This is a genomic window from Ensifer sp. Root31 (genome assembly GCF_001424825.1).
GTDB lineage: Bacteria > Pseudomonadota > Alphaproteobacteria > Rhizobiales > Rhizobiaceae > Ensifer > Ensifer canadensis.
This window is the reverse complement of record NZ_LMCO01000066.1, coordinates 449792-505048: the sequence shown is the minus strand read 5'-3', so window position 1 is coordinate 505048 and position 55257 is coordinate 449792. Positions and strand designations below refer to the sequence as shown.

General features: G+C 62.3%; 53 protein-coding genes and 2 tRNA genes (2 of these 55 only partly in view). 24 read left to right on the top strand and 31 right to left on the bottom strand.

Annotated features, from left to right (window positions below):
• From ASD00_RS36720 to thrC, 4 genes are all read right to left on the bottom strand, one after another.
• Positions 1-2063 carry the 5' portion of an EAL domain-containing protein gene (locus tag ASD00_RS36720; protein ID WP_025426187.1) on the bottom strand. 844 nt of this gene lie to the left of the window's left edge, so only the first 2063 of its 2907 coding nucleotides appear in the window; it begins with the start codon at positions 2061-2063; its stop codon lies off the left edge, out of view.
• Complete coding sequence (locus ASD00_RS36715; RefSeq protein WP_025426188.1) at positions 2063-2674, bottom strand: GNAT family protein; 612 nt, start codon at positions 2672-2674, stop codon at positions 2063-2065. The genes ASD00_RS36720 and ASD00_RS36715 overlap by 1 nt, the downstream gene beginning before the upstream one ends.
• A gap of 192 nt (positions 2675-2866) precedes the next feature.
• A complete protein-coding gene (locus tag ASD00_RS36710; protein ID WP_025426189.1) occupies positions 2867-4168 on the bottom strand; it encodes a pitrilysin family protein in 1302 nt (433 codons plus the stop codon).
• A gap of 16 nt (positions 4169-4184) precedes the next feature.
• Entirely contained in the window at positions 4185-5585 is a 1401-nt protein-coding gene (gene thrC / locus ASD00_RS36705; RefSeq protein ID WP_057211510.1) for a threonine synthase, read from the bottom strand.
• Between the two features lie 279 nt (positions 5586-5864).
• On the opposite strand from thrC, the gene ASD00_RS36700 reads away from it, so the two are divergent.
• Entirely contained in the window at positions 5865-6413 is a 549-nt protein-coding gene (locus tag ASD00_RS36700) for a hypothetical protein (protein ID WP_025426191.1), read from the top strand.
• Positions 6414-6590: 177 nt separating this feature from the next.
• Here ASD00_RS36700 and ASD00_RS36695 read toward each other — a convergent pair whose 3' ends face one another.
• Both ASD00_RS36695 and ASD00_RS36690 read right to left on the bottom strand, forming a co-directional pair.
• On the bottom strand, positions 6591-7697 hold the full coding sequence (locus tag ASD00_RS36695) for an ABC transporter substrate-binding protein (protein ID WP_025426192.1): 1107 nt from the start codon (positions 7695-7697) through the stop codon (positions 6591-6593).
• A 226-nt stretch (positions 7698-7923) separates the two neighbouring features.
• Positions 7924-8619 carry an HAD family hydrolase gene (locus tag ASD00_RS36690; RefSeq protein ID WP_025426193.1) on the bottom strand — a complete coding sequence of 232 codons (696 nt, stop codon included), beginning with the start codon at positions 8617-8619 and terminating at the stop codon, positions 7924-7926.
• Between the two features lie 179 nt (positions 8620-8798).
• Between ASD00_RS36690 and ASD00_RS36685 the strand changes: the two genes are divergently transcribed.
• From ASD00_RS36685 to ASD00_RS36675, 3 genes are all read left to right on the top strand, one after another.
• Complete coding sequence (locus tag ASD00_RS36685) at positions 8799-9467, top strand: GntR family transcriptional regulator (RefSeq protein ID WP_057211508.1); 669 nt, start codon at positions 8799-8801, stop codon at positions 9465-9467.
• Positions 9468-9692: 225 nt separating this feature from the next.
• A complete protein-coding gene (locus ASD00_RS36680) occupies positions 9693-10286 on the top strand; it encodes a biotin transporter BioY (protein ID WP_025426195.1) in 594 nt (197 codons plus the stop codon).
• Positions 10283-10678 carry a DUF1284 domain-containing protein gene (locus ASD00_RS36675; protein WP_057211506.1) on the top strand — a complete coding sequence of 132 codons (396 nt, stop codon included), beginning with the start codon at positions 10283-10285 and terminating at the stop codon, positions 10676-10678. Before ASD00_RS36680 ends, ASD00_RS36675 begins: the two co-directional genes overlap by 4 nt.
• On the opposite strand, the gene ASD00_RS36670 is transcribed toward ASD00_RS36675, so the two are convergent.
• Positions 10658-11338: a winged helix-turn-helix domain-containing protein gene (locus tag ASD00_RS36670; protein WP_025426197.1), complete on the bottom strand. Its 681-nt coding sequence runs from the start codon at positions 11336-11338 to the stop codon at positions 10658-10660. The genes ASD00_RS36675 and ASD00_RS36670 overlap by 21 nt on opposite strands.
• Before the next feature lie 80 nt (positions 11339-11418).
• Between ASD00_RS36670 and ASD00_RS36665 the strand changes: the two genes are divergently transcribed.
• The 3 genes from ASD00_RS36665 (at position 11419) to ASD00_RS36655 (ending at position 13360) form a co-directional block, all read left to right on the top strand.
• The gene (locus ASD00_RS36665) at positions 11419-11739 is read left to right on the top strand and encodes an NIPSNAP family protein (RefSeq protein WP_025426198.1); all 321 of its coding nucleotides are present in this window, start codon (positions 11419-11421) and stop codon (positions 11737-11739) included.
• 4 nt (positions 11740-11743) lie between these two features.
• Positions 11744-12091, top strand: a complete 348-nt coding sequence (locus ASD00_RS36660; RefSeq protein WP_025426199.1) for an antibiotic biosynthesis monooxygenase — start codon at positions 11744-11746, stop codon at positions 12089-12091.
• A 138-nt stretch (positions 12092-12229) separates the two neighbouring features.
• Positions 12230-13360 (top strand): site-specific DNA-methyltransferase, encoded by a 1131-nt coding sequence (locus tag ASD00_RS36655; protein ID WP_025426200.1) that lies wholly within the window; start codon positions 12230-12232, stop codon positions 13358-13360.
• 159 nt (positions 13361-13519) lie between these two features.
• Here the strand turns inward: ASD00_RS36655 and ASD00_RS36650 are convergent, their stop codons facing one another.
• On the bottom strand, positions 13520-14137 hold the full coding sequence (locus ASD00_RS36650) for an HAD family phosphatase (RefSeq protein ID WP_038575950.1): 618 nt from the start codon (positions 14135-14137) through the stop codon (positions 13520-13522).
• 45 nt (positions 14138-14182) lie between these two features.
• A complete protein-coding gene (mutY, locus tag ASD00_RS36645; RefSeq protein ID WP_025426201.1) occupies positions 14183-15274 on the bottom strand; it encodes an A/G-specific adenine glycosylase in 1092 nt (363 codons plus the stop codon).
• A gap of 93 nt (positions 15275-15367) precedes the next feature.
• On the opposite strand from mutY, the gene ASD00_RS36640 reads away from it, so the two are divergent.
• The 3 genes from ASD00_RS36640 to smc all read left to right on the top strand — a co-directional run bounded on the left by ASD00_RS36640 (position 15368) and on the right by smc (position 20395).
• Positions 15368-15874, top strand: a complete 507-nt coding sequence (locus ASD00_RS36640) for a DUF721 domain-containing protein (RefSeq protein ID WP_025426202.1) — start codon at positions 15368-15370, stop codon at positions 15872-15874.
• A 120-nt stretch (positions 15875-15994) separates the two neighbouring features.
• On the top strand, positions 15995-16831 hold the full coding sequence (locus ASD00_RS36635; protein WP_081788840.1) for a DsbA family protein: 837 nt from the start codon (positions 15995-15997) through the stop codon (positions 16829-16831).
• Between the two features lie 102 nt (positions 16832-16933).
• Entirely contained in the window at positions 16934-20395 is a 3462-nt protein-coding gene (gene smc / locus ASD00_RS36630) for a chromosome segregation protein SMC (RefSeq protein WP_025426204.1), read from the top strand.
• A 2-nt stretch (positions 20396-20397) separates the two neighbouring features.
• Here smc and ASD00_RS36625 read toward each other — a convergent pair whose 3' ends face one another.
• Both ASD00_RS36625 and ASD00_RS36620 read right to left on the bottom strand, forming a co-directional pair.
• Complete coding sequence (locus ASD00_RS36625) at positions 20398-22209, bottom strand: caspase family protein (RefSeq protein ID WP_025426205.1); 1812 nt, start codon at positions 22207-22209, stop codon at positions 20398-20400.
• Positions 22210-22460: 251 nt separating this feature from the next.
• On the bottom strand, positions 22461-23510 hold the full coding sequence (locus ASD00_RS36620) for an AraC family transcriptional regulator (protein ID WP_025426206.1): 1050 nt from the start codon (positions 23508-23510) through the stop codon (positions 22461-22463).
• Positions 23511-23673: 163 nt separating this feature from the next.
• On the opposite strand from ASD00_RS36620, the gene ASD00_RS36615 reads away from it, so the two are divergent.
• A complete protein-coding gene (locus ASD00_RS36615; RefSeq protein ID WP_025426207.1) occupies positions 23674-24384 on the top strand; it encodes a hypothetical protein in 711 nt (236 codons plus the stop codon).
• A gap of 137 nt (positions 24385-24521) precedes the next feature.
• Positions 24522-27188 (top strand): pyruvate, phosphate dikinase, encoded by a 2667-nt coding sequence (gene ppdK / locus ASD00_RS36610; RefSeq protein WP_025426208.1) that lies wholly within the window; start codon positions 24522-24524, stop codon positions 27186-27188.
• Positions 27189-27364: 176 nt separating this feature from the next.
• Here ppdK and ASD00_RS36605 read toward each other — a convergent pair whose 3' ends face one another.
• The gene (locus ASD00_RS36605; protein ID WP_025426209.1) at positions 27365-27646 is read right to left on the bottom strand and encodes a hypothetical protein; all 282 of its coding nucleotides are present in this window, start codon (positions 27644-27646) and stop codon (positions 27365-27367) included.
• Between the two features lie 350 nt (positions 27647-27996).
• Positions 27997-28386 (bottom strand): hypothetical protein, encoded by a 390-nt coding sequence (locus ASD00_RS36600; RefSeq protein WP_025426210.1) that lies wholly within the window; start codon positions 28384-28386, stop codon positions 27997-27999.
• Positions 28387-28646: 260 nt separating this feature from the next.
• Between ASD00_RS36600 and ASD00_RS36595 the strand changes: the two genes are divergently transcribed.
• Complete coding sequence (locus tag ASD00_RS36595; RefSeq protein WP_025426211.1) at positions 28647-29555, top strand: DUF1499 domain-containing protein; 909 nt, start codon at positions 28647-28649, stop codon at positions 29553-29555.
• A gap of 23 nt (positions 29556-29578) precedes the next feature.
• On the opposite strand, the gene ASD00_RS36590 is transcribed toward ASD00_RS36595, so the two are convergent.
• The 4 genes from ASD00_RS36590 to ASD00_RS36575 are packed head-to-tail and all read right to left on the bottom strand — an operon-like array spanning position 29579 to position 31924.
• Entirely contained in the window at positions 29579-30211 is a 633-nt protein-coding gene (locus ASD00_RS36590; RefSeq protein WP_057211504.1) for a DUF4166 domain-containing protein, read from the bottom strand.
• A 20-nt stretch (positions 30212-30231) separates the two neighbouring features.
• On the bottom strand, positions 30232-30684 hold the full coding sequence (locus tag ASD00_RS36585) for a thiol-disulfide oxidoreductase DCC family protein (protein WP_025426213.1): 453 nt from the start codon (positions 30682-30684) through the stop codon (positions 30232-30234).
• 2 nt (positions 30685-30686) lie between these two features.
• Entirely contained in the window at positions 30687-31610 is a 924-nt protein-coding gene (locus ASD00_RS36580; protein ID WP_025426214.1) for an MBL fold metallo-hydrolase, read from the bottom strand.
• 17 nt (positions 31611-31627) lie between these two features.
• Entirely contained in the window at positions 31628-31924 is a 297-nt protein-coding gene (locus ASD00_RS36575; protein ID WP_025426215.1) for a cupin domain-containing protein, read from the bottom strand.
• A 214-nt stretch (positions 31925-32138) separates the two neighbouring features.
• On the opposite strand from ASD00_RS36575, the gene ASD00_RS36570 reads away from it, so the two are divergent.
• Both ASD00_RS36570 and ASD00_RS36565 read left to right on the top strand, forming a co-directional pair.
• A tRNA-Gln gene (locus ASD00_RS36570) sits at positions 32139-32213 on the top strand.
• Positions 32214-32447: 234 nt separating this feature from the next.
• Positions 32448-33659 carry a GGDEF domain-containing protein gene (locus tag ASD00_RS36565; RefSeq protein ID WP_025426216.1) on the top strand — a complete coding sequence of 404 codons (1212 nt, stop codon included), beginning with the start codon at positions 32448-32450 and terminating at the stop codon, positions 33657-33659.
• 107 nt (positions 33660-33766) lie between these two features.
• Here ASD00_RS36565 and ASD00_RS36560 read toward each other — a convergent pair whose 3' ends face one another.
• On the bottom strand, positions 33767-34201 hold the full coding sequence (locus ASD00_RS36560) for a hypothetical protein (RefSeq protein WP_025426217.1): 435 nt from the start codon (positions 34199-34201) through the stop codon (positions 33767-33769).
• A 390-nt stretch (positions 34202-34591) separates the two neighbouring features.
• Positions 34592-35068: a hypothetical protein gene (locus ASD00_RS36555; RefSeq protein WP_025426218.1), complete on the bottom strand. Its 477-nt coding sequence runs from the start codon at positions 35066-35068 to the stop codon at positions 34592-34594.
• Positions 35069-35340: 272 nt separating this feature from the next.
• On the opposite strand from ASD00_RS36555, the gene ASD00_RS36550 reads away from it, so the two are divergent.
• Together ASD00_RS36550 and ASD00_RS36545 are read left to right on the top strand one after the other, a co-directional pair.
• Positions 35341-35417, top strand: a tRNA-Pro gene (locus ASD00_RS36550).
• Positions 35418-35756: 339 nt separating this feature from the next.
• Positions 35757-36176 (top strand): hypothetical protein, encoded by a 420-nt coding sequence (locus ASD00_RS36545; protein ID WP_057211502.1) that lies wholly within the window; start codon positions 35757-35759, stop codon positions 36174-36176.
• Between the two features lie 158 nt (positions 36177-36334).
• On the opposite strand, the gene ASD00_RS36540 is transcribed toward ASD00_RS36545, so the two are convergent.
• The gene (locus ASD00_RS36540) at positions 36335-36514 is read right to left on the bottom strand and encodes a hypothetical protein (RefSeq protein ID WP_025426220.1); all 180 of its coding nucleotides are present in this window, start codon (positions 36512-36514) and stop codon (positions 36335-36337) included.
• A 209-nt stretch (positions 36515-36723) separates the two neighbouring features.
• Between ASD00_RS36540 and ASD00_RS36535 the strand changes: the two genes are divergently transcribed.
• Both ASD00_RS36535 and ASD00_RS41100 read left to right on the top strand, forming a co-directional pair.
• Positions 36724-37683 carry a bile acid:sodium symporter family protein gene (locus ASD00_RS36535; protein WP_057211500.1) on the top strand — a complete coding sequence of 320 codons (960 nt, stop codon included), beginning with the start codon at positions 36724-36726 and terminating at the stop codon, positions 37681-37683.
• Between the two features lie 558 nt (positions 37684-38241).
• Complete coding sequence (locus tag ASD00_RS41100; RefSeq protein WP_164474926.1) at positions 38242-38385, top strand: hypothetical protein; 144 nt, start codon at positions 38242-38244, stop codon at positions 38383-38385.
• A 30-nt stretch (positions 38386-38415) separates the two neighbouring features.
• On the opposite strand, the gene ASD00_RS36530 is transcribed toward ASD00_RS41100, so the two are convergent.
• From ASD00_RS36530 to ASD00_RS36515, 4 genes are all read right to left on the bottom strand, one after another.
• A complete protein-coding gene (locus ASD00_RS36530) occupies positions 38416-38610 on the bottom strand; it encodes a hypothetical protein (RefSeq protein ID WP_107026871.1) in 195 nt (64 codons plus the stop codon).
• A 151-nt stretch (positions 38611-38761) separates the two neighbouring features.
• Positions 38762-40267, bottom strand: a complete 1506-nt coding sequence (cysN, locus tag ASD00_RS36525) for a sulfate adenylyltransferase subunit CysN (RefSeq protein ID WP_025426223.1) — start codon at positions 40265-40267, stop codon at positions 38762-38764.
• Positions 40267-41220 (bottom strand): sulfate adenylyltransferase subunit CysD, encoded by a 954-nt coding sequence (gene cysD, locus ASD00_RS36520; protein WP_057211498.1) that lies wholly within the window; start codon positions 41218-41220, stop codon positions 40267-40269. The genes cysN and cysD overlap by 1 nt, the downstream gene beginning before the upstream one ends.
• Before the next feature lie 46 nt (positions 41221-41266).
• Positions 41267-42022, bottom strand: a complete 756-nt coding sequence (locus tag ASD00_RS36515) for a phosphoadenylyl-sulfate reductase (protein ID WP_025426225.1) — start codon at positions 42020-42022, stop codon at positions 41267-41269.
• 462 nt (positions 42023-42484) lie between these two features.
• Here ASD00_RS36515 and ASD00_RS36510 point away from each other — a divergent pair, with 462 nt between their 5' ends.
• Both ASD00_RS36510 and ASD00_RS36505 read left to right on the top strand, forming a co-directional pair.
• Positions 42485-42874: a DUF6152 family protein gene (locus ASD00_RS36510; RefSeq protein WP_025426226.1), complete on the top strand. Its 390-nt coding sequence runs from the start codon at positions 42485-42487 to the stop codon at positions 42872-42874.
• On the top strand, positions 42871-43350 hold the full coding sequence (locus tag ASD00_RS36505; protein WP_025426227.1) for a hypothetical protein: 480 nt from the start codon (positions 42871-42873) through the stop codon (positions 43348-43350). Before ASD00_RS36510 ends, ASD00_RS36505 begins: the two co-directional genes overlap by 4 nt.
• 8 nt (positions 43351-43358) lie before the next feature.
• On the opposite strand, the gene ASD00_RS36500 is transcribed toward ASD00_RS36505, so the two are convergent.
• The 6 genes from ASD00_RS36500 to betI (ASD00_RS36475) all read right to left on the bottom strand — a co-directional run bounded on the left by ASD00_RS36500 (position 43359) and on the right by betI (ASD00_RS36475) (position 50748).
• On the bottom strand, positions 43359-43994 hold the full coding sequence (locus ASD00_RS36500) for a flavodoxin family protein (RefSeq protein ID WP_025426228.1): 636 nt from the start codon (positions 43992-43994) through the stop codon (positions 43359-43361).
• Positions 43995-44143: 149 nt separating this feature from the next.
• The gene (locus ASD00_RS36495) at positions 44144-45040 is read right to left on the bottom strand and encodes a sigma-70 family RNA polymerase sigma factor (RefSeq protein ID WP_025426229.1); all 897 of its coding nucleotides are present in this window, start codon (positions 45038-45040) and stop codon (positions 44144-44146) included.
• Between the two features lie 236 nt (positions 45041-45276).
• The gene (betA, locus tag ASD00_RS36490; protein ID WP_025426230.1) at positions 45277-46926 is read right to left on the bottom strand and encodes a choline dehydrogenase; all 1650 of its coding nucleotides are present in this window, start codon (positions 46924-46926) and stop codon (positions 45277-45279) included.
• A 222-nt stretch (positions 46927-47148) separates the two neighbouring features.
• Positions 47149-48612: a betaine-aldehyde dehydrogenase gene (betB, locus tag ASD00_RS36485; RefSeq protein WP_025426231.1), complete on the bottom strand. Its 1464-nt coding sequence runs from the start codon at positions 48610-48612 to the stop codon at positions 47149-47151.
• Position 48613: 1 nt separating this feature from the next.
• Entirely contained in the window at positions 48614-50149 is a 1536-nt protein-coding gene (betC, locus tag ASD00_RS36480) for a choline-sulfatase (protein ID WP_025426232.1), read from the bottom strand.
• Positions 50146-50748 carry a transcriptional regulator BetI gene (betI, locus tag ASD00_RS36475; protein WP_025426233.1) on the bottom strand — a complete coding sequence of 201 codons (603 nt, stop codon included), beginning with the start codon at positions 50746-50748 and terminating at the stop codon, positions 50146-50148. The genes betC and betI (ASD00_RS36475) overlap by 4 nt, the downstream gene beginning before the upstream one ends.
• A 145-nt stretch (positions 50749-50893) precedes the next feature.
• On the opposite strand from betI (ASD00_RS36475), the gene ASD00_RS36470 reads away from it, so the two are divergent.
• Together ASD00_RS36470 and ASD00_RS36465 are read left to right on the top strand one after the other, a co-directional pair.
• A complete protein-coding gene (locus ASD00_RS36470) occupies positions 50894-51442 on the top strand; it encodes an HdeD family acid-resistance protein (RefSeq protein ID WP_025426234.1) in 549 nt (182 codons plus the stop codon).
• A 467-nt stretch (positions 51443-51909) separates the two neighbouring features.
• Positions 51910-53706 (top strand): GGDEF domain-containing protein, encoded by a 1797-nt coding sequence (locus tag ASD00_RS36465; RefSeq protein WP_025426235.1) that lies wholly within the window; start codon positions 51910-51912, stop codon positions 53704-53706.
• 52 nt (positions 53707-53758) lie between these two features.
• Here ASD00_RS36465 and betI (ASD00_RS36460) read toward each other — a convergent pair whose 3' ends face one another.
• The gene (gene betI / locus ASD00_RS36460) at positions 53759-54349 is read right to left on the bottom strand and encodes a transcriptional regulator BetI (protein ID WP_025426236.1); all 591 of its coding nucleotides are present in this window, start codon (positions 54347-54349) and stop codon (positions 53759-53761) included.
• A gap of 104 nt (positions 54350-54453) precedes the next feature.
• On the opposite strand from betI (ASD00_RS36460), the gene ASD00_RS36455 reads away from it, so the two are divergent.
• Positions 54454-55257, top strand: partial view of a choline ABC transporter substrate-binding protein gene (locus ASD00_RS36455; protein ID WP_025426237.1) — the 5' portion only. Its footprint extends 132 nt past the window's final position; the window shows 804 of its 936 coding nt (coding positions 1-804); it begins with the start codon at positions 54454-54456; the stop codon falls past the right edge of the window.

Sequence of the window (55257 nt, the reverse complement as noted above, 5' to 3'; positions counted from 1 at the left end):
TTGGCGCGGAACATCGCAAGCTCCGCGTCGTCGATCAGGCCGGCAGCGCTCTGCTCCTGGTCGAGCCAGGAGACGAGGCCGATGGACGCGGTGAGGTTGATTTCGCGGTTGCCATAGTTGAGCGGCACCATGATCGCCTTGCTGACCGCGTCGGCGAAATCGGCGACCTTGGCCGGGTCGCGCTCCGACATCAGGATCAGCCCGAACTGGTCGCCGCCGAGGCGCGCGAGCGTGTCTTGCGGGCGCAGCAGCCGGCGCAGCCGGCGCGTCAGTGCGATCAGGATGTTGTCACCGGCGGCAATGCCGAGCAGGTCGTTGACCTGCTTGTAGCGATCGATATCAATCGCCAGAACGGTCGGGCGTGCGGTCGTGGTGTCGGCCATCAGCAGGATGGCCTGCAGGCGGTCGAGGAAGACCTGACGATTGGGAAGGCCGGTCAGATTGTCATGCAGCGCGTTGTGCAGCAGACGTTCGACCGAGTTGCGCTGCTCGGTGATGTCGATGATCGTGCCGACGCAGCGGATGATCTCGCCATTGGCGCCAAGCACCGGGCGGGCGCGGATCGACAGCCAGTGATAATGGCCATCCTCTGCACGTACACGGAATTCGTGGTTGAGCTTGCCGCGGCGGTGTTCGAGCAGGACGTCGAGCGTGGCACGGAAGCGATCGCGGTCATCGGGGTGCAGGCGCGGCAACCAGTTGCGCAAGGGGCCGTGCATCGAGCCCATGGAGAGACCGAGCTGCAGGGAGATATCGGGAATGGTGACGACGCGGTCACGCGCCACATCCCAGTCCCAGACCGTATCGCCGGAACCCGTCAGCGCCAGCGACTGGCGCTCAAGATCGGAGAACAGGCCCTGCTGGTAGGCGCCGCCGGCAAAGGCGTGCTGCATGACGGTGAAGCCGATCAAGAGCACGATCAGGACGAGGCCGCCGCCAAGTGCTGGCTGGACGATGTCGTTTGCCAGCTGGCCGGTGACGGTCAGCCACGCGCCGAACAGCCAGACCAGAATGAGCAGCCAGGCGGGGACCAGCAGGATGGCGCGGTCGTAACGGTTGAAGCCGAGATAGGCGATCAGCACGATCCCGACCGTTGCCGTCAGTGCGAATGAGAGGCGGGCGATACCCGATGCGATTGCCGGATCATAGACCGCAACGCCGAAGAGCAGGCCAAGGCCGAGGATCCAGGCGAGTGTCGCATAACCCAGATGCTGGTGCCAGCGATTGAGGTTGAGATAGGTGAAGAGAAAGATCACCAGGCCTGCCGCGAGGAACACCTCGGTTCCCGCTCGCCATATTCGCTCGTCGCCGGCCGTGACGCTGATGAGCTTGGACAAGAAGCCGAAATCGACGCAGATATAGGCAAGCACCGCCCAGGCGAGTGCTGCCGTTGCCGGCAGCATCGAGGTTCCCTTGACCACGAACAGGATCGTCAGGAACACCGCGAGCAGGCCGGCGATGCCGAGAACGATGCCGCGATAGAGCGTGAAGGCGTTGACCGTGTCCTTGTAGGCGTCCGGTTGCCAGAGGTAGATCTGCGGCAGCTCAGGCGTCGCCAGCTCTGCGACGAAGGTGATGACCGCGCCTGGGTTGAGCGTGATCTGGAAGACGTCCGAATCGTCGCTCGGCAGCCGTTCGAGCGCAAAGCCCTCGCTCGGCGTGATCGACAGCATGCGTTGCGACCCGAGGTCGGGCCAGAAGAGCTTGGAATTCACCAGGCGAAAATGCGGCGCGACGATCACGCGGTCGAGCTGTTCGCCCGAAACGTTGGCGAGCGCGAAAACCGCCCAGTCGCCCTGGTGGTTCTCGGTGCTGGAACGCACTTCGATGCGCCGGACGATACCGTCAGCGCCTGGCGCCGTCGAAACCTGGAAGGCTTCGCTGCGGCCGCTATAGATCTCGGTCGTCGCGGTCAGGTCGAGTGCGGTGTCTTCGCGTGAAATCTTGACCGGCTCAAGAGCATGGGCAATGCCGCTAAAGGCGCAGAACAGCGTCGTGAGAGCGATCAGAAACGCTGCCAGCTTCGAGGCTGACCATGCGAAGGGCGAGCGGGTTAGAGGCATCAAAGGGGCAATTTCCTGTTCGGTACGGCATCATCGGACAGGAGAGAGAAAAGCACATGGTCACGCCATTGCCCGTTAATCCTCAAGTACTGTCTTAAGTAGCCTTCACGCTCAAAACCGGCCTTTTCAAGGAGCCGGATGCTTCTTGAGTTCTCCGGAATACAGGCTGCTTCAATACGGTGCAACTCAAGGCTCGAAAAGATGTAGGGAATCGCAAGCTTGAGGGCGGCAAACATGTGGCCGTGGCCGGCATGACGCTCGCCCATCCAGTAGCCGATCATGCAGTTTTGCCCGGCACCGCGACGGATGTGGCCGATGGTGATCCCGCCGAGCAGGGTCTCCGCGGGCTTGTGGAAAAGAAAAAGCGGTACGGCCTGGCCGGATGCGAATTCCTGCTCATTGCGGATGACGCGGCCGCGAAAGGCGCTTTCCGTCATTTCGTCGGCGCGCCAGGTCGGTTCCCACGGTTCCAGAAAGCCGCGGCTCTCGCTTCGAAGGTGGTACCATTGGCGATAATCGGCGTAACGGGGGAGGCGGAGCAGGTAATCCTGGTTGGCGATCTCGATCGTCTCGGGCTGTCGCGACAGGAACCGAAAAACCGATCGTGTCATATGTGCCTCCGAGGCCTTCCAGTTGAACGCGCGGAAGATCCTTAACCGCCCGGCGCACGGCGCCCTTTGCGCTGTCGCAAATCCGAGCGTTGCACAACTTTGCGCACAAATCGAATCCGATTTTACGAAAAGTCGCAAACACTTCGCCGGCCGGGCGCCATGGCAGTCCCGGCCGAGATCCGGTGGTCCGGATCAGCTTGCGACGGCGTGCGCGACGGTGGTTTTTCCTGTCAGTGACGACAGGATGTCGTTCATCGGCGCCAGCTGTTCGAGTGGTCCGATCGCCGACAGCGTCGGGGCGGTGTCGAAGAACAGGCGACCTGCCAGATCGGTCAGACGCTCGATGGTAATGCCAGACAGGCGCTCCATCAGTTCGTCGTTCGGGATCGGGCGGCCATAAAGCATCATCTGGCGGGCGATCTGGCCAGCGCGTGCGGCCGGGCTTTCCTGGCCCATCAGCAGCTGGGCGCGGATCTGGGCGCGGGCGCGCTCGATTTCCTGCTGTTCGATGTTCATCGACGACTTGCGCAGTTCGTCGACAATCACGGGCATCAGCTCCGGCAGGTTCTCGCCGCCGGTTGCCGCATGCACGCCGAAGATGCCGGTATCGGAGAAGCCCCAATGGAAGGCATAGACCGAGTAACAGAGGCCACGATGCTCGCGCACTTCTTGGAATAGGCGCGAAGACATGCCGCCACCGAGGATGTTGGCGAGGATCTGCGAACAGTAGAAGTCGCGGGCGTGATAGGCCTTGCCTTCGAACCCGAGCAGGATCTGCGCGTCCATCAGGTCGCGGGTCTCGCGGCTTTCGCCGCCAGTATAGATCGCGGTTTCGAGAACCGGCGTTGCCAGCGGCGTGCGCGGCAGCGTCGAGAAGCGCTCCTCGACCTGGCGCACGAAAGCCTCGTGCTCGACGGCGCCGGCCGCGACGACGAACATCCGGTCGGTGGTGTAGTTGCGGCCGAGATATTGGCGGATCTGGTTGGCGGAGAACGACATCACCGTCTCCGGCGTGCCGAGGATCGGGCGTCCGACCGTCTGGTTGCGATAGGCAGTTTCGGCGAAACGATCGAAGACGACATCGTCGGGCGTGTCGTCGGCAGCGCCGATCTCCTGCAGGATCACCTGTTTTTCACGGCGCAGCTCTTCCTCGTCGAAGCTCGATTCGGTGAGGATGTCGGCAAGGATGTCGACGGCCAGCGGCACGTGATCCTTGAGGACGCGTGCGTAATAGGATGTCGTTTCGGTCGAGGTCGCGGCGTTGACTTCGCCGCCGACATTCTCGATTTCCTCGGCGATCTGGCGGGCGGTGCGCCGGCCGGTGCCTTTGAAAGCCATGTGCTCAAGCAGATGAGCGATGCCGTGTTCGCCCACGGTTTCGTTGCGTGAGCCCGATTTGATCCACACGCCGAGCGCCACGCTTTCAAGGTGCGGCATCTGCTCGGTTACCACCGTCAACCCGGAAGGGAGCCGGGTGCACTCAACTTTCATCATACGTTTCTTCTCGTTCTTACCCCTGGAGACGGGTGCGCTCGCCGATAAAGGTCTCGACGCTCTTCAAATCCGCATCCAGGATATCGAAACGCTCCTCCCTGTTCATCAGGTCAGCAAGCCACGTCGGAAGCGCCGGGTCAATACCACTTGCCGATTTTACGGCGTCGGGGAATTTCGCGGGATGGGCGGTTGCAAGCGTCACCATTGGGGCCGACGCCTTCTCGTGCTTGGCCGCCACGAAGACGCCGATGGCGCTGTGCGGGTCGAGCAGGTAGCCGGTTTTCTCCAAGGTCTTGGCAATGGTCCTGGCGACGTCCTTTTCGGAGGCGCGCCCGGCCTGGAACTCCTTGCGGATCGCCTTCAGCGCCTTTTCGCGGATGGCAAAGGAGCCTGATTGCTTGAGGCTGTCCATCGCGGATCGGACTTCGGCCGGATCGCGATCGTTGGCTTCGAACAGAAGCCGTTCGAAATTGGACGAGATCTGGATGTCCATCGACGGAGACGTGGTCGCCTTGACCCCGCGCATTTCGTAGCGGCCGGTCTTCAGCGTGCGGGCGAGAATGTCGTTTTCATTGGTGGCGACAACAAGCTTGTCGATCGGCAGGCCCATGCGCTTGGCGACGTAGCCGGCGAAGATATCGCCGAAATTGCCTGTTGGCACAGTGAAGGAAATCTTGCGGTCCGGGCCGCCGAGCGCGATCGCCGTCGTGAAGTAATAGACGATCTGGGCCATGATCCGCGCCCAGTTGATCGAGTTGACGCCCGAAAGCTTGACGCGATCGCGGAAGGCCGCGTCGTTGAACATGCCTTTGACCAGGTTCTGGCAATCGTCGAAATTGCCTTTCACGGCGATGGCGTGGACGTTGCCGGCCTTCGATGTCGTCATCTGGCGCTGCTGAACGGCAGAGACCTTGCCATGCGGGAAGAGGATAAAGATGTCAGTACGTTCGCGACCGGCAAAGGCGTCGATGGCAGCACCTCCGGTATCGCCCGAAGTCGCGCCGACGATGGTCGCCCGTTCACCGCGCTCGGCGAGCACATAGTCCATCAGGCGGGCCAGCAGCTGCATCGCCACGTCCTTGAACGCAAGCGTCGAGCCGTGGAACAGCTCAATGACGAAGGCATTGGGGCCGGTCTGGACGAGAGGCGCGATGGCGGGATGACGGAAGGTCGCGTAAGCCTCGTCGATCATCTCGCGAAACTTCGCTGAGGGGATCTCACCGTGGATGAAGGGCTCGAGCACGGCAAAGGCGATATCCTGATAGGACTTGCCGCGCAGCGCCCGGATTTCTTTCTTCGACAGCGTCGGCCATTCCCTGGGAAGGTAGAGACCGCCGTCGCGCGCAAGGCCCGCAAGCAGCGCATCGCAGAAGCCGAGAGGGGCGGCCTCGCCGCGCGTCGAGATATACTTCACCATCCTAGTCCTTCGTCTTGCCTTCGGATCGCGGCGACCCTATGCGAACCGGCCGCAGCGCGTCTGTCTTATTGCGTCAGTCCTTGACAAAGTCCCCACGCATTCTTGTCACCAATGCAATTTCCGGCCCGAGCGTCGTTTCGGAAAATTCCGATCGAGATGGCTGACCCGATCGATTTTTCAATTCGCCGCTGCTATAGACGATGCCCGAAGGCCATGAAAGGCCTTCCGGCCGAGATTTCGGTCAAGGAGTTTCAACCGGTTCAGTAGAGGTTGTTCAACGTGTTTGGCAAAGTATCCCGGCCTGTCCTCGCAATATCCTTTCTCGCGATCCTCGCCGGCTGTAACAAGACGCAATCCGGCGGAGCGATCGATGCGGGCGGCAGTGCCGCAGCAGCTACGCCGGCCGTTGTCCAGGCTGCATGCCCGCAGGTGGTTTTGAGAGAAGGCACCTCGTCGTTCCGCACCTACGCCAAGGGCGGCAAGGACGATCCGACCAAGGTCATCTATCAGGCGTCGCTCGCCGATACGACGCGGCAATGCGTGCAGAGCGAAACCGCGCTCACGGTGACCGTCGTGGTTCAGGGTCGGGTCGTCAGCGGTCCCGCAGGCGGTCCCGGCAAGATCACAATGCCGATCCGCGTCGCAGCGGTCGACGAAGACAAGACGCTCTATTCCGAGCTGACGCAGCATGTCGTTGAGATCCCGGCAAACGGCTCGACGCAGTTCGTCTTCACCAAGACGGACGTCGCGCTCCCGGCCGGCGCAGGCTCCAACGCCAAGGTCTTCGTCGGCTTCGACGAAGGTCCGCCGGCAAAGCGCAAGAAGTAAGCGGCTCTGCCGCATGTTTCCTTAAATCCTATTCGATTTAAGGATAAAAACATGCAGCAATTCAAAGTGCTACGCAACTTTTGCGCGTCTAATTAAGATGCGCGGCGCTGTAGCAGCTGCCTGAAACGAAAAACGCCGGGGCAAGCCCCGGCGTTTTCATTTGGTGACTGTACCGGATTACTCGGCAGCGACGCTCTTGCCGCCTTCCCACTTGTAGAGCGAGAAAGCCTGCGAGGTGAGGTCGCCAGCTTCGCCGTAGGTGAGCTTGCCGAGCACGGTGTCGATCGCTTCGCCGGACTTGATCGCGGTCGCAACGGCGGTCGCATCCTCGGCGGAGCCGGCCTTTTCGATGCCGGCCTTCAGGACCTGCACTGCCGCATAGGCGTTAAGGGTGAAGGCTTCGGCCGGAATGTTCTTCGCCTTCAGTGCCTCGACGGCCGGAGCCGACGCCGGGTTGCGGGTCGCGTCGCTTGCGTTGGTGTAGATCGTGCCGGTCGCAGCGTCGCCGCCGATCGCCCAGAACTCGGTGTTCGACAGGCCGTCGCCGCCGAAGATCTGCGCTGTCACACCCTGGTCGCGCATCTGGCGTGCGAGCAGGCCGCCTTCCGGATGATAGCCGCCGAAGTAGACGACATCGACCTTTTCCGCCTTCAGACGGGTGACGATGGCGCTGAAGTCCTTGTCGCCCGGGTTGAGGCCTTCGTAGACGACTTCGGTGATACCGCCTGCGTTGATCCCCTTCTTGAAGCCGTCGGCGAGGCCCTTGCCGTAGGGAGCCTTGTCGTGCAGGACGGCGACGCGCTTGTCCTTAAGGTTCTTGACCACATAGGCAGCGGCAACCTCAGCCTGCTGGTCGTCGCGACCGCAGGTGCGCAGCACGTTCCACAGACCGCGGGTGGTCAGATCGGGCGTGGTCGCCGTCGGCGTTATCATCAGGATGCCGTTTTCGGCGAGAACGTCGGACGCCGCCATCGAGGTGCCTGAAAGCACCGGACCGACGACGAAGTGGATGCCTTCACCAGCAGCCTGGTTTGCTACCGATACGGCCTGCTTCGGGTCGCCGGCATCGTCCATCATCTTCAGCACGATCTTTTCGCCGTTGATGCCGCCGGCTTTGTTGATCTCCTCCGCGGCAGCTTCCGCGCCGTTCTTGACCTGCTCGCCATAGGCCGCGACCGGGCCGGTGAGCGGCGTGATGACGCCAACGGTGATATCGGCAAAGGCGAACGGCCCGAAGGCAACGCTGGCCGCCAGGGTCAGGCCCGTCAACATTGAAAGACGCATGATGTTTCCTCCTAGAAATACCCCTGAGGGGCTTGGCTGATATGGCCCTCGTGCGCGGTGCGAAAACCGGGGAGATCTTCGGAGGGACAGCCATGGCACATCAATGTGACATCCTGTCCCTCGGCGCCTAATCGGACGCCCGCCGTGATGGCCGAGAGCTTTTTCCCGCCCCGGTGAACATCCGGAGCGAAAGGGTCTGTAGCGGCTAGCGCCCGGCTTTGCCGGATCAGGCCGTCATCGACTCCGACCACTCGGATAGAGCGGCGATCACGCCCGGCAGCGCCGACATGCGGGAAATCACCGTTTCGGCGCCGGCATCGGTCAGCTGGTCGGCATGCGAGGGATGGGTGTGCGAGCCGCCGGTAAAGCCGACGACGCGCATGCCCGCTGCGCGCGCTCCATGGATGCCGTGAACGGAGTCCTCGATGACCAGGATGCGGGAAGGGGCGACGCCCATCTGCTTGGCGCCGTGCAGGAAGATGTCCGGCTTCGGCTTGACGCGGTCCGCTCCAAGGTCGCGGGCGGAATAGATATGGCGGCCGAAATGATCCTTGATCCCGACCTTGCCGAGCATCATCGCGAGCCGCGCCGAGGTCGAGTTGGAGCAGATGCAGTGCGGCAGCGTCAGCTGCGCCAGCATCGGCTTGACGCCTTCGATGATCTTGAGATCGCGCGCGAGGCGTTCGTCGAGGATCGTGTCGACCTTGCTGATGAGCGAGGCCGAAAGCGGGATGCTCGCTTCCTTTTCGATCTGCAGCAGCGTGTTCTGCCAGGTCATGCCGGCAAAGCGCTCTGCCATCTCCTCGGTGCTGATCGGATAGCCTGCTTCGGTCAAAAGGGCCGCCTCGACTTCCGAGGCGATGATTTCCGAATCGACGAGAACGCCGTCGCAATCGAAGATGATGAGGTCGATACCGTTCATTTAGGTCAGTTTCCCTGGGAGAAGGAGGCGCCACAGGCAGGGGGAGATCGCTTTCGCGGCGCGTGCTTTTGTACGCCGAAGGTTTATACGATGGCGGCCGAAATCTCAACCTTTGGAAATCGTCGAAAGGCCGCAGTCGCTTGCTCGACAGGTCCTGCCGGCACCTCTATCTGTAGCCGATGAACAAGCAACGGGACGATACGATCGCAAGCCGCATCAGCCGGGTACTGGCCGAGAGGATCATCTCGGGTGTGCTGACGCCGGGCGAGCGCCTGCGCCAGGATCACATCGCCGAGGAATTCGGCGCCAGCCACGTGCCGGTGCGCGAAGCGTTCCGGCTTTTGGAGGCGCAGGGGCTTGCCGTCAGCGAGCCACGTCGCGGCGTTCGTGTTGCGGCGTTCGACCTCAAGGAAGTCCGCGAGGTCGCCGAAATGCGGGCGGTTCTCGAGGTGCTGGCGCTGCGCCATGCGATCCCACATCTGACCGCTGCCATCCTCGATCGTGCCGAGGCGGCAACGGTCGCCGCGGACACGTCGCGCGACGTCCGTTCCTGGGAGGCTGCCAACCGCGCTTTCCATCGGCTGATCCTGGAGCCCTGCGGCATGCCGCGACTGCTCGCCTCGATCGACGACCTGCATGCCGCCAGCGCCCGCTTTCTGTTTTCGGCCTGGAGGAGCAGCTGGGAAGCGCGCACCGACCATGACCACCGCGCGATCCTTGCCGCCTTGCGGGAAGGGCGGGGCGACGAGGCAGCCAAAATCCTCGCGCGCCATGTCGGCTGGATTGGCAAGACGCCGGTCAAGACAGCTGCCGGCGAGACGCGAGAGGCGTTTTCCATCGTCGGATAGGTCTTTGAGCGCAACCGTTACGCTTGGGTCGCCGCCATGGGCGCAAAATTATAGATAATTTATTTGCCTTGTTTTTCAGTCTGTTGATGGAATCGACGTGCGATTTTGCGCGCCGTTGTCGGTTCGTCTCGGATTGACTGGTACGTCAGTCGGGGCTAGTGCGGCCATCTTATAGATAGAATAAAAAATTATCTATAATCGTGAATGCAACCCACGGAGACCCAGATGTCCAATCTCGCTTCCGCCCACGCGCCCCTCTTCGATCCGCTCCGCCTCGACGGTAAAGCCTGGCCGGTCAAGGCGCTGTTCGTGCTTCTCGGCACCGGCTTTCTCGCGCTCTCCTCGCAGATCAGCGTGCCGATGGTCCCGGTGCCGGTGACCATGCAGACCTTTGCCATCACGATGATCGGCGTCATCTATGGTTGGCGGCTTGGCGTTGCCACCGTCCTTACCTGGCTGACTGAGGCCATGCTCGGGCTTCCGGTTCTTGCCAATGGCGCCGGCGGTCTTGCCCATTTCGCAGGGCCGACGGCCGGTTATCTCGCCGCCTTTCCTTTGGTCGCTGGTATCGCCGGCTGGCTGGCACAGCGCGGCTGGACCGGCGATCGCGTTGTCCTGAGCTTCTCCGCCCATTTCGCCGCCAACATGCTGTGCCTTGCAGTTGGCGCCGCCTGGCTTGCGACGTTGATCGGTTTCGAACAGGCAATCGCACTCGGTGCTGCGCCCTTCGTGCTCGGCGCGGTGCTGAAGTCGGCACTTGCGGCGGCCGTGCTGAAAGCCGTCCAGCGCTATGTGCAGAAGCCGACGGACCTGCTTTGACGGTCCAGCTGCGCGGGCACCATCTGCTGTGCCTGCTGACCTTCGTGGGCGAGGGCTACACGCCCACGTTCACGCGCAACTATGTCAGGATCGCCGAACGCCTGTCGTCAGGTGAAAGCGTCACGGTTGTCGACGGCCCGGACGATATTTGCGTGCCGATGTTGTGTGACGCCGGTGCCCATTGCCGGGAAGACAGCATTGCACGGCGAGACAGTCTTGCACTCGCGGCCATCGCGAACATCCTCGACAGATCAGTCGCCGACGGAAAGGCCGCGGCGGTCTGTGTCGAATGCGAATGGGCCGGCCTCTGTAGCCGCGTTGCCGATAGCGGTTTTAGGGATGTTCTGGTGCGAGCAGGCACGGACCCGTGTTCACTGCGGGAAGAGGTCTGAAAAGGCCCTTTCGCCGCTATCGGTGAAGCGGATGGCGCGGCTGTTGTTCTCGCGTTTTGCCCAGCCCTTGTCGATGAACAGCGTCAGCAGCGCCTCGCCCAGCGAGCCTGCCAGATGCGAGCGTCTCTCGCTCCAGTCGAGGCAAGTTCGGCAGATTGGCCGGCGGGATTTCTTCAGCGATGCGTAGCTTATGCCGAGCGCCTCGATGCGGATCTGGCCCGTATCGGTCAAGGCGAGATCGTCGCCGGCGACCTCGATCTGTTTCGCCGCGATCAGGCTGTCGAGCATGCGCACGCCGTAGTCACCGGCTAGGTGGTTGTAGCAGACACGGGCCTTGCGCAGGGCCGGATCCCTGGGCCCGGGGCGATGCCGGTTCATGCCGCGGCTGGCGGCAAATCCCATGAGGTTCTCTAGCATCAGCCCGACCTCGTCTTCGGCCAGCTGGTAGTAGCGGTGACGGCCCTGTTTACGCTGGGTCAGCAGGCCCCCGGCCTCGAGCTTGGAAAGATGGGAACTCGCCGTCTGCAGCGTGATGCCGGCATGGGCCGCAAGCTCCGTCGGCGTCAGTGCGCGCCCGGCCATCAGCGCGGTCAGCATGTTGGCGCGGGCAGGGTCGCCGATCAGCGAGCCGATGAGTGCGATGTCTGGACCTTCCTTCATACTTCGATGGTAATCGAAGCATCAAAGGCCGGCAAGCGGGCATAGTGGGTTCATCGAAAGACAAACACGAGGAACTCAAGATGATCACCTGCTTCATCCGCTACGAAATCGACCCCTTCAAGAAGGAGGAATTCGCCGCCTATTCCCGCAACTGGGGTGAGGCGATCCCGCGCTGCGGCGCCGACCTGATCGGCTATTTCGGGCCGCACGAAGGTTCGGCGACAACCGCCTATGGCGTCTACAATATCGACAGCCTTGCTGCCTATGAGGCCTATCGCGCCCGGCTTGCCGCCGACCCTCTGGGCAGCGAGAACTACGCATTCGCGCGCAAAGAGCGTTTTATTCTGAAGGAGGATCGCATCTTCCTGAAAAACGTTTCGTCACCGGCTGGAAGGGACTGAGCTCATGATCACCGTTATCTTTGAAGTACTGCCGGCCGAGGGTCGTCGCGATACCTATCTCGGCATCGCCGCCGACCTGCGCCCGCTGCTGGACGGCATCGACGGGTTCATCTCGATCGAGCGCTTTCAAAGCCTTGCCGATCCGAACAAGGTCCTGTCGCTTTCGTTCTGGCGCGATGAGGCCGCCGTTAAGGAATGGCGCAACGGCGCCGAGCACCGCGCCGCCCAGGAGGCCGGCCGTCACGGCGTCTTTGCCGACTACCGTCTGCGCATCGCGTCAGTCGTTCGCGACTATGGCATGAACGAGCGGCATCAGGCGCCGGTCGACAGCCGCGCCTTCCACGAGGCTTGAGGGCCATCGGCATGCCAAGCGGTTGGCTATGCATCGCAATTACAAAATTTTTCCTGATGACCTTCAGGCTTTGGTAACCATCTTCGGTAACCATACGCTCCATAGTCCGTCCCGAGTAAGCGTATTTGCGAGTTGTCCATGTCATCAGTTGTTTCGCTTGCCGAAGTCTCCCGTTCCACCCGTCCGCTGGGCTGGCTCGATTCCATCATCAAGGGTGACTGCGTGGCAGCGCTCAATGCGCTTCCCGACAATTCGGTGGATGTCGTTTTCGCCGATCCGCCCTACAACCTGCAGCTTGGCGGCATGCTGACCCGCCCCGACCAGTCGGTCGTCGACGCCGTCGATGACGAGTGGGACCAGTTTGCTTCCTTCGAAGCCTATGACGCCTTCACCCGCGCCTGGCTGCTTGCCTGCCGTCGCGTGCTGAAGCCGACCGGAACGCTTTGGGTCATCGGCTCCTACCACAACATCTTCCGCGTCGGCGCCATCCTCCAGGACCTGCATTTCTGGATCCTCAACGACATCATCTGGCGCAAGACCAACCCGATGCCGAACTTCAAGGGCCGCCGGTTCCAGAACGCCCATGAAACGCTGATCTGGGCGACGCCGAACGCCAGCGCCAAGGGCTACACCTTCAACTACGATGCAATGAAGGCGGCCAATGACGACGTGCAGATGCGCTCCGATTGGCTGTTTCCGATCTGCTCGGGTCACGAGCGCCTCAAGGGCGACGATGGCAAGAAGGTGCACCCGACCCAGAAGCCGGAAGCGCTGCTTGCCCGCATCATGATGGCATCGACCAAGCCCGGCGACGTCATCCTCGATCCGTTCTTCGGCTCCGGCACCACCGGCGCCGTTGCCAAGCGCCTCGGCCGTCACTTCGTCGGTATCGAGCGCGAACAGGATTACATCGACGCGGCATCGGCGCGCATCGACGCCGTCGAGCCGCTCGGCAAGGCCATGCTTTCTGTGATGACCGGCAAGAAGGCCGAGCCGCGCGTGGCATTCAATACGCTGATCGAAAGCGGATTGATCAAGCCCGGCACCGTCCTGACCGACGCCAGGCGGCGTCATAGTGCCATCGTGCGCGCCGACGGCACGCTTGCCTCCGGTGGCGAGGCCGGCTCCATTCATCGCCTGGGCGCCAAGGTCCAGGGTCTGGATGCCTGCAATGGATGGACATTCTGGCACTTCGAAGATGGGAACATCCTGAAGCCCATCGACGAACTCAGAACCGTCATTCGAAATGACCTGGCAAAACTGAACTGATCAACCAGTTCCGCCAGGTCCTTCGAAAAGCCCTCTGCCCGGTTTTTGTACCTTCAGTCCCGGAAGGAGAGCTTTAAACGCCCGGAATCCGCAAGGTTTCCGGGCGTTTGTATGTTTCCCTCAACCTCGGGGACTTCCAGCTATTGGCGCGCTGCCATGTCAGCGCTGGATGCCATAGGCCGCGAGATCGGCCTTCAGCTTCTCCGGGTCGGTGAAATGCACCGCGTACCAGCCGGCGAGGCGCGCGCCCTCGACATTGGGCATGCTGTCGTCGATGAACAGTGTCGCTGGCGGATCGAGGTCGAAGTTGCGGGCATGAGTCTCGTAGATCGCCACATCCGGCTTGATCAGGCCGACATCGCCCGACACGGTGACGCCGCGCGGCAGGGTGAGGAACGGATAGAGCTGCAGCGCCTCGCGGAACGTATCGGAGGCGAAGTTGGTCAGCATCGTCACGTCGCGCCCCTCGGCGATCAGGTTCTCCATCAGGGAAACCGTTTCGACATAGGCGTGCGGGACCATCTCCTGCCAGTGCTTGCGGAAGGCGCGGATATGCTCTTCCCGTTCAGGGTGATCCTTGATCAGCAGAGCCTCGGCTTCTTCCCAGGAGCGGCCGCGGTCCTGCTCGATGTTCCAGTCGTGGGAGCAGACATTGGCGAAGAACCACTGCCGCTCGGCCTCGTCGGGAATGATGCGGCTGAAAGGCAGATTCGGGTCGTAGTGGATCAGCACCCTGCCGATGTCGAAGACGATGTGGCGGATTTCGATGCTGCTCATGAACCTGTTCCTCTTTACGAACTTTTACAGCGCCGCGCGTCTACGCTAGACGCGCTCGGCCTTGAAGGCATCTGGTATCGCCTGGGCGATCGCCTTCTTCATAACCGTCGGCAACGCCTGGGTTTTCAGCGAAGCGACCGGCTCCCACCAGCCGTCGTTTCCGGTCTCGGCGCGCGCGACATTGGCCCGGTAGACCGACAGGCGCAACTCGAAATGCGTAAACACATGGGTGATCGTGCCGCAGTCTTCCCAGGCCGCCGCAAAGGGCTGGGCCTCGACTGAAGTCTCGCCGTCTTGCCGCGCCGTCCACGCCGTGCCGGGCACTTCGGTCATGCCACCGAGTAGGCCGGTTTCGCTGCGCTTGCGCAGATAGACCGTGTCGCGGGCATCGATCGCCACGAAGGCGGCGCCGAGCCTCAGCGGCTTGTCCTTCTTCTTTGCCTTGCGCGGAAAAGTCTCGGGGTCGGAGACGGAAAGCGCCAGACAGTGTGGCCGGAAGGGACAGAGCGAACAGGCGGGGCGCTTCGGCGTGCAGATCGTCGCGCCGAGATCCATCATCGCCTGGGCGAAATCGCCGGGCCGGTCGGTGGGCGTCAAGGCCGCGACTTGGCTACGCATTTCCGGCTTGGCCGCCGGCAGCGGCGTTTCGATGGCATAGAGCCGCGAGATCACCCGCTCGACATTGCCGTCAAGTACGGCGCTCTGGCGGTTGAAGGCGATGGCGGCGACGGCGGCGGCCGTATAGTCGCCGATGCCGGGCAGGGCCTTCAGCCCTTCTTCCGTGTCCGGGAAACGGCCGCCATGATCGCGGGCGACGGCCTCGGCGCATTTCTTCAGGTTGCGCGCCCGTGCGTAGTAGCCGAGGCCGGCCCAGGCCTTCATCACGTCTTCATTGTCGGCGGCGGCGAGATTTTCGACCGCCGGCCACAAGGTCAGGAACTTCTCGAAATAGGCCTTCACCGCCTGCACGGTCGTCTGCTGCAGCATGACCTCCGACATCCAGATATGGTATGGGTTCGCGACCACGCCTTGCCGCGCCATCGACGGCGAGACCCGCCACGGAAGCTCGCGGTGGTGCCGGTCGTACCATTCAAGAAGAAGCGGAGCGGCCTTCGCCGCCGTGATCGTATTTGCCATGATTTGCCGGAAGTTCCTTTTCCGGCCTATACTTGGAGAAGGCGAGCCGGCGCATCAAGGCTCAATCGACATTGCATACAGAAAGTCGCGTTCGTGAGTGAACAGAAGTCCCGCAGGGGTGTGGTCCAGATCAGCGAGGTCGCCAACGGCCTGATCGATCCGGTGCTCGCCAAGCGCGCCGGCATCAACACCATGCTGCTCGGCTCCTGGGACGAGATCGCCGGCGCGGACTTTGCCGACTGCACCCGGCCGGAAAAGATCGCCTGGCCGCGACGCGCCTCGGAGATTGCCGGCGAGGGCGGCCATCAGCCCGGCGTGCTCACCGTTGCCTGCGAGGGCGCGCGTGCGCTTTTCCTCACCCATGCACAGGGCGAGCTGATCCAGCGTATCAACGGCTTCTTCGGCTTTTATGCCATCGGCCAGCTGCGGATCGTGCAAAAGCCGGTATCGCCGCCGCCAAAACGCAATCGCAAGCCAAGCCCGCTTTCCGGCGAACCGGCCCGCAAACTCGAAACCATGGTCGAGGGTATCGAGAGCGAAGAGCTGAAGGCGGCGCTGCGACGGCTCGGGACCGCAGTCATGTCTCCACGCCGGCGTTAGGCCAGCACCATCAGGCGGTCACAATTCTTTGAATTCTGTTGAAACGCTGCCCCTTGCCGCCCCGCGCGCGGCAAGATATCGAATCCGCACTGCAATTCCCTCCGAACACGGGTAAAATTCATGTCCGCTTCCGCAATGAACCTTTCGAAACGCCTGCTCAGCGGTGTTGCCATCGCGACCGTCGCTCTTGTGCTTGCCGCCTGCAGCGACGAGAAGAAGGAGCAGGCTTCGGCGACCCCGACCGAAACCACGGAAACGGCCGCCAAGGCCGACGCCAAGCCGGCCGACGCGATGACGACCGCTTCGACGACGGCTGCTCCGACAACGACCGCGCAAGCCAAGCCCGCCGGCACCGAAGTTGCCCAGTCGACCGCCGCTCCGGCAAAGGTCGAGCTGCCGAGCTCGGAAGGCTCCGTCGACATGGCCAAGCTGCTCGAGCCCGGAGCGCTGCCGGAAATGGCGGTCGGCGATGCCAACGCCCCGGTAACGATCGTCGAATACATGTCGATGACCTGCCCGCATTGCGCCGCCTTCCACAACAACACCTTCGAAGCGATCAAGACGAAGTACATCGACAGCGGCAAGGTTCGTTTCGTCCTGCGCGAATTCCCGTTCGATCCGCGCGCTGCTGCCGCCTTCATGCTGGCGCGCTGCGCCCCAGAGGGCCAGTATTTCCCGATGATCTCGATGCTGTTCAAGCAGCAGCAGCAGTGGGCTGCCGCTCAGAATGGTCGCGACGCATTGCTGCAGATGTCCAAACTTGCCGGTTTTACACAGGAGAGCTTCGAGTCCTGCTTGACGAACCAAAAACTTCTGGATGATGTGAACGCAGTTATGCAGCGGGGCGCAAAGGACTTTGGCGTACAATCGACGCCGACCTTCTTCGTCAATGGAGAGCACTATTCTGGGGATATGTCGGTTGACGTCATGTCGGCCCTCATCGACAGCAAGCTCTGATCCTTCGCTTTTCCTGAAAACGGGCGACGGCAGCAGCCGTGCGCCCGTTTTTCATGCCCTGGGGCCGGGTGAAGAGGGGCGTTCCGCGCCAGCGTTTGCCGCATGAAGTTCAACAAGCTTCGCCTGCTTGGCTTCAAATCCTTCGTCGAACCCAGCGAATTCATCATCGAGCGCGGTCTGACCGGCATCGTCGGCCCGAACGGCTGCGGCAAGTCGAACCTTGTCGAGGCATTGCGCTGGGTTATGGGGGAGAACTCCTACAAGAACATGCGCGCGTCCGGTATGGACGATGTGATCTTCTCGGGCTCCGGCAATCGCCCGGCGCGCAACACCGCCGAAGTCGGCCTCTACCTCGACAACAGCGATCGCACCGCGCCTGCCGCCTTCAACGACAGCGACGAAATCCAGGTGACGCGCCGCATCGAGCGCGAACAGGGCTCGGTCTACAGGATCAACGGCAAGGAAGCGCGCGCCAAGGATGTGCAGCTGCTGTTTGCCGACGCGTCCACCGGCGCTCGCTCGCCGTCGATGGTCGGCCAGGGCCGCATCGGCGAGCTGATTGCGGCAAAGCCGCAGGCCAGGCGCCAGCTTCTGGAAGAGGCGGCCGGTATTTCCGGCCTGCACTCGCGCCGGCATGAGGCCGAGCTGCGGCTGAAAGCCGCCGAAACCAACCTCGAGCGCCTTGATGACGTCACCTCTCAGCTCGAAAGCCAGATCGAGAGCCTGAAACGGCAGGCGCGCCAGGCCAGTCGCTTCAAGATGCTCTCTGCCGATATCCGCAAGCACGAGGCGATCCTGTTCCACATCCGCTGGGTTCAGGCCAAGGAAGCCGAAGCCGAGGCGACCAGCCAACTCAACCAGGTGACGGCACTCGTCGCCGAAAAGGCGCAGGCCCAGATGCAGGCCGCCAAGGATCAGGCGATTTCCAGCCTGAAACTGCCGGAGCTGCGCGAGAGCGAGGCGAAATTGGCGGCCGCACTGCAGCGGCTGCAGATCGCCCGTTCGCAGCTTGAGGAGGATGCTGGCCGTATCCTGCGCCGTCGCGACGAGCTGCAGCGTCGCCTGGCCCAGCTTGCCGAGGATATCGCCCGCGAGGAACGCCTGGTTGCCGACAATGCCGGTATTCTCGCTCGCCTCGACGAAGAAGATGAAGAACTGCGCGAACTGCTCGCCGAGGCGGACGACCGGGCAAGCGAAGCCCGGGAACGGCTCGAGGAAGCGAACGAAAAGCTCTCCATGAGCGAAGCAGATCTCAGCCGGCTGACGGCCGAGCGTGCCGAGGCACAGGCCGGTCGCAACCAGCTTGAGCGGGCGCTGCGCGATCTCTCGGAGCGGCAGGCTCGGTTGGCGCGCCAGCTCTCCGACCAGGCCCGCGATCTTGACGAACTCGACCGGCAGATGTCGACGCTGCCCGACCCGCACGAAAAACAGGGCCAGGTCGAAGTGGCCGAGGCCGCCCTAGAAGAGGCCGAGGCGACTGTCGCAGCCATCGAAGAGACCCTCGCCGAAACCCGCCGCGCCGAGGCCGACGCCCGCCCGCCAGTCGATCGGGCGCGGGCCATCCTGAACGGCATCGAGACCGAGGCGCGCACGATCCGTCGCATGCTCGAAGCGGCCGGTGGTGGCGACTATCCGGCTGTTGTCGAGGAGATGAAGGTCGACCGCGGCTTCGAGACGGCGCTTGGCGCAGCGCTTGGCGATGATCTCGATTCGCCGCTCGATAGCGCAGCACCGGCCCATTGGCGTACACCGGGCGATCATTCCGGCGATGCCGCCTTGCCGCAAGGGGCGCGCTCACTCATCGAGCACGTTCGCGCGCCACAGGCATTGACGCGTGCCTTGAGCCAGGTCGGCATTGTCGACAGCGAGGCAGAGGCCGAGCGGCTGATGCCGCTGTTGAAACCCGGCCAGAGCCTGGTGACGAAGCAGGGCTCGGTTTGGCGGTGGGATGGCCACGTGACCGGTTCCGAAGCGCCAAGTGCTGCAGCACTAAGGCTGGCCCAGAAGAACCGCCTTGCTGAACTCGATACTGAGGCGGACGACGCCGGCGAGTCGCTCCGCCGTGCCGAGGCTGATCTTGCCGCTGCCGGCTCGCGCATCCGCGCCGAGGATGAACGGCTGAGGCTTGCGCGCGACGCCCAGCGCATGATCACGCGCCAGCTCGGCGAAGCGCGCGATGCGCTGGCCGCTGCCGAGCGCGCATCCGGCGATCTCTCGCGTCGCCGCGCGGTTGTTGCCGAAACCAAGAGCCAGCTTGAAAGCCAGCTTGAAGAGGTCGCCGAGCAGATCGAGACCGCCAACGACGCGCTTGCCGATGCGCCCGACCTTTCAGAACTTGAGCTGAAATTGCGCACGCAAACGGCAGATGTCGCCGCCGACCGGGCAGCGGTTGCCGAAAGGCGTGCGGCCCATGACGGACTTGCGCGCGAAAACGAGGCGCGCCAGCGCCGGATCACTGCGATATCAGGCGAACGCCAGACCTGGAAAGCACGGGCGGCAAGCGCCGAAGAACATATAGCCACCCTCAGGGATCGCGAGGCGGAAGCGCGCGACGAGGTCGAGGAGCTGATGGATGCGCCCGACGAGTTCGAGGACAAGCGGCGCGCGCTGATGAACGAATTGCAGAAGGCCGAGGCTTCACGTCGCGAGGCCGCCGATATCCTGGCCGAGGCCGAGGGTCGCCAGCGCGAGGCAGACCGCATGGCCGCAACCGCGCTTTCGGAGTTGGCAGAATCGCGCGAAAAGCGCGGCCGCGCCGAGGAGCGGCTGGTATCCGGCCGCGAGCGCCGGGTCGAGATCGAGGCACGCATCCAGGAGGCGCTCTCCTGTGCTCCGCATGAGGTTATGCGGCTGACCGGGCTTGCCGTCGACGAGGCGCTGCCGGACATGCGCAATGTCGAGCGCGAGCTGGAACGGCTGAAGATCGAGCGGGAGCGTCTTGGCGCCGTCAACCTTCGGGCCGAAGAAGAACAGAAGGAGCTCTCCGAGCGGCTCGCTCTGCTTCTGAAGGAACGCGACGACGTCATCGAAGCGATCCGCAAGCTGCGCAGCGCCATCCAGAACCTCAACCGTGAGGGTCGCGAGCGGCTGATCGTCGCCTTCGACGTGGTCAACGCCCAGTTCCAACGGCTTTTCACCCATCTCTTCGGTGGCGGCACGGCCGAGCTGCAATTGATCGAGAGCGACGACCCGCTTGAAGCCGGCCTTGAAATCCTTGCCCGTCCGCCGGGCAAGAAGCCGCAGACCATGACGCTGCTGTCGGGCGGTGAACAGGCGCTGACGGCAATGGCGTTGATCTTCGCCGTCTTCCTCACCAATCCGGCGCCGATCTGCGTTCTTGACGAAGTCGACGCGCCGCTCGACGACCACAATGTCGAGCGCTACTGCAACCTGATGGACGAGATGGCGGCATCGACCGAAACCCGCTTCGTCATCATCACCCACAACCCGATCACCATGGCCCGCATGAACCGCCTGTTCGGCGTCACCATGGCGGAGCAGGGCGTGTCGCAGCTTGTTTCCGTCGACCTGCAGACGGCAGAGCGGCTGAGGGAAGTGGTGTAACTCTACTCGAACTCAAGCAGGAAGCTCCCGGTCGCGTCTTGCGGACCCATGTCGTCCCAAGTCGTTACCCGCAGCGATTTAAGATCGGCTCTGCCTTCGCGGTGAGCATAATACATGCCAACATCGTCGCCCTTCTTGTGCTCGTTCGGCATGTTGGCAAACCATTTCGAGTACGTCAGCGGCTCGCCGTCGTCCCAGCCCCATCCGCCGCGCGGCTCTCTGCCCTGGGACGCTTGAACGAGACCGATCCACGGACCCATCTTGTAGCTGACGCCGCCATTCGGATCGTATCCGGTGTTGAAGAAGTTCTCGTCGCTGTTGAAGAGTGAGGCGACGAACTCGTTCTCTGCGTCCGAAGTGATTGTAGCGAGATGTGCGCCGCAACTCTTGGCCCAATATTGTGCGACTGAGGCAGGGACATAGAGGTATCGCACGACGACGTAAAGATGCCCCTGGAAGGCACCATAGACAGTGTCGTAGCGAGGTAGGCATTCAACTGCCCTCAGAACCCGCCCGTCGGTCTCCAGCCCTCTCAAATCATCGATCTTGTATTCGCGGGCCTTGGTGGCGCTGTAGACGCCGTCGATATCCTGCGAAACGGCGATGCCAAGTGCCTTGGCGGTGCGTTCGCTGATAAAGCCGTTGCTCGGCTGCTGGTTCCGGCTTTGGTACTGCCGGATGGCAGTGCGGGTCTGCTCGCCGAAGACGCCGTCGGCCGTGCCGATCTCAAGCCCCGTCGCCGCGAGCGCCAGCTGCACGCTCCTCCGCGCTTCCTTGCTCGGAAGCAACCGGCTCTCGATCGTCTGCGGCGTTGAATTTTGACCCCGCGCTGTCGCCGGGTCGATCTGCGCCAATGCCTGCCTACCAAGTTCGGCATATTCGCCTGTGCGATGCTTGGCGACGAAGAAGCGCCAGATGCGCGGCGTACCGACACGAAGCGCCTTTTTGAAATCGGCTTCGGCTTCAAGCTCTGCCGGATCGACGGCAGTCGAGGGGGCCGTCTGCGTCGATGCCGCCGTCGGTGTTTCCGGCCCGAAGTAGAATTCCAGCGACAGGGACGAAAGGATCTGCGGTGATTGTTTGCCGCCCGTGTCCTTGCGCACATCGCGAACCACGCGCTTGAAGGCGGTGCCAACCTCAAGCCCGGGGCCGGAGAGGTTGGCGATCAGGGCGCGGGTAAAGGGTGAATGCCCGTCGGTGCCGTCGGCAGCGACCTGTCCCGGGGCGGCCGCAAAGGCGACCAGTGTACCGGCACCTTGCGTTTCGATCGGTGCAAGTCCGCGGGTGGCGCCGCCACGCGTGGCGCCATCGACGTCGACATTCAGTTTGTTGGCGAGCGGATTGTTGCGACAGGCGTCGAGGAACACCAGGGATATCCGGGCGCGTTTTTCGAGTGCATTGATGATCTCGGACAGCGCCACGGTTTCCGCCGGCACGTCGAACTCGCTTTCGAGCCTGGCATCCGTGCCGATCAGAAAATTCTCGCCATGGAGCTGCATGCCGTGGCCGGCAAAATAGAACAGTGCAATATCCTGCGGCCCGATCTTGCGGGCGAAGCGCGAGAGCGCCTCGGCAAAGCTCTTGCGGTCTGCATTCAGCACGAGGTCCGCTTCAAAGCCTTTGCTCTGCAGGAAGCCGCTGAAGGCTTCGGCGTCGCGGGTCGCGTTCGGCAAGCTTCCGGCGATCGCGTAGTTACTCATGCCAACGATCAGAGCCAGCCGCTTGCCGCCATTGTCGCCGAACACTGGGCTCGCAGCAAACAACAAAAGCAGAAATGACAGCATCGAAAAGCGCAGTTTCGCACGACATTTCATGACCTGCCTCCAAGCCCACAGGACTGAAACGGATCGCCATGACGGGATATTCGCCGATGTGCCCCTCATCGCTTCGTAATATTAGATATTTATGATGGATGCTGCAATGTGCAGTCCTGGGCCGATTGCGTCAGCGCCACGCGGTAAACTACAGCGCCGCGCGTCTTGTTAGACGCGCAAAGGTCGCTGCAGCACCTTGGATTGCTGCATGTTTTGAATCGAATACGATTTAAGGAAACGTGCAGTAGGCTCTATGCCGCTTCGCGAAATTCGGGCACGCGCTGCTCTTCGCGCCACGAAGAAGGGCTCTGGCCGGTGACGCGCAGGAACTCGCGGTTGAAGTTCGATTTCGTCAGGAAGCCGGCCTCGAAGGCGATCTGCGTGATTGCCTCGTCGGTCGCCGAAAGCAGCCGGCAGGCTTCCTCCACCCGGTAGTTGTTGACATATTGCGAGACGCTGATGCCGTGGATCCGGTTGATGGCATTGGAAATCCGCCGGGCCGGCACGCCGAGCTTGCGGGCGATCCGCGAGAGGTTGAGCTCGAGATCCTTGTAGAGCGCTTTCCTGCGCATCAGGTCGTCGATGCTTCGCACGATCTCGGCATCTTCTTCAGTCGCAGTGCGCTCTTGCGGCAAAGGCGCTGCGTCCCCCCGTCCGCTGTCTGTCGATGTGTCGAAGCTGGCGATCGAGGCGGCGGTGCCGAGAATGAGCAGGGCGAGTACGTTGCCTGCCGCAACGATCGCGCCGGAATAGGCACCTCCATTGCGCAGCTGGTCGAAGCCGATGGCGACGTCGCTAAGCGCTGAGGCGATCAGCGCCCACCCGGTGAACTTGAGCGATCGGTATGAGCGAAGCACGCCGTCGAGCCGCGAGGCGACCAGTGCGTTCGGGCCCCGCCGCGCAAGCCAGAGCAAGGCAAACCCGTAGCCGAGAAAGAACAGGGTGATCGCCGTGCCGACCGCATCGCGCCAGGCAAACATCATGACCCCGACGATGAGCGGGGGCAGGAGGTGCCAGGCGATTTGCCCCAGGCGTGGCGGACCATCGCTCGCAAGGCTGCTGAAGCAAACCCATGCCAGCGCCGCGTTGAACGTCGCAAGCATCGCCTGTGCCAAGAGGATGGTACGGATTTCGTAGCCCCATCGGATGCCGATCAGCACGGATTGCAGTGCATAAGCGCACACGAGCAGCAGGAACAGGCGTTGCTCGAAGGTCATGGCCTCGCCGCGCTGCCAAAACATCCGGACAATCACGATCATCAGCAGCAGGGAAACGACGAAGGGGAGCGGTACAAACAGCATGAGCGGAAGAATTCTTCGGGAGGGAGGTGGGCGGATGGCAGGATGATGCCCTTGATTGCGTTCAGGGTCGACCCGAAACGCGATCAAGGTCGCGACTGCGTTCGATTTCAGGCGAGCTATTCCGGTCCGGCGATGGTGCCAGACCGCACGAATGGAGCGTCAAATGTTGATCGGACCGCCAGCAATGGTTCTCGCCCCCATCCTTCTCCTCGCCCTGGCGAGCAATGCCGAGACATCGGCGAGGGACATCGATATCACCGGCGTCACGGCGATCGTCGCCACCGGCGACGCAAGCGCAATCGAACTCACCAGCGATGAGACTTTGCCCTTCAGCGCCTCGGTCGAGAGCAGGCGGTCCGGCTGGTTTGCCCCCTTCTATTCCAGCTGGTTCTACAGCGATTGCGTATCGGAGACCCGTATGCGCGTCGAAGGTTCGACCCTTTACATCGTTGTGGCAGCGCCCTCCTGGCCGGAATTGGAGGAGTGCAGGACCGCATTTCGCGCCAACCTGAAAAAGGGAGCGTCAATCTCTGTGGAGCAACCGGCGTTCCAAGCCGCGCTTGAGGGGGAGTTTTCGAGTGTGGCGCTCAAGGGCAAGGCAGCTGATGTTTCGATCGAGGGGCACGTCGGACAGGTGAGGCTCGATGTCGACGCCCTGCGGGCGCGGCTGATCTATGAGAAGACCTCGCAGTCCGAGACCGTGGAGATCTCCGGCAAGGCACTCGACATTCACCTCGGATTCGATGCGGCAAGTTTCATTGATTATCGGGTGATGGCGACGGCCTCCTGGGTCGACAGTTCGCGAACGGCGATCCCCGGCGCCAGGCCTCTGATTTGCATCAAGGGGGAGATGGTGCGCGCGACGATCCGCTGAGCCTCGAAGTCCGCCGCAGTGCGTTCGACAGTCGGAAAAATGATGCAATGCAGCATAAATCTTCGGCGGGTGCATTTCCAGGCTGAAGCATATACTGTAAATCGTCATAAAAGACTGTTTTTGGGTGGAGAGCAGGCATGATGAAATGGGTTTACACCTTCGGTGGGGGCAAGGCCGAAGGGCGTGCGGGTGATCGTGACAGGCTGGGCGGCAAGGGTGCAAACCTTGCGGAAATGTGCAGTCTGGGCCTGCCGGTGCCGCCGGGGCTGACCATCATCACCGATGCCTGCAACAGCTATTTCGACAATAGCCGCGAAATACCCGAGGGCCTGCACGACCAGGTCCGCGAAGGCATTCGCCGGATGGAGGAAGTCACCGGCCGGGTTTTTGGCGACACCAACCGTCCGCTGCTGCTTTCCGTGCGTTCCGGCGCCCGCGCCTCGATGCCGGGGATGATGGACACTGTCCTCAATCTCGGCCTCAACGATCAGTCCGTGCATGCGCTCGGTCACGACGCCGGCGATGCGCGGTTTGCCTGGGACAGCTACCGCCGCTTCATACAGATGTATGGCGACGTCGTCATGGGCGTCGACCACGATATCTTCGAGGAGATCCTTGAAGACGAGAAGGCCCGCCTCGGCCACGAGCAGGATACCGAACTTTCCGCGGTCGAATGGCAACATGTCATCACACGCTACAAGGACGCGATCGAGGAAACGCTCGGCGAGCCGTTTCCGCAGGATCCGGAAATCCAGCTCTGGGGCGCCATCGGCGCCGTGTTCTCCAGCTGGATGAACCCGCGCGCCATCACCTACCGCCATCTGCACAGCATCCCGGCGGCCTGGGGCACCGCGGTCAACGTCCAGGCGATGGTTTTCGGCAATCTCGGCAATTCGTCGGCGACCGGCGTTGCGTTTACCCGCAACCCCTCGACCGGAGAGAACGAGCTTTACGGCGAGTTCCTCGTCAATGCCCAGGGCGAAGACGTGGTTGCCGGCATCCGCACGCCGCAAAACATCACCGAGGCGGCCCGCATTGCGTCCGGCTCCGACAAGCCATCGCTTGAAAAGCTGATGCCGGAGGCCTTTGCCGAGTTCCGCACGATCTGCGACAAGCTCGAGCGGCATTATCGCGACATGCAGGACCTCGAATTCACCATCGAGCGCGGCACGCTCTGGATGCTGCAGACGCGCTCCGGCAAGCGGACGGCCAAGGCCGCCCTGAAGATCGCCGTCGACATGGCGGACGAGGGGCTGATCTCGAAGAACGAAGCGGTCGCCCGCATCGATCCGGCTTCGCTCGATCAGTTGCTGCATCCGACGATCGATCCGCACGCGCGCCGCGATATCATCGGCTCCGGCCTTCCGGCTTCGCCGGGGGCTGCAACCGGCGAAATGGTCTTCACCTCGGAAGAGGCCGTCCAGGCCGACAAGGAAGGCCGCAAGGTCATCCTCGTGCGCATCGAAACCAGTCCGGAAGACATTCACGGCATGCACGCCGCCGAAGGCATTCTGACCACGCGCGGCGGCATGACCAGTCACGCCGCGGTGGTTGCGCGCGGCATGGGCACCCCTTGCGTTTCCGGTGCGGGCGGCATCCGCGTCGATCTGCGCAACGAATTGCTGATCACGCCGAGCGTGACGCTGAAGAAGGGCGACATCATCACCATCGACGGCTCGTCCGGCCAAGTGCTGAAGGGCGCGATCGCCATGCTCCAGCCGGAGCTTTCGGGCGATTTTGGAAAGATCATGGCCTGGGCGGACGCCAGCCGCCGCATGACCGTGCGCACAAACGCCGAAACGCCGGCCGACGCGCGCGCCGCCCGCTCTTTTGGTGCCGAGGGCATCGGCCTTTGCCGTACCGAGCACATGTTCTTCGAGGATGGCCGCATCAATGTCATGCGCGAGATGATCCTGGCGGAAGACGAAGCCGGGCGGCGGCTGGCGCTCGCCAAGCTGCTGCCGATGCAGCGTTCGGACTTCGTCGAACTCTTTTCCATCATGCACGGGCTGCCGGTGACAATCCGTCTGCTCGACCCGCCGCTGCACGAATTTCTGCCGAAGACGGATGAGGAAATCGCTGATGTTGCCGGTGTTTTGTCACTGGATCCGTCAGCCCTGCGTCAGCGCGTCGACCAGCTGCACGAGTTCAACCCGATGCTCGGCCATCGTGGCTGCCGTCTGGCCATCTCCTATCCGGAGATCGCCGAGATGCAGGCTCGCGCCATCTTCGAGGCGGCGGTCGAAGCCGCGCGCGAAACCGGCGCTGCCGTCGTGCCTGAGATCATGGTGCCGCTCGTCGGCCTGCGCGCCGAACTCGACTACGTCAAGGAGCGCATCGATGCGGTGGCAAAGGCGGTGATCGGCGAAGCCGGCATCGACATCGACTATCTCGTCGGCACCATGATCGAGCTGCCGCGCGCGGCACTTCGCGCCCATGTGATTGCGGAAGCCGCCGACTTCTTCTCGTTTGGCACCAACGACTTGACCCAGACGACATTCGGCATTTCACGCGACGACGCCTCGCAGTTCCTGGCGACCTATCAGCAGAAGGGCATCATCGAGCAGGATCCCTTCGTCTCGCTCGATTTCGACGGTGTCGGCGAACTGATCCAGATCGCCACGGAGCGCGGACGCCGGACCAAGAACGGCCTCAAGCTCGGCATCTGCGGCGAACATGGCGGCGATCCGGCCTCGATCCGCTTTTGCGAAGAAGCGGGCCTCGACTATGTCTCCTGTTCGCCCTTCCGCGTGCCGATAGCCCGGCTCGCCGCCGCACAGGCGGCGATCAACGGCAAGGCGTGAGGCGGCATCGATACCGGCCATAACCTCAACGCCCCGGTCAAGGGTGCCCGGGGCGACTGCATGTTTCCTTAAATCCTATTCGATTTAAGGACAAAAACATGCAGTAATTCAAAGTGCTACAGCGACCTTTGCGCGTCTATCAAGACGCGCGGCGCTGTAGGCATCTCGTTTCAGAGCTACTTAGACTGCACGATAACCGGGCGTGCAATGACGACCGGCCGGTTCCAACCCCACATCATCACATCATTGTCATAGCGGTAGCTGCGCCGCTCGGCGCGGCGGTCGAGCTCGATGCGTTGCAGGCAGGTGGCGAATGCATCGGTGCCGCGCCGAAAGCCGTAGGAGGCGCAGGTGTTGCCGTCGGCGGCGCGCCGCTCTTCCGGCGTCATCGTCTGGCAGGCCGCAAGCAAGAGCCCGATGGCGGCAAGGGTCAGCAGTTTGGTCTTCATCGTATTCATGCCTCCTGAGCGGATGCAGATCGGCTCGGCGAAAGACCGGCTTTGCTTGTGCCCGAACCTCAGCTTTTGTCAGAAGGCTGTTGGGTACACCGGTCGCTCAGGTCTTTACCGCCGCCTGCAGGACAGAGCTCTGCCGCATGGCGGGCCGTCGTGTCCACCCTGATTTTTTCGGGTATGGCTGTAAAGATCGGTAGGGTGGATCGTGCAATCGAGGGCCGAGGCTTCGGCGCAGCTACAAGCCAAGGGCAGAAACGCACAACACGGATTTTGCATTCACGATTCGATCGCATGAAGACATGATGGGGCAGCCGTTGGGCGACCGTCAATCCGTTTTCGGCAAGTCCGGATGGTCACATGCGCTCAAGCACGCCAACAAAGGATTCGGCAAAGCTTTTCAGATCCTGGGTGTTCTCGCCGGGGTGCTCGAGCCGGATCGTCGAGCCCTCTTCTTCGAGGCAGACAAACAGGATTGGCGACGCGTCGCCCTCGGTCCCGCCGAGCCGAAGGACCGCGATGCTCAGGCAATCGTCGACCAGGCCGGAAGCGGGCAAGGCAAAGAGAAACTCGCCGCCGACGTTGTCGGCAACCGTGCGGATGAAGGCGGTGAAATCGTCCTTGCTTCCGGAGAAACCGTCGAGCGAAAGCTCCAGCTCCAGCAGCGCCATGGGAATGCGGGCGTCAGCCGGCGGAGGCGGTGCTGCGTGGGTGGCTGTTGCCACGGCTGCTTGCGATGCGACCATGATGTCTCTCCATCTTGCCGTGCCGGATGCGTTCCCAGCGTCGGCCCTTGCCCCCCGATTGACGATTCGCGACGACTTTTGCCGGCGTACGGGCATATTTCCAGTTTCTGATAGGTGGTTAACGAGAATGGCGATTTTGCGGCAAGTGGCTGCAGGCGCGCGGCCCAGGTCTCCAGCCGCATCCTATTGCCTGTTTTCACGGCCCCGGCCATGGTCTAAGAATGCTGGTCTGTTTCGATGCAGGGGATTGATTCCGTTATATGATGGTCCGGTACGAGCGCCCCTATTCCTATGCCGCCCACTGGGCGCGCCGCTTTGCCCGCATAGCCTTTGCGATCTTCGCGCTGTCCCTGCTGGCGCACCGGTTCGGCCCGTTGACGACGCCGCATTTCCTTGGATTGGTCGGGCTCTCCGGTGCTTTTGCACTGCTCGGCGTCCTGCTTGCCGTAGTCGGGCTCGCGCGGCTTTGGCAGGTGGCCGCGATCGGTGGCATCGCCTCCGCCTCGGCCCTTGTCTATGCGGCGCCCACGCTCGGTTTCATCGGTTTCGGCATCGCGCAGTACCTGACCCGGCCGGCGATCTATGATGTCAGCACCGACACAGTGACGCCGCCGCCTTGGCTGAAGGTGCCGCAGACGGAGGAAAGCTGGCTGAAGCGCAATCCGGCTGTGACGCCCGAGGACCGCGAAGCGCAGATTATCGCCTATCCCGGCCTGACCGGACGACGATACGACGGTGCGCTCGACCGCGTTTTCCAAGGTGTGCGCAATGTCGTCGAGAAAACGCGCGTCGGCGTCACGCAGGAACTCGGCGTCGAAAACGCCCGCGCCGATCTCGAGGATCTGGCGGTGCGGCCGAATGCCGGGGCGGACGCCGCCGCCGAGCCGGAGAACATACCCGTGCCGGAATCCCGACCGGAGCTGGCTTTGGAGGGCGCCCTTCCAGGGCGGCGTTCCAGTGACGTCGTGCTTCAGGGAGAATGGCGGACGCTGATTGCCGGCTTTCGTTTCGATGTGCTGATCCGCCTGCGCGAAGAAGCGGAAACGACGTTCGTCGACCTGCGCGTCGCGTCTCGCTACGGCCAGCACGACCTCGGCATCGGCGCCGCCTTCGCCGACCAGTTCCTGCGGGCGCTCGATGCGGAGCTGCTCGGCATCGCCGGCGATTGATCCGCAGAATACCGGCAGACGCTTCAGTCCTGCATGAGGGCGTCGTGGCCACCAGATCCATGAGGCAGCTTTTGGTCTCGCACGTTTGCGATCGGCGATGGTGCCTCGTCGTCCGCCTTGAGCCAGCCGCGATAGCGCACAATCAAGCCGGTCAATGGGCTTTCGACCTCGACGTGGAAGTGGAACAGGCCATCGCGATCTTCCTCGAACGTCCGGCCACCTGGCGCCAGCAACGCTGGAAGCGGGAGGCCGAGGAAGGACCAGCCGCGAACCCTGAGATGCAGGCGGTTTCCCACAGGCTCCAAGGCGCACAGGATCCGGAACGGCCCGAAACCCTCGGCAAGCAATCGTTCCTTCCGGTTCTCGGCTTTTTGCTGGGAGCTGCGCAAAACCTTCTCTCCAAACCGCCGCGTCCAGATCTCGCGACCATTGGCGCACTCGAAACGGATCTCGACCGGCACATTCTCGCCGGCCACGGGAAAGCCGAAGACAGAGGCGGTGAGGCGGCCCCATGACCCCTTGCCACGCTCGATGGTCGCACGCCCCCTGAAAATGGCTTGCCCATCCGACGTCTCATGCAGAGTGCGGATCGCCGTGGGCAAGCGATCCCATTCAGCGCCGAGAACTCGTCGGTAGAGGCTTTGCTGACGGACCATGCCACTTTCCGCTGCGTCCTTCACGCGATGAAACGCCCGCGCTCGTCGGCGGTCGGAACCATGCAGGTCTGGCGGCGCCCGGCGATGCGGTAGCGGTTCCTTGCAACGAGATCGTAGAGCGGATCGCGAAGGGCAGCAGGCAAAATGCGGCAGATATTCACCAGCGACCATGGCAGGCCCAATCCTGCAAGCGTGCGAATCGATCCGTCCGATTTGAAGCGCGCAATACCGTTCTCGATCAGGATGTTGCTTTCATAGTTCTCTGTATCGAGGCCATAGTGCCGGTAGAGCGCCTGGCCGAGCGGCGATTGCGCCGTCAGGTAACGATAGCGCGCTTGCCGGTCATGGCGCAGCATGAAGCGCACCCAGCCCGAGCAGAAGATGCATTCGCCGTCAAAGACGATCACCGGCCGATCGTCGGGAAAGCGCGGCACCGACGGGTCCTCGCGGTAGCTGTGCGCTTGCCGCCGCATCCTCAGCCAGCCCCTCCCGGCGCCAGGCGATAGTCGCCGAAAAGGGACGGCGGTCCATCGGTCTCAACACGTCCCTGTTCGACCAGGTCTTCAAGATGCGCCAGCACGGAGAGGGCTGCTGCGCCATGCAGTCGTGTGTCGGTGGAGGCATAGATCACCTTGACCATGTCGGGGATCTTGCCGTCGCCGGCGCGGACGCGCTCAAGCACGGCGCGCTCACGCATGCGCCGGTGGGCGCGCAGGCCCCTGAGGAATGAAGCCGGCTCGATGACAGGCCCGCCGTGGCCGGGCAGATAGAGCCGGTCGTCACGCATCAGCAGCTTTTCCAGCGAGGCCATGTAGTCTGCCATGGCGCCATCCGGCGGTGCGACGATCGTCGTCGCCCAGGCCATGACGTGGTCTGCGGAAAAGACCGTGCCGGTGCCGTCGAGCGCAAATGCCATGTGGTTGGCGGTGTGGCCGGGGGTGGCGAGCCCCGTCAGCGCCCAGCCGTCGCCTTCGATCCGTCCGCCATCGGCAAGGATGATGTCGGGCGAGAAGTCCATATCGGAACTCTCGGCGAAGGGGTTGATCTCGCCTTCATGCAAAGGTCTGGCGGCACGGTGAGGCCCTTCGCCGACGATTGCCGCGCCCGTCGCGGCCTTCAGTCGCCGCGCCAGCGGCGAGTGGTCGCGGTGGGTGTGGCTGACGGCGATGTGGGTCACCTCGCGGCCCCTAAGCGCCGACATCAACGCCTGAAAATGCGCTTCGTCCTCCGGGCCCGGATCGATCACCGCCACCGAGCGATTACCGACGATATAGCTGTTGGTGCCGTGAAAGGTGAAAGGGCCGGGATTGTTGACGGTGATGCGCTGCACGCCGTCGGCAACGGTCACGGCCTCGCCATGTGCCGGCTTGAAGTCGAGATCGAAGTCGGGGCCCTGCATGCGTCGTTTCCTGGCCTTCACTTGTATTCGATCTCGATGAAGGACATCGGTTCGCTGCCGGCATTGACGACGTTGTGCGCCATGCCGGCCTCGCGCCGGTAGGCCGCTCCCTTGGCGATATCCACCCGGCGGCTGCCGCCTTCCTCCTCCAGCAGGAACCGGCAATCGGTCATCGGCACGACGACATAACCGAGACCGTGGACATGATGGCCGGTATCGGCACCGGGTTCGAAGTCCCACCTAGTAATGCGCACGACCGCGTCATCGACAAGAATGCTGGGCACGGCGGGCGGACGGGCGCGAAACTGGCTCATTGGGGTCTCCATTCGCGCCGGAGAATAGGAGGTGACGGTCGGGAAGGGAAGGGCGGTGCGGCATCGGGCACTGGCGTTTCGCCGAGGGCGAAGTGTATGCTGGCGAACAAAGCCCAACAAAACCGCTCGAACCACAAACTTAATCATTGTGACGCGGCACGAGCTTTGCTAATCAGGCGCTCGATTTGGCGAAACTATTTCTCGCCAATTTCGTTGGGGCGTAGCCAAGCGGTAAGGCAGCGGTTTTTGGTACCGCCATCCCCTGGTTCGAATCCAGGCGCCCCAGCCACATTTTTCTTTCAAGCGTTCTGTCCTCTCAACGTCCCGGATGCCAAGTTCGGCGTCGCGCTTGACGATGGCTGTCGCGTTGCCGTGTATGCCCGGTCCTCGAGTCTCCTTAAAATTCTAGGGGCGTCTTTCATCTTTCCTCCATCTGTCTGCCGCATTCATGCACGCAACGTCTGGATGCACGTCTTCACGTCGCGTGAGAGGCGTTGGTTGCCAGGGAGGAAACAGCCGGAAAATGAATGGACCTCTGGCGGCATCGGCGATCGCTTCGGCATGGCCGGGACTGTTCGTGCTATTCGGCCTTGCCTTTGGATGGGCGTGGTCGATTGAGAAGAAGCGGCACTATCTGCTGCTTCTGACTGCCGCCTGCCTATTGTTTGCGACAGCGGCGTTTATGCAGATCATGCTGCTGCCCCTCGATATCGGCGCCAATACCATCCCGACTGGCCTGCTCTATACGCTTGCGGTGCTTGCTGCCGCGGAGGCCATCCTGCGTCGTTCAGGTCGCGGCATGGGCTGGAAGGCGGCACTCGGGGCAATCGGTGTGATAACCGCTCTGCTTTGGTACTTCTACTATATCAGGCCGAACCTTCTGGTGCGGATCTACGTGCAGGCTTTTGGGTATGGGTTGATCCTTGCGGCCGCCGCCTGGCGCATTCGGGCTCTGCGACATGGTCGCCTTGTAGACCGCGTCCTGTTCTGGGTTGTGGCTGTCGTTGCGATCCACTTCTTCCCGCGCACCTGGCTGACATTTGGCACTGACGCGACCGCCAGCATCGAGGCTTTCGGCGCGTCGCTCTTCTGGAACATGATGCAGTTGCTGATCGCGGCGGCGGGTACAGCGCTTGCCTTCGCGCTGCTTGCGGCGGCGCTGACGGATGTCATGGACGATCTCAGGCGCGAGCGCGATGTCGACCCGCTGACGGGTGTCCTCAATCGTCGGGGGCTGGAGGAGCGAGTGGCAAGGCTGTTTCGCAATGCGGGTGCACCGCTCAGCCTGATCCTCTGCGATATCGATCATTTCAAGGCGATCAACGACGCCCATGGACATGCGGCCGGTGACAGAGTGCTGGCGACGTTTGCGGGCGTATTGCGCGACAGCGTGCGTGAAGCAGATCTTGTCGCGCGGATTGGCGGCGAGGAGTTCGCAATCCTCCTACCTGGGATGGACGTGGATGCGGCGATGGCGGTTGCCGAGTGTATTCGCGAGCGGCTGGCAATTCACCGTTTTCCTGTTCTTGGCGCGACAGAAAGCGTGACCGCGAGTTTCGGTCTGGCGCAACGCGATGGCAGTGAACGTTTCCAGGCGTTCAGCGCGCGCGCCGATGCAAGGCTTTATCGCGCCAAGCGCGAGGGGCGCGACCGGGTCGTGGCTGCGGATATGCCGCTGACCGCTGGGCCGGCAGAGGTTGCTCAGCCGGCAAATGCAGCCAGTCCGGCTGCCTGAAGCAATAACCGAGGGCGGCTGGCTTCGGCGGACTATTCCAAGGAAGCAGAAAACCCGCCAACTGACGCTGGCGGGTTTCAAATGTCTGCCCCTTGATGCGCCGGTTATCAGCTTGCCGGTGCAGCCGGCTTTTCCGCCTTGGCGCCGCCGAGGAATTCTTCGCACCAGCTCGGGCCGTCGGCGCGCTTGTGGTCACCGACCAGGCGGATCGAGCGGATGACATAGTCCGAAGAGACGGTCAGCTGCACCGAGCAGCTCAGATATTCCGTGCGGGCCGAGGAGATACGCTTGCCGCGCTTGCCGTCCTTGCCGGTTTCGTACTGGGCCGGGGTCTTGCGGGTCTTATAGCCGCCCTTCCAGTTGTAGACGGTGGAACTGCCGCTTTCGACGTCGGAGAGCGGAGGACCATACTGGGCGAAGAAGCCGCCGGCCGGCTGACCGAGCCAACGCGATTCAACTGCGTTTCTGGAAATCGCCGTCGTCGTGGTGCAGCCTGCGAGCACAAGCGCGAGGCCTGCCACCGTCATCATGCGGAAGTTCATGTTTTCGTCCCTTTGGCTCTCGTTCGGAAGTAGGCGTGGCGCGCGCGCCCCAATCCCCTGAGTTTGCGCGCTTTCCGCTGAGCCTCTAGCGCCAAAAGCCGGCAAAGAAAATCCGCTGTCTGCATTCTATCTAAGGAAAATGCGAAGCGTTGCAGAAAGTCCCTATCTGGCCCCGGAAACCTCACCGCAACGTGATCGGTTGCAGTCGTTTCTGGTCCCTTCGCCCGCCGCTGCGGGCATGGGAAACCGTTGCTCCATTTCGATGCGAATCGCTCCGCGGGAGGGCTTCTGGTGGGCGCGGTCTTCGCCGAGACGCGAAAGCGCTAGAGTTTCGTCGGTGCGCAGGCATTGTCCGCTCCGCTGTGTCGGTCAGGGGCGGCTCCTGTGGGTCTACTCCCCGATCAGCTTGCAGCCGATCTTGGTGGCGCTCCCGGCGATCGCCTTCAGCGGACCGTCATAGACATCGCAATCGAGCAGGTTGTCCGGGCCGCTGCGACGGGCGGAATGGACGTTGATGTTGACGAGAGGTTCGCCGTCCTTGACCCAATGCAGCCGCGTCTCGATGTCGCCCTTGCCGGGGATCGCCACCACGGCCGGTTCGCCATCGCGCTCGGTCCTGTCCTCGCCGAGATCGATCATGCCGATCTGATCAGCATGCTCTTCTGCGCCCGCCGCCGGCTCGCCGGAATAATAGGCCGCGATCACGACCCCTTCCTTCAGCGCCTGAAGTTTGCTCGCGGCGGCCTGCGAGAAGGAAAGATCCACTTCAAAGCCCCAGGGTCCGGCAATATCGGCACCAGCCGGGCCAGCCAAGAGACCGGCAAGGATCATTGCGGCAAGCGACACGGGACGGATGATGGGCGACACGGCAGCACTCCTTGGCAATGGCGGGCAAAAAAGCGGACACAGCAGACAATCGACACGGGCCATCCCCGTCAAGGGGCGGCCTCAAGCACGAGCAATCGCCTTCTGTCCTGGTCGATTGCTGGTGTGCCTGACGGGTGTGTCGGACAAGAGGCGGAACGCGGTTTCGGCCGGGGTTTTCCACTGTACCGGCTTTTTTGGCGAGACCGAGAAGGTTTTTCGAAATAGGCGCTTGTGCAATCCAAATGCCTGTTCTATAGAGGCGCCGCTGGTCACGGAGTGTAGCGCAGTCTGGTAGCGCACCACGTTCGGGACGTGGGGGTCGGAGGTTCGAATCCTCTCACTCCGACCAGCTAAATCAATCCCTTAATTCGTTTTCTGTTCGGCCCGTTTTTGAGTGCGGACCGATTGCGGGCGCCTTCAGGGTAACGCAAGTCGTGGGCTTGTGAAGTTCGTCTCCGCATACGGATTGGCCCGCCTTAATTTGGCGCTGGCCGCTTATCCATTCTCCTCCGTGTTCGACATCTCCTCGAAGTTCTATTGCGGCGCGTGATTCCCTCTGGTGCGCGTTTCGCAGGCGTGAACGCGCCGTTCGTCGAATAACGGTGCATTGGTGGATGTTCGACTTGTTGGTCGATAACTAAGGGTTGTAGTCTCGGCAACTACATTGTCGTTGTCGAGAGGATAGGGAATGTTGTTTAGGCGGATAATAGTCGCATCGGCGCTGGTTCTGGCGAGCCACGGACTGGCGCAGGCGCAGAGCTGCGAGAAAAACTTCAAGGTATCCGGTGTGCCGCTGGTGACGGCCATCAGCTACAAGACCTGGCAGGAATTTTCCAAGCTGAAACCCGACACGGCCTTGCAGCGGCTTGCCCAGGGCGTTGCCGCCGAAGGGTTCTCGGGCATCAAGGTCAACAAGTCGCTCGGCACTGTCGACGCATTCCAGGAAACGACCGGTTCAGGACGCATCCAGACGCTGCGGGTCGTTGCTCGCAAGCGCGGTGCCGGCACGCGCGTCGATGCCATCTTCGACATCCAGGCCGGACAGGTGACCTCCAAGGACATCGTGCGCGACGGTCTCTGCAACATCGTTCGCTCGGCGACGGAGTAGTCGCAGGCGGCTGCTGGCCGTTCGTTTGCGCGGTGCGGCCAAACACCAGTCGGGATGACGGCCGCACAGCCATGCGGGGCTCGCTGCCGTGGCGCGATCAAGTACAAGCTGGAAGCGAACTGTGCCGCTGGGTGGGGGGCACGACGGCCCCCGCGTCTTCAGCGTTGTTTTTCCAAAGCCTTCAGCACGGATTGGCCGATTGCCTGCGCTTGCAGCATCGAGGAGAAGTTGCCCTGAGCCGGATGGGTGACGCCGCGATACTTGACGACGAAGCACCATTTGCCGTTCATGCGCTTCTCGACGGTCACGGTCGTCTCCGGTTTTTTATCCGTGGTCATCTTCGTCTCCTTGAGATCCTGCGCGCCGCCGCGTGGGCAATGCCTGATATCCGCATGACGCGGTCCATGTCCATAGACGTCTGGTTTATGTCGGCTATCGTGACGTGATAGAAACAAAGTTGCGATATCTGACGGTTTTTTGTTCGAAGCGTGTTGAAGCCGCCGGTTGTGGCGCCTAGACAGCCCTCATCACGCCAAGGAGTAAAATTTTGAAGGCTGTCGCATCGTTTTCCGCGTTCGTCGGGCGCACATTCGCGCTCTGGGTCATTCTCTTCGCCGTTCTCGGCTTTGTCTTCCCGGATATTTTCAAGCAGATCACGCCCTATATCGTTACGCTGCTTGGCATTATCATGTTCGGCATGGGCCTCACCATTTCGCTCGACGATTTCAAGGAAGTCGCCAAGCGCCCGTTCGAGGTCGGCATCGGCGTCATCTCACAGTTTCTGATCATGCCCTTGCTGGCCGTGTTGCTGACGGCCATCATCCCGATGTCGCCGGAAGTGGCCGCCGGTGTCATTCTCGTCGGCTGCTGCCCGGGCGGCACCTCGAGCAACGTCATGACATACCTCTCGAAGGGCGATGTCGCGCTGTCGGTGGCCTGCACTAGCGTCACCACGCTTCTGGCCCCGGTCGTCACGCCGTTTCTCGTCTGGACCTTTGCCAGCCAGTATCTGCCGGTTGATGCGATGGCGATGTTCATGAGCATCGTCAAGGTCGTGCTGGTGCCGCTGGCGTTGGGCTTTCTTTTGCAGAAGCTGCTGCCGGGCCCGGTCAAGGCCGCGGTGCCGGCATTGCCGCTGGTCAGCGTTGCGGGCATCGTGTTGATCGTTGCCGCCGTCGTCGGCGCCAGCAAGGGCGCTATCGCCAGCTCCGGCCTGCTGATCTTCGCGGTCGTCGTTCTGCACAATGGCCTCGGCTATCTGCTCGGCTTCTTCGCCGCCAAGGCCGCCGGCCTGTCACTTGCCAAGCGCAAGGCGATCGCCATCGAGGTCGGCATGCAGAACAGCGGTCTCGGCGCGGCTCTGGCCAATGCCTATTTCTCGCCCGTGGCTGCCGTGCCGAGCGCGATCTTCAGCGTCTGGCACAACATTTCCGGCGCGCTGCTTGCCAACTACTTCGCAAGCCGCACGGAAGACGAAAACGTCGAGCCCGTGGTCATCACACGCTGATCGGGAACTACAGCGCCGCGCGTCTTATTAGACGCGCAAAGGTCGCTGTAGCACTTTGAATGGCTGCATGTTTTTATCGTTAAATCGAATAGGATTTAAGGAAACATGCAGCAGCTTCGAATGACAGGAGAGGGCTCGCAAGGGCCCTTTCTTGTTGCACGGCCAAAGCCTGCAAGGTGCATAGCCAGGCGGACTGTCCCACGGCGTTTGGAAACGGTGAAACAGCCCTATCGATCATCATGATCGACGCGCCAAATTACAAATGCCCCGGTGAATTTGAACCCAAGTAATTCGCGACCGCCAATCAAGGTGAAGCAATGTCGACAAGTGTCCCATTTTGGGACGATCGCATCTTGGGCGTCACGCGTGCGGCCATTTTCCGATCGTTCTAGCGGTGGCAGAAGCTGCGGGTGAGGGGCAGTCTCCAACGCCGCACCCGCCTACGTCGGGTCACGTTATTGTTCAATTGGAAACGGCCTGTTCATCGAATGGCGTCTTATCAGGGTGAACAATAAGCGCGATATTATCTTCAACAATCGTTCTCCCAGTGAGGCTCAGATGTTGAAGGAACCGATATTCACATTCCGCGAGATCGCCATATGGTCTGCCATCCTCGGCAGCGTCGTCGGATACCAGCTTTGGCAGCACACAGATCCCGCGCCGCTGACGATGGTGCTTCCGAGCATCGAGCAGCGGTCGTAATTTAAAGGCAATCCGGCGCGGCGCGAAACGCTACTCCTCAGGCATTCCGTTGCGCCGCGCGGCCTGCAATAACTCGATCTCACCGGCCGTCGGACCAAACTGGCTCTGAAGCCGTTTTGTTTCCTCAGCGTCCAACCGGTACTTTCGCGCAAAGGCCTCGATCGTCACGGCCCGCCCAAGAAAGCTTCGGCGCGGCACGTCCTCCCGTTCATGGTCCAGCATCATGGCTGCTCCTCCTTCCCGGTTCTTTGGAAGTAGTGCGGCAGGTCGTTTCGGGAAGAGGCGGTAGGAGCAATCTGGCGAGGCATCAAAAATAGATCAGCAGAAACGGAAAAAGGGCCCTCGTGGGCCCTTTCTGATCTTGGGGGAGTGGCGATCAGCCGTCGATCGTGTCGATGATCTCGCTCGCGCGGCCAGCGCTGACGCGACGCACTTCTGCATCCTCGCGACGACCCGCAAACAGCTCGGTTGCCATCAGCTGGTCGGCGAGATCGGCGGGCAGCGACAGGATCACGCGGGCGTCTTCCGTATGGATGCCGCCGAGCGCCGAGCGCTTGGCCGTGATCATGCCGCCGGCCACCGTGTTGTTGGTGTCGGGATCGATCAGGATGAAGGCGCCGGTCGTCCGATTCTGCTCATAAGGGTCGAAGATCGCCTGTTCGTCGAAGGCAAGGTGAACCTTGCCGATGGCGTTCATCGGCAACTGGTCTGCGTGCTCCCACTTGCCCGTCTTCAGGTCCAGCTGGCTTGCCGGCTGCACCTGCACACGCTGGCGGCGGCTGCCGCTTTTCAGCCAGTAGCGCTTGCCCGGCTGGATGCCATCAGGCTGCAGCGCAACGATCTGGGCGTCGAAGGCAAGGCCCGTCAGCGGCTGGCTGTCGATGGCGACGATCATGTCGCCGCGCGAAACGTCGACCTGGCGGTCGAGCACCAGGGTGATGGCATCGCCGGCGACCGCAGCGTTGCGCACGAGGTCGAAGGTGACGATCTTGGTGACGTTGGCAACCATGCCCGAGGGCAGGATCACGACGCTGTCGCCGGGCTTGACCGCGCCGCCGGCAACCGTTCCCTGGTAGCCGCGGAAGCTTTCGCCCGGGCGCGAGACGCGCTGCACCGGCAGGCGGAAGCCGACGGTCTGGGAGGAGCGTGTCGTCGCCAGTTCAAGCACTTCGACCAGTGTCGGGCCATCGTACCAGGGCATCGAAGCGCGGCCGTCGTAAACGACGTTCTCGCCCTTCAGTGCCGAAAGCGGAATTGCCGTGACCTGGCGCACGCCGAGCGATAGCGCCAGCTCACGAAACTCGTGGCTGATCTGGTCGAACCGGGCGCGGTCATAGTCCGTCAGGTCGATCTTGTTGACCGCCAGAACGAACTGCTTGATGCCCATCAGGGTCGCGATCGTCGCGTGCCGCCGAGTCTGCTCGAGCAGGCCGACGCGGGCGTCGACCAGCAACACCGCGAGGTCGGCCGTCGACGCGCCGGTTGCCATGTTGCGGGTATATTGCTCATGGCCGGGTGTGTCGGCGACGATGAAGGAGCGCTTGTCGGTGGAGAAATACCGATAGGCGACGTCGATGGTGATGCCCTGTTCGCGCTCGGCCTGCAGGCCGTCGAGCAGGAGCGCGAAGTCCGGCAGGCCGAGATCGTTCTGCTTGCCGTTGGAATCACGCCGCAGCGTCGCCGCCTGATCTTCCTTGACCGCCTTGGTATCCCAAAGCAGTCGACCGATCAGCGTCGATTTCCCGTCGTCGACCGAGCCGCAGGTGATGAGGCGAAGGGGGCGGCTGTCGCGCGTTGCGCGGACCGATTCGGACGCCGGAAACGCCAGAACGTGAGCGGCTGCGTCTTCCTGAACGGCATTCGCGGTTGCTGGTGCGGTCATCAGAAATATCCTTCGCGTTTTTTCTTTTCCATCGAACCGGATTGGTCACGGTCGATGGCGCGGCCCTGGCGTTCGGATACGGTCGCGGTTTCAAGTTCGGAGATGATGTCGTCGAGCGACGTGGCGTCGGAGCGGATGGCGCCGGTCAGCGGGAAGCATCCGAGCGTACGGAAGCGGATCACTTCCTCGCGCTTGGCCTCACCCGGCAGCAGTTCGAGACGCGGGTCTTCGGCAAGGATCATCATGCCGTCGCGTTCGACGACCGGCCGTTTCTTGGCGAAATAAAGCGGCACGATCGGAATGTCTTCGGCCTGGATGTAGCGCCAGATGTCGACCTCGGTCCAGTTCGACAGCGGGAAGGCGCGCACGCTCTCGCCCTTGCGCACCATGCCGTTATAGACGTTCCAAAGCTCGGGACGCTGGTTGCGTGGATCCCAGCGGTGGTCTGGGGTGCGGAAGGAGTAGATGCGCTCCTTGGCGCGCGAGGCCTCTTCGTCGCGGCGCGCGCCGCCGAAAGCGGCGTCATACTGGCCGGCGTCGAGCGCCTGGCGCAGCGCCTCGGTCTTCATGATGTCGGTGTAGAGCGCCGAACCGTGGCTGAACGGCGTGACGTTCTCCTGAGCGCCGCGCGGATTAACGTGCTCGATCAGGTCGAGGTCGTAGCGCTTCACGATCTCGTCGCGAAACGTGATCATCTCGGCAAACTTCCAGCCGGTGTTGACGTGCAGCAGCGGAAAGGGAACGCGGCCGGGATAGAAGGCCTTGCGCGCCAGGTGCAGCAGCACCGAGGAATCCTTGCCGATCGAGTAGAGCATGACAGGGCGTTCAAACTCGGCGGCCACTTCGCGGAAGATGTGGATCGCTTCGTTTTCGAGCGCCTTCAAATGCGGGTCAAGCGGCGGCTTGGTGCTCTGCGGATTGTGCAGTTCCGTTTCCGGATGGGTAAGAGGCATTTCAGTCTCCGGGAGGATCTTTGTCTTGGGAGGAGCGCGCCAGCCCTCAGGCGGCGCTGCTCGAAGTCGGGATGATGGAACTGGCGGTCTCTGGGACGTGAAGCCCGCATTCGCGCTTCTCGTCGTTTTCCCACCACCAGCGGCCGGCCCGTTCGGGCTCGCCCGGCTTGATGGCGCGGGTGCAGGGTTCGCAGCCGATCGAGGGATAACCGCGGGCATGCAGCGGGTTCACAGGAACGGCGTTGGCAGTGACGTAACTGCGGATGGTTTCGATGTCCCAGTCGGCGAGCGGATTGATCTTGATGAGGCCGCGCTCAGCATCCGCTTCGGCAAAGGGTGTCGCTGCCCGGTTGCCGGACTGGCCGCGGCGAAGCCCCGTCACCCAGTAGCTGGCGCCTTCGAGTGCGCGTGCAAGCGGCTTCAGCTTGCGCGCGTCACAACAGGCATGCCTGGCTTCGACGCTGTCATAAAAGCCGTTGGCACCATATTGCGCGGCATAGGCGTCGACGTCTGCCTTTTCCGGATGAAAACGCTTGATCAGGATGCCATAGGTCTCTTCGGTCTTGTCGATCAGCGCCACCGTCTCGTTGAAGAGGCGGCCGGTCTGCAGCGTGGCGACATCGACCGCCAGCTGGTTCTCGCCGATGACGGCCGTGATCACCTGATCTTCGATACCGAGCGACGTGGTAAAGACGGCACGGCCTTCAAGGCCGGCAACGAGCGCGAGACGTCCTGCGAGATCCAGGACTTCAAGCGCTTGGTTCAGAGCTTTCGCGGTGGCGTCGAGGGGTGACGTGGTCATGGCTGCGTCCTGTTCCAACTTGTCAGGAATATCGCAGCCGGGTGTGGCGAGGGACAGAAATAGCGGTTTCTAATGCTGGGCGTTTGGAGCAAATCTGCCTCTCAGATCGAAAAGCAGCGAAAAACGCAAGATAAGCTAGTAATTTACTAGACTTTATACTTCCTTTCGCGTCCTTGGCCCGGCCGTTACATGAAGAAGCGCGGCCCCTTCGGTCCGCGCTTCAACGGGCGATCGGTCAACGGTGCCGGTCAGAACTCTACTCAGGCCTTCTCCTGCTCGGCTTCCGGATTGCGAAAAGCAGCCGCAAGTCGGCGGCCGAGCACGGATGCGCGGGCCTAGCAACGACGACGTAGCGCTTGCCTCAAGGCCGGACCGCTCAAGATATGTTGAACGGCAGATGCTTTCCCATCCGTCGCTTCAGGTTCAATCTTGCGGGTTCCGAGGCAAATTGAGGAGTGGGAGATGATGAGGTCCTTTCCTGGCCGCGTTCTCGCCGGAAGCATCGTGACGTTGCTTCTGGTCACTGGCGCCTACGCTCATCACGGCTGGTCCTGGGCAGAGGCGGACCAGATCGAACTTGCCGGCACGATCCGTGAAATCTCGATGGCGCCGCCACATCCGACGCTTCAGGTCGAGACTGAAAAGGACGGGCTCTGGCGCGTCGAACTGGGCAATCCCAGACAGACGGAACGGTCCGGCTTCGTCGAAGGTGTCGCCAAAGTCGGCGATCAGATCGTGGTTCTGGGCAATCGCTCGCTCGATCCGAACGAGAAGCGCCTGAAGGCAGTCCGCGTCACCGTTGCCGGCAAGAGCTTCGACATCTATCCGGACCGCATCCGGACCGGTGGATGAGCGCGGCGGAACTGCTCGATTGGATTGCCGCCTGGCCGCTGGCGTCAGCGATGCGTCGATCCGCGATCCTCTATCTCGTCGTCAACGCGGCCCATATCTTGGCGATCGCGCTTTTGATCGGCGCGATCGTGCCTCTGGACCTGCGACTGCTCGGTTTCTTCGGGAACACTTCGCTGGAAGGGCTCGGGCCGTTTCTGTCGCGCGCTGCCGCGGTCGGTCTGGGTCTGGCGATCGTGACCGGTTTCTGCCTCTTTAGCGTTCGGCCGGCGGCTTATGCCGCGAATGCTGCCTTCCTCGCAAAGATCGGTCTGCTCGGGGTTGGCGCCGCCAATGCTATGACTGTGCATCTTGGCGGCGCCTGGCGGGCCGCCGTAAATGGCGGCCCGGTCTCATGGCGTCTTCGCGTATCCGCAGCCGTCTCGCTGACGGTGTGGCCGGCAGCACTTCTGGCTGGGCGCTGGATCGGCTTTCTCTGACGCCGATCCTATCGCTCGTTTGCCGTTCTCCACGCGGGGACGACCGGCTCCCGCTCGACCGTTCTGCCACGCACGAACTGCAACGTGGCCTCGGCGACGCGTTGGCCGAGATGCCGTGCTGTGGCGAGATCGGATGCCGGCGGCGCGAGATCGGCCCCCTGGTCGACATTCGACTGGGCGCCGGCGCCCAGCCAAAAGCCCAACCGGTTGAGATCATCAGGTGATCCGGTGGTCGAGTGGTTGGAAGGCGGCAGATCGAGGTTGATCCAGTGCATGCCGTGCTGGGCAGCAAAGAGTGCGAGCTGCATCAGCGTCGCGAGCTTGTCGCCGGAAGCGGTTCCCGAATTGGTGAAGCCGGCGGCGATCTTGTCTTTCCAGAGATAGCCTTTGGCCATTACAGCGTTGGAACTCGCTTCCTGAAAAGACTTGAACGCGGCCGACGGGCCTCCGACATAGGTTGGCGTGCCGAAGATGATCGCCTCGGCCGAGAGCAGATCGCTCCAGCGCGCCGGTGTGTCTTCAACGGTCAAGAGCAGGCACTGCGCGCCGTCGACCCGCTCGATACCGGTTTTGACAGCGTCAGCCTGCCGTGCCGTGTGTCCGTAGCCGCTGTGGTAGATGACGGCGATGCATATGTTGCTCATGGTTCGGTCTCCTTTGGTTTTGGTGGTGGATTTGTCGCGCGAGCGAAGGCGCGCGCCGTCGGCGCGTGCCAGGTTTGCTGAAGCGTTGGTCAGGGTCGGTTGACGGAGCTGTCGGCTCCAACGATTTTTAGGGCGCGGCCACCCGCCGTTCAGTGAACGGCATGGCCACCGAAATGTCGCAGTGTTTCCGGGAGATGTTTGAGCTTCTCCGGATTGCGGGTGACGTAGATGGCGGTGATCCGATCCTGCTCGATCTCAAGGGCAGTGGTCTGCAGGATCTCTCCGTCTTCGATGGTGATGAAACCGGGCAGCCCATTGATGAAATCGTAACGCACCAGCCGCGACATCGTCTGGGCAAAGATCAGCGCCAGCGAGGCGTGCAGCTTCATCACCTTGTCTAGGCCGACGATCGGCCGTCTTGGTGCCACCGTCTTACCGCCACCATCGGCATAGACGATCGCCTCGGTCGCAAGCAGCGAACGAAGCTGCTGCATGTCGCCGCCACGCGACGCCGCGAAGAAGGCGGAGGCGATTTCCAGGCCCTGTTCCCGTGGCATCGCAAAGCGGCGTCGGGCATTGCGGATATTGACGCGGGCGCGGCTGGCGAGCTGGCGGCAGGCCGCCGGCTTGCGGCCGATCGTCTCGCCAATTTCATCGAAGCTGACGCCGAAGACATCGTGCAGCAGGAAGGCAGCCCGTTCGAGCGGCGACAGACGCTCCAGCGCCATCATCAGCGGCAGGGTGATGTCGTCGAGGTCGTCGCTCTCCTCGACGATCGGTTCCGGCAGCCACGGCCCGAGATAGGTTTCGCGCCGCCGTCGTGCCGACTTCAACTGATCGAGGCAAAGGCGCGTCACGATCCGGCGCAGAAACGCCGATGGTTCCTTGACGGTCACACGGTCGGTGTCCAGCCAGCGCAGGAATGCCTCCTGGACGATGTCCTCGGCCTCGCTGACCGAACCCAGCATCCGATAGGCAATGCGGATCAGTCGCGGACGCAGCGGGTCGAAGCTCGTTTTGACGTCTTCGTCGGTCATCTCGGTCATCACATCCCCCACTGCCGTGCGGTGCAGGCGGTCAAGCAATGGCCAGCGCGCAGGCGGAGCCATGATGGCATTGCCGCAGCGGTTGCGACAAGCGGATCGAGCTTCGCTGTCATGTTCGTCTCCTTCATCTCGGGCACTTGAGAAGACAGGACGAGATAGCGTCAATGAATGTGACATGCCGCAGACGTTGCGGCAGTCGAATGCCGGGGAAAACGTGCCTCGTGGCGCAGGCGATCCTATCTGTCGCTGACGGCCCAGCGCGGATTGATCCAGGGCTCCTGATTGGACCGGGCAAGCGGTTGCTTGCCGAGGATATGGTCGGCTGCCTTTTCGCCGGTCATGATCGAGGGGCTGTTGAGATTGCCATAGGTCACGTGCGGGAAGATCGAGGAGTCCGCGACGCGCAAACCATCGACGCCGATCACCCGCGTCTCCGGGTCGACCACGGCCATTGGGTCGTCCTTGGCACCCATCCGGCAGGTGCCGCAGGGGTGGTAGGCGCTTTCCAGGTGTTCGCGCAGGAAGGCGTCGATCTCATCGTCCGTCTGCACCTTCTCGCCCGGCTGGATCTCCGGCCCGCGATACTGGTCGAAGGCCCGCTGGCCGAAGATCTCGCGGGTGAGGCGCACGCAGTGGCGGAACTTCTCCCAATCCTCCGGGTGGCTCATATAGTTGAAGCGGATCACCGGGTCGGCCATCGGATCGGAGGATCGCAGGGTGACGTTGCCGCGCGACTTCGACAGGTTGTAGCCCACATGCACCTGGAAGCCGTGGCTCTTGGCCGCCGCCTTGCCGTCATAGCTGATCGCGACCGGCAGGAAGTGATACTGGATATCGGGCTGCTTGACGCCCGGCGCCGAACGCAGGAAGGCGCAGGCCTCGAATTGGTTGGAGGCGCCGAGCCCACCTTTGGAGAGCAACCATTGTGCTCCGGCGACCCCCTGCCAGAACCACGGCAGCCAGGAATAGAGCGAGACCGGTTTGGTCGAGACCTGCTGGAAATAGAACTCCATATGGTCCTGAAGGTTGGCGCCGACACCGGGTCGATCGACCTTGACCTCTATGCCCATGTCCTTCAGGTGCTGTGCCGGGCCGATGCCGGACAGCATCAGCAGCTTCGGCGAGTTGAAGGAGGAGGCGGAGACGATCACCTCGCGGTTCGCCTTGACGATCTCGATCTTGCCGCCGCGCTCGATCTCGACGCCGGTCGCCCGGCGGTTCTCGATCACCACCTTGCGGGCAAAACAGCGCATGAGCGAAACGTTGGGCCGCTTCAGAGCCGGGCGGAGATAGGCGTTGGCGGCGGACCAGCGGCGCCCCTGCCAGACGGTCTGCTCCATCAGGCCGAAGCCTTCCTGCTTGGAGCCGTTGTAGTCGTTGGTAAGCTCGAAGCCCGCCTGCTCGCCCGCTTCAATGAAGGCATGGAACAGTGGGTTGGTCACCGGCCCGCGCTTGACGTGCAACGGCCCGTCGGTCCCGCGCCAGCCGACCTCGCCTCCGTGCGAATGCTCCATGCGCTTGAAGTAGGGAAGCACGTCGGCATAGGCCCAGCCACGTGCGCCCAGGTCCTCCCAGCGATTGAAATCCTCGGCATGGCCGCGCACGTAGACAAGGCCGTTGATCGAGGAGGAGCCGCCGATGACCTTGCCGCGCGGCGCGGTGATGCGCCGGTTGTTGAGGTTCGGCTCGGGTTCGGAATGATAGCCCCAGTTGTAGCGGTCCATGCTCATCGGCCAGGCAAGTGCTGCCGGCATCTGGATGAACGGCCCGATGTCCGAACCGCCATATTCGAGCACGATTACGGAATGCTTGCCGTCCTGCGAGAGGCGGTAGGCGAGCGCCGAACCGGCCGAGCCGGAGCCGATGATGATGTAGTCTGCCTGCATGATCGTGCTCTTTCTTCTGCGTCTCTAAACCGGCCGGTACCGTGCCTCTACCTCTGTCCCCTCATTCCTGTGCTTGTCACAGGAATCCAGCCAAGCGACGTCTGTCGCTTGAGGGAGTCTTTCGCGCCACCGACGTGGCGCTGCTGGATCCCCGGAACTCGCTTCGCTCACCCGAGGATGAGGGAGCGAATCAGATGCGTCCCGAGGAAGGCCGCTTGAACCTCAATACGGCGCCTGCACCGGGCTCATGCCGACGTAGACGGTCTTCAACTCGCTGTAATGGTTGAGCGCCGCCACGGAATTCTCGCGCCCGAAACCGGATTGCTTGGAGCCGCCGAAGGGGATCTCGACCGGGCAGAGATTGTAGGTGTTGATCCAGAGCGTGCCGGCTTCGAGTTGGTCGACGACGCGGTGGGCGCGGGTGATGTCGGCGGTGAAGACGCCGGCCGACAGGCCGAATTCGGTGGCATTGGCGCGCGCGACGACATCAGCCTCGCTTTCGAAGTCGAGAACGCACATCACAGGGCCGAAGATCTCTTCGCGCGCGATGGTCATGTCGTCGGTGACGTCGGCAAAGACGGTCGGCTGGATATAGGTGCCGTCGGCACTGACCGCATTCGGAATGCCGCCGCCGGTGACCAGACGCGCGCCCTCGGCTTTGCCCTTTTCGATATAGGAGAAGACCTTGTCGCGTTGCGCGCCCGACACCATCGGCCCGAGCTGGGTGGCTTCGTCCATCGGGTCGCCGATGACGATCGCTTCAGTGCGCGCCTTGAGGCGATCGAGGAACGCATCCTTGATGCCCTTCTGGACGAAGACGCGGGTGCCGTTCGAGCAGACCTGGCCGGTGGAATAGAAGTTGCCGAGCATGGCGCCGCCGATGGCGCTTTCGAGATCGGCATCGTCGAAGACGATCAGCGGCGACTTGCCGCCGAGCTCCATCGTTACGTGGCGAAGACCGGCAGCTGCCGCCTCATACACCTTGCGGCCCGTCGGCACCGAGCCGGTGAGCGATACCTTGGCGACATCGGGGTGGTTGACGAGCAGCGGACCGGTCGTCCGATCGCCCTGGATGACGTTGTAGAGGCCCTTGGGAAGGCCCGCCTCGATCAGGATCTCGGCGATCTTGAGGGCGCCGAGTGGGGTATTCTCCGATGGCTTGAAGACCATGGCGTTGCCGGCGGCAAGCGCCGGCGCACCCTTCCAGCAGGCGATCTGCTGCGGATAATTCCAGGCGCCGATGCCGACGCAGACGCCGAGCGGCACACGCTTGGTATAGGCGAAATCGCCGCCGAGCGGAATGTAGTCGCCGTTGAGCGCTGTGGCGATGACGCCGCCGAAGAATTCGAACGAGTCGGCGCCCGATGTCGGGTCGGCGACGATCGTCTCCTGGATCGGCTTGCCGGTGTCGAGCGTTTCGAGCTCGGAAAGCTCGCGGTTGCGCTCGCGCATGATCTCGGCGGCGCGCTTCAAGATGCGGCCGCGGGCAGTCGGGCTCATGGCCGCCCATTCCGGTTGCGCGCGCTTGGCAGCGGCAATCGCCTTTTCGACGATCGCGGGCGTTGCCGCATGCAGCCGGGCGATCACCTCGCCGGTTGCGGGATAGATGCTCTCGAAGACGGTGCCGGCAATGTCCTCGACATACTCGCCATCGATGAAGTGCGAGGCTTGCGGTTGGGCTCTCATGTCATTCTCCCCGCGGATAGCGTTTGGATTCCTCGAGATTGTCGAGGTTCATGTGGTTGCGCATGTAGCGCTCGGATGCTTTTTGCAGCGGCTGATGGTCCCACGGATAATAGGCGCCGTTCCTCAGTGCCTCGTAGACCACCCAGCGCCGGGCCTGGCTCTCGCGCACGGCGCCATCGAAGGCCTCCATGTCCCAGTGGGCGGCGCACATGTCGCGAAACGCATTCAGCGTTGCCGCCTGCACCGGTGTCTCCGGGTTTGCCGCGAGGTTCTTCAGCTCCAGCGGATCGGCTTCGAGATCATAGAGCTGATCCGGGTCGAGCGCGCAGTGGATATATTTCCATTTGCCCTTGCGAATGGCGACCAGCGGCGCGTGGGACGCTTCCGCAGCATACTCCATGAGCACCGGCTCGGTGCGCTCCTCGCCATTGATGACAGGCACGAGGCTGATGCCATCAGTCCAGGGCTTCACCTCGTCCATCGAGATGCCGGCGAGGTCGCAAAGCGTCGGGGTTACGTCGAGGTTCGACGTCGGCGTCAGGTGCAGGCCGGGCGCAACGGCGGGTCCGGCCGCCATCAGGGGCACGCGCGCCGAGCCTTCGAAGAAGTTCATCTTGAACCACAGGCCGCGCTCGCCCAGCATGTCGCCATGGTCGGAGCAGAACAGGATCAGAGTGTTGTCGAGCATCCGGGTGCGCGTCAGCGTGTCGACAAGTTCGCCGACCTTTTCGTCGAGATAGGAAATATTGGCGAAATAGGCGCGGCGCGAGCGGCGGATATTGTCCTCGGTCAAGTCGAAATTGACGTAGTCGCAGGAATGCATGATCCGCTTCGAGTGCGGATCCTGGTCCTCCTCCGGCAGCATGCCGACCTCTGGCAGAAGATGCTCGCAATCCTCGTAGAGATCCCAGAATTTCTTTCGTGCGACATAGGGGTCGTGCGGGTGGGTGAAGGAGACGGTCAGGCACCAGGGGCGGCGGCCCGCGTCGTCGTTTTCGCGCGACAGCTGGTAGAGCTTCTGGTTGGCGAGAAAGGCGACCTCGTCGTCATACTCCATCTGGTTGGTGATCTCGGCGGCGCCGGCGCCGGTGACGGAGCCGAGATTGTGATACCACCAGTCGATGCGCTCGCCCGGCTTGCGATAATCCGGCGTCCAGCCGAAATCGGCGGGATAGATATCGGTCGTCAGCCGCTCCTCGAAACCATGCAATTGATCAGGCCCGACGAAATGCATCTTGCCGGACAGTGCCGTGTAGTAGCCGGCGCGGCGCAGGTGATGTGCGTAGGTCGGGATCGAGGACTGGTATTCGGCGGCGTTGTCATAGACCCGGGTGCGGCTCGGCAGCTGGCCTGCCATGAACGAGGCGCGGGCAGGCGCGCAAAGCGGCGACGAGGTGTAGTTGTTGCGAAAGCGGGCGGAGCGGGCGGCGAGGCTCTTCAGGTTCGGCGCATGCAGGAATTCCGCCGGACCGTCGGGAAAGAATTTTCCGTTCAGCTGGTCGACCATAATGATCAGGATATTAGGTCTGGCGGTCATATGGCCCGTCCTTGGCGGTGGAGCTGGTCGAGAAGCGAGGTGACGTAGTCTTCCGTCAGCGCGATCGAGGCTTCGATGCCGATCGGCGCAGAGCGCAGACTCTGGCGGATGTAGAGCCCGTCGATCATCGCAGCTGCGCCTTCCGCGATGCGTTCCGCGTCATCGACGGGACAAAGCGCCTTGAGGCTCGCCATCAGGTTGGAGCGCAACCGCCGGGCGTAGACGACGAGGAACCGGCGGACGTCTTCCGAGCGCTGCGCCTCGGAATAGAAGGCGAGCCAAGCGGCGATGGTGTCGGGCGCAAACTGGCTTGCCTGGAACGAAACGCGGATCAACGCGCTCAGTTTCTCACGCGGTGTAATCGCTGCACTCAGCGCCGTCACCGTATCGTCGCGCAGTTGCCTTAGAAGACTGCGCACGGTCTCGATCAGCAATTGCTCCTTGCTGCCGAAATAGTGATGGGCAAGGGAAGGGGAGACACCGGCACGGCGGGCGATGTCGGACATGGTGACGGCGAGCGTGCCCTGATCGCCGATCACGCGCAGCGCCGCATCCACCAGCGCCTTGCGGCGCACAGGCTCCATCCCGACCTTGGGCATCCGTCTCTCCCTCGATGATGGTCAGTTTATTTTTGATTGACTCATCAATCAATAAAAATTTGCGATGTTTTCTCTTTCTTTTTTCGGAGAAATCCGGCTCAATCCGATGGTAGAGTTCTGGATATCAGAAGGACTGGAGGTTGAAATGACCCATGCATTCGATCCGGCTGGCAAGGCGGCGGTTGCCGGCAAATGGGGATGGTTCGTCGCGCTCGGCGTGCTGTTGATCATGTGTGGCGGCCTTGCCTTCGGCAATCTGCTGATGGCGACGGTGGCCTCGGTCTATTATGTCGGGCTGATCATGCTCGTCGGCGGCCTGTTCAATCTCGCCCATGCCTTTCAGGTCAAGGGTTGGAACAGCGTGCTCTATTGGGTGCTGAGCGGCGCCTGCTACGCCATTGCCGGGCTCTTTGCCTTCATCAACCCGGTGCTGGCCTCCTCCGTCCTCACTTTCCTGATGGCCATCGCACTCGTCGTCGCCGGTTGCTTCCGGATCTGGGTCAGCTTCAAGCTGCGGCCGATCCAGGGCTGGGGATGGGTCGCGCTCGGCGGTCTGGTCACGCTCGCCGCCGGTCTGATCATTGCCGCCGGCTGGCCGGTCAACAGCCTCTGGATCCTCGGCCTGTTCCTGGCGGTCGATCTGGTGATGCAGGGTCTGTCGCTGATCGCCTTCGGGGTGTTGGCAAAAGGCTAGCGCACGGCTCGCTCGCCTTTGCCGTGTTCGGGTGGGATTGTAAGCAGAGCGTGCCTGTTGGCTGGCGTATTGGGAAGGCGACCGTGCGGGCCGCCCGTGTAACGACGCTCATCCCAGCGCTGATCGCCATCTCGGGTGTAGCGCTACAGGTGCCCCTGTCCGGCATGGCACTGATCCTGCTTGCAGTGTGACTGCTCTGGACCACGATGTTTGCGCTTGCCGCGATCTTTCTCGGTCGTGGCATGCACTCGTTATCGCATCACCTGAACCTGTTGCGACCAATTTTCCGCAGTTCGGGAAAATTCGATGAAACTACTGATTTTATTAGAAAGTTCGATAATGATCAGCGTGGGCGGAGCTGTCATATAGCTTTCATCAAAGCTTCATATTGGGGAAAGACTTCGTTGACTGTTGGTCGCCATCCTGCGGCCGTCCGATCGTCCGTTCTCAATCTTCTGGAGCCCGGCATGTCCGCCGCCCCCGCCGAAATTCTCTCGCTTCGCCGGTTCGGCGACGACCAGATCGTAACGCTTGCAAAGCTTGTGATCGAAAGCGCATTCCAGCCGATCGTCGAAGCGGCAACCGGTGCCGTGTTCGGCTACGAGTCACTGATGCGCGGCTTTCAAAAGCTGGGCTTTGCCTCGCCCTTGGAATTGCTCGACAAGGCGGAAGAGGCCGGCCAGTTGCTGGCGCTCGAGCATATGGTCAACAGTCGTGCCGTCGCAGGCTTCGCGACATTGCCGGAATTTTCCACCCGCACGCTGTTCCTGAATTTCGATTCCCGCCTGGTCGGCGGCGAAAACGCGATCGTCGAGCGCCTCGTCAATCACCTGAAGCGCGCCAACATCGCGCCGTCGTCCTTATGCTTCGAGCTGTCCGAACGTTTCGACAGCGGCAAGATGCCGGATTTCTCGGCGCTCGTGCGCGAACTGCGGCTGGCCGGATTCAAGCTGGCCATCGATGATTTCGGCGCCGGCTTCAATGGCCTCAAGCTGCTCTGCGATCAGCCCGTCGATTACGTGAAGATCGACCGGCATTTCATTTCCGGCATCGACGCCGATGCGCGCAAGCGCCACCTGGTGCGCCACACCGTCAACACCGCCCATGTGCTCGGCACCCGGGTCATCGCCGAAGGCGTCGAGACCGAGGCGGAGTTCCAGACCTGTCGCGATCTCGGCTGCGACCTCGTACAGGGCTATTTCATCGCCCGGCCGACGACGCACCTGAGCGAATTGCAGCCTGCCTATCCGCATTTGGCCTTGAATGGCGGCGGTCACCGCTCGTCGGCGACGCTCGACAGCATTCTGATCCGCAAGCAGATCGAACAGCTGCCGGCGGTGCGCGAAAGCGACGAACTCGAATCCGTGTTCGATCTGTTCCGGCTTAATCCCCGTCAGGCGTTCTTTCCGGTGCTCAACGCCAACGGCGAACCGCGCGGCATCCTGCACGAATATCACGTCAAGGAGATGATCTATCATCCCTTCGGCCGCGACCTGCTGAAGAACCGGCTCTACCAGCGCCGCATCTCGCATTTCGCAAGCCCGGCGCCGATCGCCGATCTCGATACGCCGGCCGACGAGATGCTGAAGATTTTCGCCGGCATGGACGGCAGCGATTGTGTGATCCTGACCGAGAATATGCGCTATGCAGGCATCCTGTCGGCATCGTCGCTGTTGAAGATCATCAACGAGAAGCAGTTGAAGACGGCGCAGGAGCAGAACCCCCTGACCGGATTGCCCGGCAATCGCGCCATCCGCGATTACGTTCAGGACGCGATCCTCGACGGCGATCAGCCGCGCTATTTCTGCTATTGCGACTTTGACGATTTCAAGCCGTTCAACGATACCTACGGTTTTCAGAAGGGCGATCTGGCGATTTCGCTTTTCGCCGCCCTGCTGCGGCGGCATTTCATTGGCGAAGAAAAGTTCCTCGGCCATGTCGGCGGCGACGATTTCTTCGTCGGCATCAGCGGTTGCACCGTCGATGAGCTGCAGGTCGTTCTTCACCGTCTACTCGACGATTTCGCCTCCGATGTCCGCCAGCTCTATCTACCGGAGCATCAGGCAGAGGGGCGTATCAGCGGTCATGGCCGCGATGGCACGGCCAAGGATTTTCCGCTGATGCGCTGTTCGATCGCCGTTCTCGGATTGCCGGAAGGTTTTGTGTTTTCGGACGGCCAAGCCGTCAGCGCCCGCATCGCCGAGATCAAGTCTCGTGCCAAGGCCAGCGCCAGCGGCCTCGTTCTGGAGGCGCTCGGCGTCTAACGCGTGGATGGGCAAACACGTTGCAGTCGGCAATGAGTGCCGCTGCGTCCATTTACGCCTGGGTTTTTGGCAGGCGATGGACCAGGTAGTCGCGCATCTGCGCAAGTGCCATGTCGCGTGTCAGCCCCCCTTCAGACTGCAGCCCGAGCCGCAGCCACAGCCCGTCGATCAACGATGTAATGGCAAGCGCCACATCTTCGCACTCGTTCGCAGGCAGGATGTGCGTCAGCGCCGACAGCAAGTTCGACCGCATCCTTGCGTGAATGATCTTCTGAATCCGCGCCAATTGCGGTTCGCGCGGCACTTCGGCGCAAAGCGATAGCCAGGCGTGGCAGACGGAAGGCTGGAAGAAGCGTTCCTCGAAATTGGCCTCAATGATCGCATCCATCCGCTCGAGCGGGGTACGTGCGCGATGCAGCCTCTCGACCACCGCTTCTTTCAAGGAAGCGTTCGCCTCGCGCATGGCATGCTCGAACAGTTCCTGCTTGCTGGCAAAATAATGCAGCACGATGCCCTTCGAGGCGCCGGCATGCGTCGCCACCTTTTCCAGGGTCGCCCCGGCCATTCCCTCTTTCTGCAGGACCTCAAAGGCCGCCCGCCGCAGCTCGCGGCGCCTGATCTCACTGATTTTCGTCAATCGCATGCGGTTTCTCCCAAGCGATTCTCACATTGACAATCTTTCCAGGAAGATCAATTGCTGACCCGTGGGTCAATTTGAAGTCCCGACGGACAATTGTGAGGATCGCGATGCTGCATTTGAAGAGCCTGATATTTGCCGCTGCTCTGTTGACGGCCACAAGTTCCGGCTTTGCCGGTGATCCGCAGGCATGCAAAAGCGTGCGGTTGGCGGAGCCCGGCTGGAATGACTTGGCCTTTACGACCGGCGTCGGGCTGAGCCTGCTGAAGGCGCTTGGATATGAGCCGGAAAGCAAGCTTCTCGGCATCGACGTCATCTATACGAGCCTGCGCAGCAAGGATCTCGACGTCTTTCTCGGCTACTGGGATCCGGCTATGGTCGCCTACTACAAGCCTTACCGGGAGGACGGTTCGGTCGAGACCGTGCGAACCAATCTTGAGGGGGCAAAATACACCTTTGCCGTTCCCGACTACGTCTGGGAAGCGGGCGTCAAGGATTTCTCGGATTTGAAACCCTTCTCCGACAAGTTCGAAAAGAAGATGTACGGCATCGAACCTGGCTCCAATCAACTGATGCTCGATGCCATCAAGGATCCAGATCTTGGTCTGGCAGACTGGGAAGTGGTCGAGTCGAGCGAGCAGGGCATGTTGTCCGAGGTGACGCGTCGGGTTCGTGACAAGGCCTTCATCGTATTCCAGGGCTGGGCGCCACATCCGATGAACACTGTATTTTCGATGAAGTACCTGACGGGTGGCGACAAGTTCTACGGTCCGAATTTTGGCGCGGCGACGGTGTCGACGCAGGTACGCAAGGGATACCTTCAGGAGTGCCCGAATGTCGCCCGCCTGTTGAACAATCTGGTTTTCGACGTCGATTTCGAGAACCGCGGCATGGGCTACCTGATGAATGACGGC

What these genes read in the sequence shown, in the direction of transcription:
- ASD00_RS36620 (WP_025426206.1), bottom strand. Translation starts at nt 23,510, where the DNA reads ATGCTGTTTGTACCGCTCCCCTTCGTCGTTTCCCTGCTGCTGATGATC.
- ASD00_RS36690 (WP_025426193.1), bottom strand. Translation starts at nt 8,619, where the DNA reads ATGAACGGTATCGACCTCATCATCTTCGATTGCGACGGCGTTCTCGTC.
- cysN (WP_025426223.1), bottom strand. Translation starts at nt 40,267, where the DNA reads ATGACCGCACCAGCAACCGCGAATGCCGTTCAGGAAGACGCAGCCGCT.
- ASD00_RS36530 (WP_107026871.1), bottom strand. Translation starts at nt 38,610, where the DNA reads ATGATGCTGGACCATGAACGGGAGGACGTGCCGCGCCGAAGCTTTCTT.
- thrC (WP_057211510.1), bottom strand. Translation starts at nt 5,585, where the DNA reads ATGGTGAAGTATATCTCGACGCGCGGCGAGGCCGCCCCTCTCGGCTTC.
- ASD00_RS36655 (WP_025426200.1), top strand. Translation starts at nt 12,230, where the DNA reads ATGTCATCAGTTGTTTCGCTTGCCGAAGTCTCCCGTTCCACCCGTCCG.
- ASD00_RS36545 (WP_057211502.1), top strand. Translation starts at nt 35,757, where the DNA reads ATGTTGTTTAGGCGGATAATAGTCGCATCGGCGCTGGTTCTGGCGAGC.
- mutY (WP_025426201.1), bottom strand. Translation starts at nt 15,274, where the DNA reads ATGGCAAATACGATCACGGCGGCGAAGGCCGCTCCGCTTCTTCTTGAA.
- ASD00_RS41100 (WP_164474926.1), top strand. Translation starts at nt 38,242, where the DNA reads ATGTTGAAGGAACCGATATTCACATTCCGCGAGATCGCCATATGGTCT.
- ASD00_RS36500 (WP_025426228.1), bottom strand. Translation starts at nt 43,994, where the DNA reads ATGAGCAACATATGCATCGCCGTCATCTACCACAGCGGCTACGGACAC.
- ASD00_RS36510 (WP_025426226.1), top strand. Translation starts at nt 42,485, where the DNA reads ATGATGAGGTCCTTTCCTGGCCGCGTTCTCGCCGGAAGCATCGTGACG.
- ASD00_RS36595 (WP_025426211.1), top strand. Translation starts at nt 28,647, where the DNA reads ATGATGGTCCGGTACGAGCGCCCCTATTCCTATGCCGCCCACTGGGCG.
- betC (WP_025426232.1), bottom strand. Translation starts at nt 50,149, where the DNA reads ATGACCGCCAGACCTAATATCCTGATCATTATGGTCGACCAGCTGAAC.
- ASD00_RS36565 (WP_025426216.1), top strand. Translation starts at nt 32,448, where the DNA reads ATGAATGGACCTCTGGCGGCATCGGCGATCGCTTCGGCATGGCCGGGA.
- ASD00_RS36685 (WP_057211508.1), top strand. Translation starts at nt 8,799, where the DNA reads ATGAACAAGCAACGGGACGATACGATCGCAAGCCGCATCAGCCGGGTA.
- ASD00_RS36680 (WP_025426195.1), top strand. Translation starts at nt 9,693, where the DNA reads ATGTCCAATCTCGCTTCCGCCCACGCGCCCCTCTTCGATCCGCTCCGC.
- ASD00_RS36605 (WP_025426209.1), bottom strand. Translation starts at nt 27,646, where the DNA reads ATGAATACGATGAAGACCAAACTGCTGACCCTTGCCGCCATCGGGCTC.
- betI (WP_025426236.1), bottom strand. Translation starts at nt 54,349, where the DNA reads ATGCGATTGACGAAAATCAGTGAGATCAGGCGCCGCGAGCTGCGGCGG.
- ASD00_RS36670 (WP_025426197.1), bottom strand. Translation starts at nt 11,338, where the DNA reads ATGAAGGAAGGTCCAGACATCGCACTCATCGGCTCGCTGATCGGCGAC.
- ASD00_RS36560 (WP_025426217.1), bottom strand. Translation starts at nt 34,201, where the DNA reads ATGAACTTCCGCATGATGACGGTGGCAGGCCTCGCGCTTGTGCTCGCA.
- smc (WP_025426204.1), top strand. Translation starts at nt 16,934, where the DNA reads ATGAAGTTCAACAAGCTTCGCCTGCTTGGCTTCAAATCCTTCGTCGAA.
- betB (WP_025426231.1), bottom strand. Translation starts at nt 48,612, where the DNA reads ATGAGAGCCCAACCGCAAGCCTCGCACTTCATCGATGGCGAGTATGTC.
- ppdK (WP_025426208.1), top strand. Translation starts at nt 24,522, where the DNA reads ATGATGAAATGGGTTTACACCTTCGGTGGGGGCAAGGCCGAAGGGCGT.
- betA (WP_025426230.1), bottom strand. Translation starts at nt 46,926, where the DNA reads ATGCAGGCAGACTACATCATCATCGGCTCCGGCTCGGCCGGTTCGGCG.
- ASD00_RS36465 (WP_025426235.1), top strand. Translation starts at nt 51,910, where the DNA reads ATGTCCGCCGCCCCCGCCGAAATTCTCTCGCTTCGCCGGTTCGGCGAC.
- ASD00_RS36590 (WP_057211504.1), bottom strand. Translation starts at nt 30,211, where the DNA reads ATGGTCCGTCAGCAAAGCCTCTACCGACGAGTTCTCGGCGCTGAATGG.
- ASD00_RS36625 (WP_025426205.1), bottom strand. Translation starts at nt 22,209, where the DNA reads ATGAAATGTCGTGCGAAACTGCGCTTTTCGATGCTGTCATTTCTGCTT.
- ASD00_RS36650 (WP_038575950.1), bottom strand. Translation starts at nt 14,137, where the DNA reads ATGAGCAGCATCGAAATCCGCCACATCGTCTTCGACATCGGCAGGGTG.
- ASD00_RS36515 (WP_025426225.1), bottom strand. Translation starts at nt 42,022, where the DNA reads ATGACCACGTCACCCCTCGACGCCACCGCGAAAGCTCTGAACCAAGCG.
- ASD00_RS36585 (WP_025426213.1), bottom strand. Translation starts at nt 30,684, where the DNA reads ATGCGGCGGCAAGCGCACAGCTACCGCGAGGACCCGTCGGTGCCGCGC.
- ASD00_RS36540 (WP_025426220.1), bottom strand. Translation starts at nt 36,514, where the DNA reads ATGACCACGGATAAAAAACCGGAGACGACCGTGACCGTCGAGAAGCGC.
- ASD00_RS36635 (WP_081788840.1), top strand. Translation starts at nt 15,995, where the DNA reads ATGTCCGCTTCCGCAATGAACCTTTCGAAACGCCTGCTCAGCGGTGTT.
- ASD00_RS36660 (WP_025426199.1), top strand. Translation starts at nt 11,744, where the DNA reads ATGATCACCGTTATCTTTGAAGTACTGCCGGCCGAGGGTCGTCGCGAT.
- ASD00_RS36600 (WP_025426210.1), bottom strand. Translation starts at nt 28,386, where the DNA reads ATGGTCGCATCGCAAGCAGCCGTGGCAACAGCCACCCACGCAGCACCG.
- ASD00_RS36495 (WP_025426229.1), bottom strand. Translation starts at nt 45,040, where the DNA reads ATGACCGAGATGACCGACGAAGACGTCAAAACGAGCTTCGACCCGCTG.
- ASD00_RS36575 (WP_025426215.1), bottom strand. Translation starts at nt 31,924, where the DNA reads ATGAGCCAGTTTCGCGCCCGTCCGCCCGCCGTGCCCAGCATTCTTGTC.
- ASD00_RS36615 (WP_025426207.1), top strand. Translation starts at nt 23,674, where the DNA reads ATGTTGATCGGACCGCCAGCAATGGTTCTCGCCCCCATCCTTCTCCTC.
- ASD00_RS36580 (WP_025426214.1), bottom strand. Translation starts at nt 31,610, where the DNA reads ATGCAGGGCCCCGACTTCGATCTCGACTTCAAGCCGGCACATGGCGAG.
- ASD00_RS36505 (WP_025426227.1), top strand. Translation starts at nt 42,871, where the DNA reads ATGAGCGCGGCGGAACTGCTCGATTGGATTGCCGCCTGGCCGCTGGCG.
- ASD00_RS36665 (WP_025426198.1), top strand. Translation starts at nt 11,419, where the DNA reads ATGATCACCTGCTTCATCCGCTACGAAATCGACCCCTTCAAGAAGGAG.
- ASD00_RS36715 (WP_025426188.1), bottom strand. Translation starts at nt 2,674, where the DNA reads ATGACACGATCGGTTTTTCGGTTCCTGTCGCGACAGCCCGAGACGATC.
- ASD00_RS36695 (WP_025426192.1), bottom strand. Translation starts at nt 7,697, where the DNA reads ATGCGTCTTTCAATGTTGACGGGCCTGACCCTGGCGGCCAGCGTTGCC.
- ASD00_RS36470 (WP_025426234.1), top strand. Translation starts at nt 50,894, where the DNA reads ATGACCCATGCATTCGATCCGGCTGGCAAGGCGGCGGTTGCCGGCAAA.
- ASD00_RS36710 (WP_025426189.1), bottom strand. Translation starts at nt 4,168, where the DNA reads ATGATGAAAGTTGAGTGCACCCGGCTCCCTTCCGGGTTGACGGTGGTA.
- cysD (WP_057211498.1), bottom strand. Translation starts at nt 41,220, where the DNA reads ATGCCTCTTACCCATCCGGAAACGGAACTGCACAATCCGCAGAGCACC.
- betI (WP_025426233.1), bottom strand. Translation starts at nt 50,748, where the DNA reads ATGCCCAAGGTCGGGATGGAGCCTGTGCGCCGCAAGGCGCTGGTGGAT.